Annotated in this window: 59 protein-coding genes and 1 tRNA gene (2 of these 60 only partly in view); 25 read left to right on the top strand and 35 right to left on the bottom strand. The window is 51.7% G+C overall.

Features of this window, described 5'->3' with window-relative positions; translation table 11 throughout:
- Nucleotides 1–287 carry the start of an NAD(P)-dependent alcohol dehydrogenase gene (locus GOC95_RS08585; RefSeq protein WP_275356687.1) on the bottom strand. 757 nt of this gene lie to the left of the window's left edge, so the window shows 287 of its 1,044 coding nt (coding positions 1–287); the start codon lies at nt 285–287; its stop codon lies off the left edge, out of view.
- A 155-nt stretch (nt 288–442) separates the two neighbouring features.
- Nucleotides 443–1,408: an AraC family transcriptional regulator gene (locus tag GOC95_RS08580; protein WP_194749347.1), complete on the bottom strand. Its 966-nt coding sequence runs from the start codon at nt 1,406–1,408 to the stop codon at nt 443–445.
- A 184-nt stretch (nt 1,409–1,592) separates the two neighbouring features.
- Here GOC95_RS08580 and GOC95_RS08575 point away from each other — a divergent pair, with 184 nt between their 5' ends.
- The 5 genes from GOC95_RS08575 to GOC95_RS08555 all read left to right on the top strand — a co-directional run bounded on the left by GOC95_RS08575 (nt 1,593) and on the right by GOC95_RS08555 (nt 6,559).
- Nucleotides 1,593–3,530: an SMP-30/gluconolactonase/LRE family protein gene (locus GOC95_RS08575; RefSeq protein ID WP_275356686.1), complete on the top strand. Its 1,938-nt coding sequence runs from the start codon at nt 1,593–1,595 to the stop codon at nt 3,528–3,530.
- Nucleotides 3,531–3,677: 147 nt separating this feature from the next.
- The gene (locus GOC95_RS08570; protein ID WP_194749345.1) at nt 3,678–3,965 is read left to right on the top strand and encodes a PsiF family protein; all 288 of its coding nucleotides are present in this window, start codon (nt 3,678–3,680) and stop codon (nt 3,963–3,965) included.
- A gap of 178 nt (nt 3,966–4,143) precedes the next feature.
- Nucleotides 4,144–5,016, top strand: a complete 873-nt coding sequence (locus GOC95_RS08565; protein WP_275356684.1) for a fatty acid desaturase — start codon at nt 4,144–4,146, stop codon at nt 5,014–5,016.
- On the top strand, nt 5,017–5,880 hold the full coding sequence (locus GOC95_RS08560; RefSeq protein ID WP_275356683.1) for a fatty acid desaturase: 864 nt from the start codon (nt 5,017–5,019) through the stop codon (nt 5,878–5,880).
- 157 nt (nt 5,881–6,037) lie between these two features.
- Nucleotides 6,038–6,559 carry a superoxide dismutase family protein gene (locus GOC95_RS08555; protein WP_228518914.1) on the top strand — a complete coding sequence of 174 codons (522 nt, stop codon included), beginning with the start codon at nt 6,038–6,040 and terminating at the stop codon, nt 6,557–6,559.
- A gap of 76 nt (nt 6,560–6,635) precedes the next feature.
- Here GOC95_RS08555 and cyoE read toward each other — a convergent pair whose 3' ends face one another.
- From cyoE to GOC95_RS08535, 4 genes are read right to left on the bottom strand one after another with little or no spacing between them, the layout of a single operon-like run.
- Nucleotides 6,636–7,532, bottom strand: coding sequence for a heme o synthase (gene cyoE, locus GOC95_RS08550; RefSeq protein ID WP_194749343.1), 897 nt, complete (start codon nt 7,530–7,532; stop codon nt 6,636–6,638).
- Nucleotides 7,533–7,550: 18 nt separating this feature from the next.
- Entirely contained in the window at nt 7,551–8,525 is a 975-nt protein-coding gene (locus tag GOC95_RS08545) for a COX15/CtaA family protein (protein ID WP_275356682.1), read from the bottom strand.
- Nucleotides 8,526–8,528: 3 nt separating this feature from the next.
- Nucleotides 8,529–9,143, bottom strand: coding sequence for a hypothetical protein (locus GOC95_RS08540; RefSeq protein ID WP_275356681.1), 615 nt, complete (start codon nt 9,141–9,143; stop codon nt 8,529–8,531).
- A 2-nt stretch (nt 9,144–9,145) separates the two neighbouring features.
- Nucleotides 9,146–9,871 (bottom strand): SURF1 family protein, encoded by a 726-nt coding sequence (locus tag GOC95_RS08535; RefSeq protein ID WP_275356680.1) that lies wholly within the window; start codon nt 9,869–9,871, stop codon nt 9,146–9,148.
- Nucleotides 9,872–9,920: 49 nt separating this feature from the next.
- Here GOC95_RS08535 and GOC95_RS08530 point away from each other — a divergent pair, with 49 nt between their 5' ends.
- Entirely contained in the window at nt 9,921–10,121 is a 201-nt protein-coding gene (locus GOC95_RS08530; protein ID WP_194749339.1) for a twin transmembrane helix small protein, read from the top strand.
- Nucleotides 10,122–10,178: 57 nt separating this feature from the next.
- On the opposite strand, the gene GOC95_RS08525 is transcribed toward GOC95_RS08530, so the two are convergent.
- From GOC95_RS08525 to GOC95_RS08505, 5 genes are all read right to left on the bottom strand, one after another.
- Entirely contained in the window at nt 10,179–11,111 is a 933-nt protein-coding gene (locus GOC95_RS08525; RefSeq protein WP_275356679.1) for a cytochrome c oxidase subunit 3, read from the bottom strand.
- 40 nt (nt 11,112–11,151) lie between these two features.
- Nucleotides 11,152–11,691: a cytochrome c oxidase assembly protein gene (locus GOC95_RS08520; protein ID WP_194749337.1), complete on the bottom strand. Its 540-nt coding sequence runs from the start codon at nt 11,689–11,691 to the stop codon at nt 11,152–11,154.
- 186 nt (nt 11,692–11,877) lie between these two features.
- Nucleotides 11,878–13,470, bottom strand: a complete 1,593-nt coding sequence (ctaD, locus tag GOC95_RS08515) for a cytochrome c oxidase subunit I (protein ID WP_194749336.1) — start codon at nt 13,468–13,470, stop codon at nt 11,878–11,880.
- Between the two features lie 30 nt (nt 13,471–13,500).
- Entirely contained in the window at nt 13,501–14,667 is a 1,167-nt protein-coding gene (gene coxB / locus GOC95_RS08510; RefSeq protein ID WP_194749335.1) for a cytochrome c oxidase subunit II, read from the bottom strand.
- 20 nt (nt 14,668–14,687) lie between these two features.
- On the bottom strand, nt 14,688–15,149 hold the full coding sequence (locus tag GOC95_RS08505) for a DUF2244 domain-containing protein (RefSeq protein ID WP_194749334.1): 462 nt from the start codon (nt 15,147–15,149) through the stop codon (nt 14,688–14,690).
- Between the two features lie 576 nt (nt 15,150–15,725).
- Here GOC95_RS08505 and GOC95_RS08500 point away from each other — a divergent pair.
- The 4 genes from GOC95_RS08500 to GOC95_RS08485 all read left to right on the top strand — a co-directional run bounded on the left by GOC95_RS08500 (nt 15,726) and on the right by GOC95_RS08485 (nt 20,343).
- A complete protein-coding gene (locus GOC95_RS08500) occupies nt 15,726–16,511 on the top strand; it encodes a DUF2189 domain-containing protein (protein ID WP_275356678.1) in 786 nt (261 codons plus the stop codon).
- A gap of 516 nt (nt 16,512–17,027) precedes the next feature.
- Complete coding sequence (locus GOC95_RS08495; RefSeq protein ID WP_275356677.1) at nt 17,028–18,161, top strand: PEP-CTERM sorting domain-containing protein; 1,134 nt, start codon at nt 17,028–17,030, stop codon at nt 18,159–18,161.
- Nucleotides 18,162–18,849: 688 nt separating this feature from the next.
- Nucleotides 18,850–19,686, top strand: a complete 837-nt coding sequence (locus GOC95_RS08490) for a PEP-CTERM sorting domain-containing protein (RefSeq protein WP_275356676.1) — start codon at nt 18,850–18,852, stop codon at nt 19,684–19,686.
- A 30-nt stretch (nt 19,687–19,716) separates the two neighbouring features.
- Nucleotides 19,717–20,343, top strand: coding sequence for a PEP-CTERM sorting domain-containing protein (locus tag GOC95_RS08485; RefSeq protein WP_275356675.1), 627 nt, complete (start codon nt 19,717–19,719; stop codon nt 20,341–20,343).
- A gap of 128 nt (nt 20,344–20,471) precedes the next feature.
- Here the strand turns inward: GOC95_RS08485 and GOC95_RS08480 are convergent, their stop codons facing one another.
- On the bottom strand, nt 20,472–21,089 hold the full coding sequence (locus tag GOC95_RS08480; protein WP_275356674.1) for a thermonuclease family protein: 618 nt from the start codon (nt 21,087–21,089) through the stop codon (nt 20,472–20,474).
- Nucleotides 21,090–21,238: 149 nt separating this feature from the next.
- Nucleotides 21,239–21,323 (bottom strand) — tRNA-Leu (locus tag GOC95_RS08475).
- Between the two features lie 54 nt (nt 21,324–21,377).
- Between GOC95_RS08475 and queA the strand changes: the two genes are divergently transcribed.
- Complete coding sequence (gene queA / locus GOC95_RS08470) at nt 21,378–22,403, top strand: tRNA preQ1(34) S-adenosylmethionine ribosyltransferase-isomerase QueA (RefSeq protein WP_275356673.1); 1,026 nt, start codon at nt 21,378–21,380, stop codon at nt 22,401–22,403.
- A gap of 71 nt (nt 22,404–22,474) precedes the next feature.
- Entirely contained in the window at nt 22,475–23,347 is an 873-nt protein-coding gene (locus tag GOC95_RS08465; RefSeq protein WP_275356672.1) for a hypothetical protein, read from the top strand.
- Between the two features lie 75 nt (nt 23,348–23,422).
- Here the strand turns inward: GOC95_RS08465 and GOC95_RS08460 are convergent, their stop codons facing one another.
- From GOC95_RS08460 to GOC95_RS08395, 14 genes are all read right to left on the bottom strand, one after another.
- Nucleotides 23,423–24,067, bottom strand: a complete 645-nt coding sequence (locus GOC95_RS08460; RefSeq protein WP_275356670.1) for a lytic transglycosylase domain-containing protein — start codon at nt 24,065–24,067, stop codon at nt 23,423–23,425.
- Between the two features lie 65 nt (nt 24,068–24,132).
- A complete protein-coding gene (locus GOC95_RS08455; RefSeq protein WP_275356669.1) occupies nt 24,133–25,842 on the bottom strand; it encodes a proline--tRNA ligase in 1,710 nt (569 codons plus the stop codon).
- Between the two features lie 67 nt (nt 25,843–25,909).
- A complete protein-coding gene (locus GOC95_RS08450) occupies nt 25,910–26,590 on the bottom strand; it encodes a hypothetical protein (protein ID WP_275356667.1) in 681 nt (226 codons plus the stop codon).
- The gene (locus tag GOC95_RS08445) at nt 26,556–27,065 is read right to left on the bottom strand and encodes a TPM domain-containing protein (protein WP_275356666.1); all 510 of its coding nucleotides are present in this window, start codon (nt 27,063–27,065) and stop codon (nt 26,556–26,558) included. The genes GOC95_RS08450 and GOC95_RS08445 overlap by 35 nt, the downstream gene beginning before the upstream one ends.
- A 9-nt stretch (nt 27,066–27,074) precedes the next feature.
- Nucleotides 27,075–27,896, bottom strand: a complete 822-nt coding sequence (locus tag GOC95_RS08440) for a YgcG family protein (RefSeq protein WP_275356665.1) — start codon at nt 27,894–27,896, stop codon at nt 27,075–27,077.
- 54 nt (nt 27,897–27,950) lie between these two features.
- Nucleotides 27,951–28,547: a LemA family protein gene (locus GOC95_RS08435; RefSeq protein ID WP_194749326.1), complete on the bottom strand. Its 597-nt coding sequence runs from the start codon at nt 28,545–28,547 to the stop codon at nt 27,951–27,953.
- A gap of 121 nt (nt 28,548–28,668) precedes the next feature.
- A complete protein-coding gene (locus GOC95_RS08430; protein ID WP_275356664.1) occupies nt 28,669–29,430 on the bottom strand; it encodes a DNA polymerase III subunit psi in 762 nt (253 codons plus the stop codon).
- Between the two features lie 10 nt (nt 29,431–29,440).
- Nucleotides 29,441–29,902 carry a ribosomal protein S18-alanine N-acetyltransferase gene (gene rimI, locus GOC95_RS08425; RefSeq protein ID WP_275356663.1) on the bottom strand — a complete coding sequence of 154 codons (462 nt, stop codon included), beginning with the start codon at nt 29,900–29,902 and terminating at the stop codon, nt 29,441–29,443.
- An 8-nt stretch (nt 29,903–29,910) separates the two neighbouring features.
- Nucleotides 29,911–30,612, bottom strand: coding sequence for a tRNA (adenosine(37)-N6)-threonylcarbamoyltransferase complex dimerization subunit type 1 TsaB (gene tsaB, locus GOC95_RS08420; RefSeq protein ID WP_275356662.1), 702 nt, complete (start codon nt 30,610–30,612; stop codon nt 29,911–29,913).
- A gap of 10 nt (nt 30,613–30,622) precedes the next feature.
- Complete coding sequence (gene panB, locus GOC95_RS08415) at nt 30,623–31,432, bottom strand: 3-methyl-2-oxobutanoate hydroxymethyltransferase (RefSeq protein WP_275356661.1); 810 nt, start codon at nt 31,430–31,432, stop codon at nt 30,623–30,625.
- Between the two features lie 60 nt (nt 31,433–31,492).
- The gene (locus GOC95_RS08410) at nt 31,493–32,137 is read right to left on the bottom strand and encodes a deoxynucleoside kinase (RefSeq protein WP_194749415.1); all 645 of its coding nucleotides are present in this window, start codon (nt 32,135–32,137) and stop codon (nt 31,493–31,495) included.
- A gap of 7 nt (nt 32,138–32,144) precedes the next feature.
- Nucleotides 32,145–32,639, bottom strand: a complete 495-nt coding sequence (folK, locus tag GOC95_RS08405) for a 2-amino-4-hydroxy-6-hydroxymethyldihydropteridine diphosphokinase (protein ID WP_275356660.1) — start codon at nt 32,637–32,639, stop codon at nt 32,145–32,147.
- On the bottom strand, nt 32,639–33,985 hold the full coding sequence (pcnB, locus tag GOC95_RS08400; protein WP_275356659.1) for a polynucleotide adenylyltransferase PcnB: 1,347 nt from the start codon (nt 33,983–33,985) through the stop codon (nt 32,639–32,641). The genes folK and pcnB overlap by 1 nt, the downstream gene beginning before the upstream one ends.
- 33 nt (nt 33,986–34,018) lie before the next feature.
- The gene (locus GOC95_RS08395) at nt 34,019–34,570 is read right to left on the bottom strand and encodes a cob(I)yrinic acid a,c-diamide adenosyltransferase (protein WP_194749321.1); all 552 of its coding nucleotides are present in this window, start codon (nt 34,568–34,570) and stop codon (nt 34,019–34,021) included.
- Between the two features lie 62 nt (nt 34,571–34,632).
- Between GOC95_RS08395 and murI the strand changes: the two genes are divergently transcribed.
- On the top strand, nt 34,633–35,415 hold the full coding sequence (gene murI, locus GOC95_RS08390) for a glutamate racemase (RefSeq protein WP_275356658.1): 783 nt from the start codon (nt 34,633–34,635) through the stop codon (nt 35,413–35,415).
- Nucleotides 35,416–36,362: 947 nt separating this feature from the next.
- Here the strand turns inward: murI and GOC95_RS08385 are convergent.
- A complete protein-coding gene (locus tag GOC95_RS08385; RefSeq protein ID WP_194749319.1) occupies nt 36,363–36,551 on the bottom strand; it encodes a zinc-finger domain-containing protein in 189 nt (62 codons plus the stop codon).
- 31 nt (nt 36,552–36,582) lie between these two features.
- Nucleotides 36,583–37,518 carry a branched-chain amino acid transaminase gene (locus tag GOC95_RS08380; protein ID WP_275356657.1) on the bottom strand — a complete coding sequence of 312 codons (936 nt, stop codon included), beginning with the start codon at nt 37,516–37,518 and terminating at the stop codon, nt 36,583–36,585.
- Between the two features lie 112 nt (nt 37,519–37,630).
- On the opposite strand from GOC95_RS08380, the gene GOC95_RS08375 reads away from it, so the two are divergent.
- The 4 genes from GOC95_RS08375 to GOC95_RS08360 all read left to right on the top strand — a co-directional run bounded on the left by GOC95_RS08375 (nt 37,631) and on the right by GOC95_RS08360 (nt 39,725).
- A complete protein-coding gene (locus tag GOC95_RS08375; protein ID WP_275356656.1) occupies nt 37,631–38,221 on the top strand; it encodes an SCO family protein in 591 nt (196 codons plus the stop codon).
- Nucleotides 38,222–38,385: 164 nt separating this feature from the next.
- Nucleotides 38,386–38,874 (top strand): bacterioferritin, encoded by a 489-nt coding sequence (bfr, locus tag GOC95_RS08370; protein ID WP_194749316.1) that lies wholly within the window; start codon nt 38,386–38,388, stop codon nt 38,872–38,874.
- Between the two features lie 12 nt (nt 38,875–38,886).
- Complete coding sequence (gene bfr, locus GOC95_RS08365) at nt 38,887–39,363, top strand: bacterioferritin (RefSeq protein WP_194749315.1); 477 nt, start codon at nt 38,887–38,889, stop codon at nt 39,361–39,363.
- Nucleotides 39,364–39,497: 134 nt separating this feature from the next.
- Nucleotides 39,498–39,725, top strand: coding sequence for a (2Fe-2S)-binding protein (locus GOC95_RS08360; protein WP_275356655.1), 228 nt, complete (start codon nt 39,498–39,500; stop codon nt 39,723–39,725).
- Between the two features lie 161 nt (nt 39,726–39,886).
- On the opposite strand, the gene GOC95_RS08355 is transcribed toward GOC95_RS08360, so the two are convergent.
- Entirely contained in the window at nt 39,887–40,519 is a 633-nt protein-coding gene (locus GOC95_RS08355; protein ID WP_275356654.1) for a TetR/AcrR family transcriptional regulator, read from the bottom strand.
- Between the two features lie 147 nt (nt 40,520–40,666).
- On the opposite strand from GOC95_RS08355, the gene GOC95_RS08350 reads away from it, so the two are divergent.
- From GOC95_RS08350 to GOC95_RS08335, 4 genes are all read left to right on the top strand, one after another.
- Nucleotides 40,667–41,842 carry an efflux RND transporter periplasmic adaptor subunit gene (locus GOC95_RS08350; RefSeq protein ID WP_275356653.1) on the top strand — a complete coding sequence of 392 codons (1,176 nt, stop codon included), beginning with the start codon at nt 40,667–40,669 and terminating at the stop codon, nt 41,840–41,842.
- Between the two features lie 9 nt (nt 41,843–41,851).
- Nucleotides 41,852–44,947 carry an efflux RND transporter permease subunit gene (locus tag GOC95_RS08345; protein WP_275356652.1) on the top strand — a complete coding sequence of 1,032 codons (3,096 nt, stop codon included), beginning with the start codon at nt 41,852–41,854 and terminating at the stop codon, nt 44,945–44,947.
- Between the two features lie 27 nt (nt 44,948–44,974).
- Nucleotides 44,975–46,381, top strand: coding sequence for an efflux transporter outer membrane subunit (locus tag GOC95_RS08340; protein WP_275356651.1), 1,407 nt, complete (start codon nt 44,975–44,977; stop codon nt 46,379–46,381).
- Nucleotides 46,382–46,559: 178 nt separating this feature from the next.
- Entirely contained in the window at nt 46,560–47,468 is a 909-nt protein-coding gene (locus GOC95_RS08335; protein WP_275356650.1) for a DMT family transporter, read from the top strand.
- A gap of 12 nt (nt 47,469–47,480) precedes the next feature.
- Here GOC95_RS08335 and GOC95_RS08330 read toward each other — a convergent pair whose 3' ends face one another.
- From GOC95_RS08330 to glyQ, 5 genes are read right to left on the bottom strand one after another with little or no spacing between them, the layout of a single operon-like run.
- Nucleotides 47,481–48,194 (bottom strand): SprT family zinc-dependent metalloprotease, encoded by a 714-nt coding sequence (locus tag GOC95_RS08330; RefSeq protein ID WP_275356649.1) that lies wholly within the window; start codon nt 48,192–48,194, stop codon nt 47,481–47,483.
- Nucleotides 48,191–48,904, bottom strand: a complete 714-nt coding sequence (locus tag GOC95_RS08325; protein ID WP_275356648.1) for a lysophospholipid acyltransferase family protein — start codon at nt 48,902–48,904, stop codon at nt 48,191–48,193. The genes GOC95_RS08330 and GOC95_RS08325 overlap by 4 nt, the downstream gene beginning before the upstream one ends.
- Nucleotides 48,904–49,446 (bottom strand): D-glycero-beta-D-manno-heptose 1,7-bisphosphate 7-phosphatase, encoded by a 543-nt coding sequence (gmhB, locus tag GOC95_RS08320; protein ID WP_194749307.1) that lies wholly within the window; start codon nt 49,444–49,446, stop codon nt 48,904–48,906. Before gmhB ends, GOC95_RS08325 begins: the two co-directional genes overlap by 1 nt.
- Nucleotides 49,447–49,467: 21 nt before the next feature.
- Entirely contained in the window at nt 49,468–51,567 is a 2,100-nt protein-coding gene (glyS, locus tag GOC95_RS08315; protein WP_275356647.1) for a glycine--tRNA ligase subunit beta, read from the bottom strand.
- Nucleotides 51,564–52,508 (bottom strand): glycine--tRNA ligase subunit alpha, encoded by a 945-nt coding sequence (gene glyQ / locus GOC95_RS08310; protein ID WP_275356646.1) that lies wholly within the window; start codon nt 52,506–52,508, stop codon nt 51,564–51,566. Before glyQ ends, glyS begins: the two co-directional genes overlap by 4 nt.
- A 171-nt stretch (nt 52,509–52,679) precedes the next feature.
- Between glyQ and GOC95_RS08305 the strand changes: the two genes are divergently transcribed.
- The 4 genes from GOC95_RS08305 to GOC95_RS08290 form a co-directional block, all read left to right on the top strand.
- A complete protein-coding gene (locus GOC95_RS08305; RefSeq protein ID WP_275356645.1) occupies nt 52,680–53,117 on the top strand; it encodes a hypothetical protein in 438 nt (145 codons plus the stop codon).
- A gap of 63 nt (nt 53,118–53,180) precedes the next feature.
- On the top strand, nt 53,181–54,473 hold the full coding sequence (locus GOC95_RS08300) for a TolC family protein (RefSeq protein ID WP_275356644.1): 1,293 nt from the start codon (nt 53,181–53,183) through the stop codon (nt 54,471–54,473).
- A complete protein-coding gene (locus tag GOC95_RS08295) occupies nt 54,470–55,558 on the top strand; it encodes an efflux RND transporter periplasmic adaptor subunit (RefSeq protein ID WP_275356643.1) in 1,089 nt (362 codons plus the stop codon). The genes GOC95_RS08300 and GOC95_RS08295 overlap by 4 nt, the downstream gene beginning before the upstream one ends.
- A 2-nt stretch (nt 55,559–55,560) precedes the next feature.
- A protein-coding gene (locus tag GOC95_RS08290; protein WP_275356642.1) for a CusA/CzcA family heavy metal efflux RND transporter crosses the window boundary here: on the top strand, nt 55,561–57,017 show its start. 1,618 nt of this gene lie beyond the right edge of the window; 1,457 of the gene's 3,075 nt are visible here — the first part of the coding sequence; the start codon lies at nt 55,561–55,563; its stop codon lies off the right edge, out of view.

The following is a 57,017-nucleotide window of genomic DNA, read 5'->3' as shown; positions in this document are numbered from 1 at the left end:
TGACGGCACGAATCCACCATGCAACCGACCCCCACCAATTGCCCAGGCTTGAACTTGCTCACTTGCGGGCCGACCTGCCGCACGCGGCCGACAATTTCATGTCCTGGCACCATGGGATACAGTGAACCGCCACCCCATTCATTGCGCGCCTGGTGAATATCCGAATGGCAAATCCCGCAGTACTCGATATCGATGAGCACATCGTTAGGACCGGGCTCCCGGCGGTCTATACTCATAGGGGCAACGGGCGAGGTTGCATTTTGTACGCCGTAGGCTGCAGTTTTCATCGCATCTCCATGTCTTTTTGTTCAACTAAATGTTCCGCGGCCAAAGTCGTCCGCAGTCTGATCAACAGTCTAAACAAGCGTACGTCATCCGGCTTGCCTGCTCTTCTCAAATCGTTGCCTATTCCTCTCGGATGTTTTGACAGGCCGCATAGACGCTATTGCTGAACGGTCACATAAGCATAGTCCCGTTGATTGCCAATAAATTCCCCTGGTGAAGTGATCAAGGCACTACGGACTGCACTCACCTCTTCCATCGGGCTGCGGCCAAACATGCGCTTGAACTCACGGCTAAACTGCGAAGCACTCTCATACCCCACCTTGGTCGCCGCCAGCGTGGCATTCATACCGTCTTGCACCATCAACAACCTGGCTTTGTGCAGCCGTGTTTTTTTCAAATACTGGATAGGTGAAGTGGCCGTGACATCGCGAAAGGCGGCATGAAACGACGGCACACTCATGGCAGAGACCGCCGCCAGAGTGTCCACATTGAGGGCGTTGGCATATTCGGCATGAATCAGGCGCAAGGCTTTGCTGATGCGGCCCAAATTGCTGTGCGTGCTATGCGCGGCCAGGATGGCAGAAGATTGCGCCGAGGTGAGCAGCCGGTAATGAATCTCGCGGATAATCGCCTGGCCAAGCACGGCAGCCTCCGTTTTGGATTGCAGGCACTCCAGCAATCGCACCACTGCATTGGAGAGTTGTTTGTCCAGCGCGGTAGAAATAATGCCGCTTTTGCCATTCACCTGCATCGGCGTTGTGTGCTCCAGGCTCATTAATAACTCTGAGATCACCGATAAGTTAATCCGGATAGAAATGGCCAGTAGTGGCTCGTCTGGGGAGGCGATGGTTTCGCTTTCAAACGGCAACGGCACTGACAGAATCAGAAACTGCTGCGGGTTATACTGGTAGACCTCACCGCCGAGGTAACCCACTTTTCTGCCCTGGCAGACGAACACAATACTGGGTTCGTAAAACACCGGGCTGCGTGCAATCGACCGGTTCCAGCGCATGAGTTTGACGCCATCGAGTGCGGTCAGGGTAAATCCCTCTTTGGGCGTCAGTGCCGAGAGCAGAGAAATAGTCCGTTCCTTATCGTGTGCATGCCAGCATTCATTATTCATAATATCCCCGGTTGATTGAATAATCAGGCATTGATATTACTACCAAATAGCAATAAGCAGCAGATCCAAAATAGGAATAGGCAATCATTTCATATTTTTAAACTTTGCAGGGCTTGCGCAAGTGCTTACACTGGCTGAGCTAGGTATATTGGTTTAAATATTTGTAGAGAAGAGGATATCCGTGATGAAAAAAAGATTAATCACCTGCCTGCTGGGCGCCGTGCTTGCGACAGCGGCGAATGCATCCTGGGCAGATATCAATGATGTACGTGCCAATTTAAACAAACTGCATCTGCCGGATGGCTTTCAGATTGATGTGTATGCCGAGGTGCCGGGGGCCCGCCAGATGGCGCTGGGCACCAATGGCAATGTGTATGTCGGCACGCGTGGCAATCATGTGTATGCCGTCGTCGATAAAAACAAGGATCACAAGGCTGACCAGGTGGTCAGCATTCTGGACGATCTCAAGGTTGGCAATGGCGTCGCCATGGTGGATGGCCATTTATATGTCGCCGAGCAGCATCGCATCACACGCTATGCTGCCCCAGACTTTGACCTCACGCTGCCGTTTAAGGCCATGCGTGAAGTCGTGTATGAACAACTGCCGGACAAGGCGCATCACGGTTGGCGCTATCTGGCGGTGGGGCCGGACAACAAGCTGTATGTGACCATAGGCGCGCCATGCAATATCTGCGACCCGACAGGTCACGAGGCCTCAATTATCCGCATGAATGCCGATGGCAGTCAGGTGGAAACGTTTGCCAAAGGCGTGCGTAACTCGGTCGGCATGGATTTTCAGCCAGGCACCCAAACCCTGTTTTTCACTGACAATGGCGTCGATCTGCTCGGACCAGACATCCCGCATGACGAACTTAACGCAGCACCTAAAGCCGGGCTGCACTTTGGCTTTCCCTATTATGCAGGTGGCGATACACGCGATCCCAACTGGAAAAACAAAACGCCGCCCGCTGAGGTGACCAAGCCTGTTGCAGAATTCCAGGCGCACAGCGCCAATCTGGGCTTCAAGTTTTACACAGGCAAGCAATTCCCTGCCGAGTATCAGGGCAATGCGGTGATTGCCCAGCATGGCTCGTGGAACCGCAAGGTGCCGGTTGGCTACCAGTTGGTGCGCGTGACTTTTGATGCTCAGCACCAGGTCAAGGAGACCAAGCCATTTATTGATGGCTGGCTCACCGCGGATGGCGAAGTCTGGGGCCGCCCGACGGATGTGTTACAGCTTGCGGATGGTTCGTTACTGGTCTCGGACGATTACAATGGCGTGATTTACCGGGTGAGCTACACAGGCAAAGCAGGTGCGTCAGGCGTGAACGCCAACACCGCCAACACACTGAGCGGATTCGCAATGCCTGAATCCGTTTTTGCCAGCCCGGACGGCACCCTGTATGTGTCTGAAATCGGTGAATTTGGTAAAGCGGGCGATGGCAAAATCACGCGCATTGCGGCCGACGGCACCCGTACCACACTGGCAGAAGGCCTGAATGACCCCAAAGGGCTGGATCTGTTTAATGGCCAACTGTATTTGGCGGATAATGATCGCGTGGTGCGGATTGACACCAGCAACGGCAAGCAGACCGTAGTCGCTGCACCCAGTGCCTTCCCACAAAAACCAGTGTTCCTGAACGATATCGAGATTGACGGCCTAGGCAATGTCTACGTCTCTGACAGTGGCGATGACAACGGCAAGGGCGCGGGGATTTTCAAACTCACGCCTGAGGGTAAGGTCACGCAAGTGCTCAAAGCCAATGCCGGGATCAAACGCCCCAATGGTTTGCTCATGGATGGTCCTAACCGTTTGCTGGTCGCAGACTTTGGCACAGGCAAATTGTTCAGTGTTCAACTGGGTGGCAGCAAGCCGGTTGTGACGCTACTGAACCAGGGCTTTGGCGGCGCAGATGGCCTGATCCGCGACGCCTACGGCATGCTGTATGTCAGTGACTGGGCGGGCGGCAACGTCTGGCAACTCAGTGACCCCAAAGCGACGCCGCAACGCATCATCCAGGGCTATCAGTCAGCAGCCGATATCAGCCTCTCCGCGGATGGCAAATCGCTACTGATCCCTGACATGAAAGCCGGCTTGCTCTATCGTATGCCCATTCATTAAATAGACGTCTCAGCGTTAGGCATAAAAGCCCGGGATCTCCCGGGCTTTTTTTATTCCCCAAGCCATGCGCTCTATGTCAAAATGCAACACACAGGCCCGCCGCTGGCAGCCTCAAACTCGAAAAATTTATTTTGTTTGGAGACGTCGATGAATAAACTGGTGATTGCTATGTTGCTGTCTTGTGTCTGTTTTTCTGTTCAGGCTGGCACGCAACAAGAAAAAATGAAAACCTGTAACGCCGATGCAAAAGCCAAGGCCTTGGCCGGCGATGAACGCAAAGCATTCATGAAACAATGCCTGTCCGCAGAGGGCGCCAGCTCAGGGTTGACCGCGCAACAGGAAAAAATGAAAACCTGTAACGCTGACGCTAAAACCAAAGCGCTCAAAGGCGATGAGCGTAAAGCATTTATGAAATCCTGCCTGTCCGCCAGTTAAGCGGCCACTTGCAAAAAAAGCCTGTGTTTTACACAGGCTTTTTTGTTGCTTCTGCGATGCGCTAAACGTCAGCGCATGCCCCTGTTTGGCAAAACTCTGCCGCTGTAAGGCTTAAGTAAGTCATCCGCTGCATGATACGAGATTATTTTATCCGTGGATCATTGCTGAGGTTTGGCCCGTGCGCGTCAAAAAATCTCCTTACCTGTTCGCTTATAGCGCCTGGGATATCATCCCTGTCCTTGCCGGTTGCCTACATTTTCTGTTTTTTGCATGGATGATTTCCAGCTTTCATAGTTTGGCGCTGTGGCAAAAATGCGTGGTGGGACTGATCTATGCCTTTAGTATTTCGTGGAATGTGAATAGTGTTTCCCACAATTTTATTCACAATGCCTACTTCAAATCTGCCCTGCTCAACCGACTGTTCAGCTTGATGGAATCAGTCACCATGGGCTTCTCGCAAACCATGTATGACTATGTCCACCGGCAACATCACATCGGCAACAATGACCGCAAAGGTGCCGATGGCGAGACCATAGACTGGATCTCCATTTATCGGCATGGCGCGCATGGTCAAGCCGAGCATCCACTCAAATACTCGCTGCTGAGTTATTTCCGTGATGATCCCAAACGCATCTACGGTTTGATTAAAAAACATAGCCAGGCATTGGCTTATTTTGCGGTGTTTGAAGTCGTCGTGGTCACCTTGATGATCGTGGGCTTTTTGCTGTGGGATTGGCAATTCGGGCTGTTCTTCGTGTTCTTTTATTACTTGGGCCATTCGCTGACGGCCATGAATGGCTACTATGAGCACGCCGGCGCCAACCCGGACTTGCCAATTGCCTGGGGTGTCAGCTGCTATAACAAACTCTATAACTGGTTGTGGTTAAACAATGGCTATCACGCCGAACATCACTACCGGCCCAAGCATCACTGGACACAGATGCATGCCTTGCACACAGAAATTGCCGAGAAACAAAAACAAGCCGGGGTCAAGGTGATCCCTTGGCCACACCCGATTGGATTTATGATGGAATGGATGAAGGAACAATAAATGGCCGCCAAAAACAAGCCAGGCTTTCTATTTGCCTACTCTTACTGGGATGTGATCCCCGTTGTGTTCGGGATACTGCATTTTGCCTATTTGATTGGCATGTTTCTATGGTTTGACCGCCTGCCCTGGTACGCCAATGTACTACTGGGGCTGGTCTACGCCGTCAGCATTTCATGGAATATCAATGGCATCTCGCATAACTTCATCCACAACCCCTACTTCAAGTCTGAGTTCCTGAACCGGATATTCAGTCTGTTGGAGTCTGTGACCATGGTCTTCTCGCAAACCTTTTATGATGCCGTGCATAAACGCCATCATATTGGTAACAGCGACCGGCCGGATGCCAATGGCAACACCATAGACTGGCTCTCAATTTACCGCTATGGCAGCAACGGTGAGCCTGAGAATGTCTGGGCGTATACCTTCAAAAGTTATTTCAGGGACGACCCGGCGGAAATCTACCGGGAAATTAAAAAACGTAATCCTGGCCTGGCGCGCTTTGGTGTGTTTGAAATCCTCTGCTCCATCCTGCTGGTGCTGGTCGGTTTTGTGCTGAACTGGAAATTCATGCTGTTTATGGTGCCGTTTTATTACCTTGGTCACTGCCTGTCTTCGCTTAACGGCTGGTATGAGCACTGGCGCGGCAATCCTGACCTGCCGATTGCCTGGGGGGTCAGCAGCTACAGCAAGCTTTACAACCTGATCTGGTTTAACAATGGCTATCATGCCGAGCACCATTACCGTCCCAAGCACCACTGGACCAAAATGCATGAACTGCATTTGCAAATTGCTGACAAACAGAAAGAGGCCGGCGTGCATGTGATTACCTGGTCGCATGGTCTGGGCTTCTTGCAACCCAAGTAGTCGGATCACCCAGGCATCGTGGCATGGTGCCAGTGATCGTCATGGAAACTTTTAAAGCCCGGTGCCTGCTTTAAGGGTCTATGCCCGACTTTGCGACACCTGCCCTCGCCTGGTGACAGTAATCTCTCGCTCAATGATTCATACCAAGGAGTATTTCATGCAAACCCTATCCCGCTTGCTGCTCAGCCTCTCGCCTTTTTTATTGGCCTCTTGCAGTCAAATACCTTTCATGCAGCAGACTTCTGCGCACGCCACGCTGGAAGCCAAATCCGACTCAAAGGTCACCGGCGATGTAGACCTGATTCAACAGGGCACGAAAGTACTGTTGATTGCCCGTGTGGCGGGCTTGACGCCCAACTCCATACACGGCTTTCATATTCATGAGAAAGGCGATTGCTCTGCGGCGGATGCTTCGAGTGCAGGCGGGCACTTCAATCCCGATGCACATCCACATGCCTCGCAAGCAACGCCTAGCCATCATTTTGGCGACCTTCCTAACCTGAAAGCAGACAACACGGGCCATGCCATTTACCGCGCTACGCTGGAGAATGCCAGCCTGGCTGAAGGGGCACATGCACTGATTGGACATGCGATGATTCTTCATCGCGATGCTGACGATTATGTGACTCAGCCAGCGGGCAATGCGGGGCCAAGAATCGCGTGTGGCGTGATTAAATAACGGGCTAAAAGCACAGTGCCGATACGGGAGCTATCCGCATCGGCACTGTGGCTTTGATTTTAAACGCTGTTGTTTTTTAAATGAGGTAATGATCCAGTAACAGCGCCGCAAAAATCAGGCTCAAGTAGAGGATGGAATACTTGAAGGTGGTTTTAGCCAGCGCATCTGAATACTGTCGGTAGAGGCTGACCACATAATACATAAACACTGCATTGAGCAGCACGGCGGACAACAGGTAGAGCCAGCCACTCATGCCGAGGCCGTAAGGCATCAGAGACACCACCACCAGAATCACGGTATACAAGACAATATGCAACAGTGTGAACCGCTCACCATGGGTGACCGGTAACATGGGCATGCCGACTTTGGCGTATTCTTCGCGGCGATACAAAGCCAGCGCCCAGAAATGCGGAGGCGTCCAGGCAAAAATAATCAAAAACATCACCAGCGACTCTGGCGAGACGGTATTGTTGACTGCTGCCCAACCCAGAATCGGCGGCATGGCACCAGAAGCGCCGCCAATCACAATATTCATCGGGGTAGCGGGTTTGAGAAACACCGTGTAAATCACCGCATAGCCGACAAATGTGGCTAAGGTCAGCCACATGGTGAGCGGATTTACCCAGTAATAGAGGATGCTCAACCCTACCCCGCCCAGTACGCTGGCGAACAGCAAGGTCTCCATTTGCGATAACTGGCCGGTAGGCAATGGGCGTGCGCGCGTACGCGCCATCATGGCATCAATCTTATACTCGATCAGGCAATTGAATGCCGCGGCAGCCCCAGATGCGAAAGCAATGCCCACCGTGGCGGCCACCAGCACAGTGACCGGCACCATACCCGGCGTGGCCATAAACATGCCTATCATGGCGGTAAAGACGATCAGCGCAGTGACGCGCGGTTTACATAAGGCATAAAAGTGCCGCAAGCCCATTTTTGCAGCGGCCATGTGTGTGATCCATGCTGTTTGCATCGCATACTCCCCCTTGTTTTAATCTAATGAATGCTTCAATCTGGCATTAATGGCGACCAGGCATATTCCGAGCAGCGCGGCCCCGGCGTTATGCATGACCGCCAGCACTAACGGTAACTGCAAAATCAGGTTGGCAATCCCCAGTGCAATCTGACCCAACACGAGCATCAGCAAGCAACCAGTTAACCAACGCGGCATAGCTGATTGCCACAACAGCTTGACGCTGACCATGAGCCATACAAACACCAGCAGTGCCCCTAGCCGATGCACCCATTGGATGGCCGTTAATGCATTCAGGTGTAGCTGTCCGCCGTCCCGGCTTTCACCCAACGCCCGAGTCAAATGAAACGCCTCGCCCACATCCATGTCTGGCCACCAGGCACCATGGCAAGTGGGAAAGTCCGTACAGGCCAAGGCCGCATAATTACTGCTGGTCCAGCCCCCAAGTAGCACCTGCAGTATCCAGACCAGCAAAGCCAGTTGCAACCAGCGCAATTGCCACGGCCTGATCACGATACGTTGGCTGACAACATGCCGGCATGCGATCCAGCTTAAGACAGCCAAGGTCGTCATGCCGCCCAGCAAATGTAAAGTCACTATCATGGGTTTCAGCAACAAAGTCACCGTCCACATACCCAGCAACGCTTGCAACACAATCAAGCCGATCAATCCCGCCGAGAGCTGCCACGGGGTGTGCAAGAATTGCCTTTGCCTGTAAGCCAATACACCAAGCAGCAATACCAACAGGCCCAAGCTGCCAGCCAGATAGCGATGTGCCATTTCCTTCCAGGCTTTGGCATGTTGCAGTGGTTTATCCGGATAGGCCTGTTGCGCAGACGCGATCGCCGCCTCACTTTGCGGCACGGTGAGCGCACCATAACAACCCGGCCAGTCTGGGCAGCCCAAGCCGGCATCAGAGAGCCGGACATAAGCCCCTAGCACCACCACACAAAAGGCCACCATCGCCGCCAGCACACTTAAGCGTTTAAACATCGACTATCCAGCCCAAGAAGCTTTTAACAATTTGACCAAGTCCTTGCGTATCCACTTGGCTTCCATCTCTGGTCCGTACTGCATCATGATATTGCCGAGCGGATCAATAAAATACACGCGGTGGGCATCCAGCGTATTCTGTCCACCACCGCTTAATAGCCCACCCAATTCTGCAACTTGCTGCGTTTCTCCATTAATAATCAGCAAATCAGGATAACGTGCACGGATCGCTGTGGTATCGGCCTGTTGCGTGATGAGCACCCGTTGCACGCGGATCATGTCTTTATACAAGGAGACATAAATCTGCCTGAGGTCGTACAGCCGCTGCATACAAGCGCTGTCGCACTCCCGTGCGATAAACACCATGTTCCATTTGTCTTGCCAGAAGGTGGGCAGCGCTTGCTGCCTGTCGCTGACCCAGTGCGTCGCATGCGCAATCGAGACCGGCGGATGAATGAGCTGCCCATGACTTTTACCGCTGGGTCGCCAGTCAAACTTGAACATCGCGACCACGACGAGCAGCGGCACTGTAAAAAATACCGCCAGCAGAAAAAATACCCTGCGGCCTTTGCGCTGCTGGACCGGGTCCAAAACCACCTCTGTCAACTGTTCCTGCATGATCAAGACCGCTTTTCTATCATTTGATAAAGACCAATCATAAAACTCGCCAAGGCAAACCCAAACCACTGATAGGCATAACTCATATGCTTTTCAATTTGCCCGCCAGGCACTTCCCATACTCTAACGAATCCGGCAGGCATTGCTGGATCTAGTTTGAGGATGACATTTGCAAACGAAAAAGGCACATGCTGCCGTAAGTAGGAAAAATCGATTACAGGTTGCACCGGCTGCCAGCTTGAGCCCGCTTTATCCAACCGGAATCCGGTTTTGCTTTGTTGCCAGAACATCCCCCGGATGACTTGCTCTGCTTCAGGGGTCTGAATCTCGGGGATTTTTTGATGATCTGCAAAACCGGGCACCCAACCACGATTCACCCAAATAAGATGCTTCTGGTCATGCAGCAAAAAAGGTGTGATGACAGCAAATCCGGCCTGCCCTTGAACCACCTGGTTATCCAGAAAAAAACTGTATTGTGGTAGATAGCGGCCGCCGATCCTCACTGTCTGCAAGTGCAGGGCCTCAACATGACTGGGAATATCCAGCGCTTGTGCGCGCAGCTCCACGGCATCGCCATGCGGTTTCAATGCCAGCATAATCGCCTGTTTTTGCTCAGCCTTATGCCACTGCCACAGGCCCAAGCGCAGACAACTCCAGATTGCCACCACCATCACAGCCACCACCATCCAGCGCAGACGAAAAACATAATTTCCCAAGGGTATTTGCATTTTTTTGCTTACAGCCCATAATGTCATCACGTTACCGAGAGATCACATCATGTTAATTAAAATTGCCACCATTTTGATACTGATCGTCATTATTGGCAGCCTGTTTTCTGCCCTGCTTTTTTTACTCAAAGACAAACGCGGATCAGACCGTACGGTTAAAGCACTTACCCTGCGTATTGGTCTGTCTATCTTCCTGTTTCTGGCATTGGTCATCGCCGCACATTTTGGCTACGTGGGCCATACGCTTTAATCCAGAACGATGGAATCACCAGACTAAAAAGGGCGCTGTTTGCGCCCTTTTTAACCGTCAGAGCATGTAAACAAAGATATACAAACCGAGCCAAACCACATCCACAAAGTGCCAATACCAGGCCACGCCTTCAAACCCGAAGTGGTGCTCGGGTGTAAAGTGACCGCGAATGCTGCGCAACCAGATCACAATCAGCATAAGGGTGCCGATGGTGACGTGAAAACCGTGGAAACCGGTTAACATGAAGAAGGTCGCACCATAGGCGCCTGACTTCAGCGTCAGTCCCATTTCGGTATAAGCATGGTGATACTCGGCTGCCTGGCAGCACAAGAAGGTCACCCCCAGTGCAATCGTCAGGAACAGCCCTACAATCAGTTGTTTGCGGTTATTTTTGATCAAGCCCCAGTGTGCCCAGGTAATGGTCGCACCAGAACTCAACAACAACAAGGTATTGATCAGTGGCAGGCCACTCCAAGTCATGGGGTGAAAGGCGGTGTTTGGTTGATAGGTCTCCCCCAGAACCGTTCCGCCAGGCCCCTGTGATGGCCAAGTACTTAAAAAGTCCTTGTAAGGCGTAATGTCTGGCGCGTAAGAAGCCAGATCAGGCACCGACAACACGCGCATATAAAACAATGCTCCGAAGAACGCCGCAAAAAAAGCCACCTCAGAGCAAATGAACACGATCATGCCAATACGGAAAGATTTGTCTTCCCATTTTTTATACTGGCCGGTGACACTTTCAGTGACAACTGTACTTAACCATTTGAACATCATGGCCAGCACAATCGCCAGGCCCAGATACATCATGTACTTGCCCGGGGTAGCGAGGTAGGACAAGGCCGGATTTTTCATAGACCCATCCAGCCGCGTGTCCGAGCCGGTAACATTAAAGACAAAGCCACTCGCCATCGACAGCAACCCGACTGAAATCAATGCCGGGTAGATACTGCCGTGCGGGACAAAATAGTGATTTTCTGAATGACTAGCCATGCATTAACTCCCTATCCTTTGATCGTGTTACTCATATTATTTATTGCTGACTTGCCGGAAAAAACGAATACGACAAGGTCATTTCTTGTACATCTTTGGGCAGTTCGGCACTGACGAAGAATCGCAGTGGCAATGCCTTCACTTCACCCGGTTTTAACGATTGCCTGACAAAGCAGAAACACTCTATTTTTTTCAAGTGGGCCGATGCTTTGCCTGGGGTCACACTGGGAATGGCCTGCCCGACCACTTCCTCATTGGTAATGTTTTTTGCCTCAAACATGACCGTAGTGACTTGGCCAGGATGCACCACCACACTGTTTTGCTTAGGATAAAAATTCCACCCCAATCCAGGCATCACTGATGACACAAACTGCACGGTGACTTCCCGCTTTAAATCTACAACTGCTTTTGTGGCTGTTTCCGCCGTATTTTTGGTTTTGCCATTGAGCCCGGTCACAGAACAAATGACGTCATACAATGGCACCAAGGCAAAGGCAAACAACAGCGCACCGACGATGATCCATACCAATTTAAAAGCCAATTTTCGATTGGCTTCTACCTGATCTTGTTTTAATGCCATAACTGTTTCAGCAACTGGTTTACTTCCAGATCGTAAACATCGAAATCAGGTACCAGAGAATTGCTACCGCAGCGAGCAGCCATGCAATTTTCCTGTTATTAGACTGCTTGGGATCACTCAAAATACGTCAACCTTAAAACAAAGCCAATCAACCAAAAAAACTGGATTGACTGGCTTTTTTAGCATTTATTTAACCACCGGCTGTTCAGTAAAGCTGTGATATGGCGGAGGAGATGGCAATGTCCACTCCAGGCCTTGCGCCCCTTCCCAGACTCGGTCTGATGCCTTTTTGCCACCTTTGACACAGCTGATAATGATGTAGACAAACAGCAACTGTGACAGACCCAAGGCAAATGCACCAATACTCGAAATCATATTGAATTCGGCAAACTGCAAGGCATAGTCTGGAATCCGGCGCGGCATCCCGGCCAAGCCGACAAAGAACTGTGGAATAAAGGTCACATTGAATGAAATGGCTGTTAACCAGAAATGTAATTTACCCAGTTTCTCGTTATACATATGGCCTGTCATTTTTGGCAGCCAGTAGTACACGCCCGCCATAATCCCCATGATGCCACCCGCAAACAGGGTGTAATGGAAATGTGCAACCACAAAGTAACTGTTGTGATATTGCGCATCGGCAGCCACGTCTGCGAGCACCAGACCAGTCAGACCACCCACGCCAAACAGAATAATCCAGCCGACCGTGAACAGCATTGGGGTTTCAAAGCTCATGGAGCCTTTCCACATGGTGCGGATCCAGCAATAGAACAGTACCGCCAACGGTAAGGAAATTGCCATGGTGCTATACATAAAGTACAGCAATGCAGGCACAGGCATACCGGCTGTAAAGAAGTGGTGCGCCCAAACAACGACCGCCAAAGCGCCAATCGCCCACAATGAATACACTTGCGCTTTATAGCCATACATAGGCTTGCGGCTGAAGGTTTGCAGAATCTGGGGGATAAAGCCCCAGACGGGCAATAGCAGAATGTAGACTTCCGGGTGACCAAAGAACCAGAACAAATGCTGGAACATAATCGGGTCACCGCCACCGGCCGCGTCAAAGAAGTGTGTTCCAAAGTGACGGTCCGTCAGCAACATGGTCACTGCACCGGCCAACACAGGAATGGTGGCAATCAGCAAGAAGGCGGTGATCAGCCAACCCCAGGCAAACATCGGCATTTTCATCAAGGTCATGCCAGGTGCACGCATGTTGTAAATTGTCACAATAATGTTGATTGAACCCAACACAGACGAAATACCCAACAAGTGCACCGCAAAAATAGCAAAGTCCACACCAATGCCGCCTTGCACAGACAGCGGCGGGTAAAAGGTCCAACCGGTGGCCAGCGCGCCATCGCCCACCCCAAACAATGCCAGAGTGAATGGCAACGTCAGCAAGATGGCGGAAGGGGGCAAAATCCAGAAGCCCCAGTTATTCAAGCGTGGCAAAGCCATGTCTGGCGCACCAATCTGCAACGGCAACATCCAGTTGGCAAATCCGGTTGCAGCAGGCATCAACGCTGCAAAAATCATGATCAGCGCATGCACGCCAATCAACTGATTAAAGAACTCGGGGTTCATCAATTGCAGTCCGGGCTTGAACAACTCGGCACGGATACCAAGAATCATGCTGCCACCGACCAGAAACATAATCAGTGAAAACGTCAGGTACATGGTCCCGATATCTTTGTGGTTTGTCGTCGTCAGCCAACGCATGATCCCGGTTGGGTGATCCTGATGCTCGTCATGATGTGCTACTGAAGTAGTACTCATAGTGCTCTCCTAAATCAATCGCTTAAATATTTATTCACGGGCTGCTTTAACTTGCGCCGGCTGCAACACGGCATCCACTGCCGCCGCGTTACCCAAGGCATTACGCTCATAGGTGATCACCGCTGCAATTTCCGTATCGTTCAAAGTTGCCTTCCAGGCGGGCATCACACCCTTGCCATTCAGCACGCGGTCAAGATGGCTATCTTTCTGATATTTGCCATCAGAGCCAAAAATAGCGCCCGTCGCAATTTTGCTGCCGGTCAAGGCCGGGAATGCAGGCGGCAAGCCAGCCCCGGTCACCTGATGGCAGACGGCACAGTTTTTCTCGTATACCACTTTACCCTGCGCCACCAACTCATCCTTGGTCATTTCTTTCACATCATTCGCGGCTTTTTGCTCATCCTGTTTTTTGTTTGCCCACTGCGCAAACTCTTCTTTGGAAACCGCATTCACAACCACCGGCATATAGCCATGCCCCTTGCCACAGAGTTCTTTGCATTGACCGCGGTAGACGCCTGGCTTCTCGACTTGCACCCAGGTTTCACGGATAAACCCAGGCACGGCCACACGTGACGAGCCAAACTGTGGCACCCACCAGTTATGCAACACATCAGAGGCCGTCATCAAAATGCGCACCTTCTCGCCGACAGGCAACACCAGCGGATTATCGACTTCAAGCAAGTAGTGCTCGCCTTTATCTTCCTCGTTATGCATTTGGCCGTTAGTCGTCGCCAGGTTGCTGACGAACTTGATGCCCTTGGCATCGCCATCAAGATACTCATATTGCCAGCGCCACTGTGACCCGGTAATTTTGATCACCATGGTCGATTGGTCTCGCGTGTCTTCCATCATCACCACGCTGTGATAGGCCGGGATACCCATGATGACAAAGTCAATCAACAGCAGGATCGCAAACGGGATCAAGGTCCAGAAAATTTCTACGGCAGTAGAGGGAGGGTTATCGGCGACAGGTTTGTAGCCTTTGCTGTGACGGTGGGTCACAATCGAGTAAATCATGATTGCCAGCACCACCACAAAAATCACGGCAGTAATCAGCATGAATTTATTATGTACGTGGAGGGTATCCAAAGCCATTGGCGTGACTGGCTCCGGAAAATTCCAGGTGTAGTCAGCATGCGCACTTAAAGACAAAAACCATGCAACCGCACCAACCCCGAGTTTCTTCATCCCTTGCATCTAATCGCTCCAAAATCCAGTTATCTAGTTTTTAGAAGTATTCGTTTGAGATGAGAGGCCAGGGCTTCGCGTTGCGCATCATCCATGGTATCTCGACCAAACTCGACTTCTTGATTATGGGACCCTATCCACAGTGACGTCTTGCCGTTCTCACCTTCCCTGAGCGTTATACGGGTCCAGTAGCGCTGAAACCGAACGTGTTTTATTTTCCCCAACACACTTTGTTCGATTTCAATATGATCCTCAACGAAAGTGATTTTTTCGTAGTCACCGCTATGACGCAGCACCACCACAAACGCCAGAACCACCAACACCAATTCCAAGCCAGCAAATGGCAACACCATCCAGGCACCGATATGCAAAAAAGCCATGGCAATCAGCCCCGAAAACACGCCCAAACTCAGCAACAACTTCAACACACTTTCCGATGAAGCCGAGGCATTTGGCCTGGTAACGCATTGTGTTTCGCAAATAGATAACATGTTTGCCAACCCAGAATTCAGCTTGTATCAACCAAATTACGTTTAGTTACAAATTTGTTACATGTTGTAAATTAGCACAAGATAATCGCAGTGACAAGACAAAAAATGCCCGGTGCCAATGTCATCAATGTAAATTTATGAATAGCCACGCTTAACAAAAAAACACTGACCATCGACCAATCTCACAATTGCAATCCCCCTCACAGCCCCTTAAAAGCGCGGCAAAGCAATTCAAAACCTTGGTTCGGCCATCAAGATAGTTGTGCTCACCCGCAGCGCAAAATGTCACTTAAAAGCACAATCAAGAAAATATTCCGGTGGGTGTTGTCACATTTTTGTTGTTGCTTAAGCCACCATTCATGATTAAGCTAAACAACTCTCGGAACAGAAATGCGCTCCGGGTGACGTGCGCAAAGCCTAAAAACTTGGCGCATTCAAAGCAGTTTTTTTGTGTTGATTGATTAGAAATGCCAGTAGCGGGACCGCCGTCCACGAAAGTGTATTTTTAGTTTTAAGACCGGCCCCACTGCCAGCAGCAATGAATGATAGCCATCATTTTTGACGGGGGCCAAACATATGGGCATACAGCATATTTCAGCCAAAAAAGTGCATGCTGACGACGAGTTTTTGATTCGCAAAGTCGCCGTCCACATCATTCCAGACTGGTTACACTCCGGCGTCACAGACATCCACCTCGGTGGCCGCGCCAGCCTGTTTTACGGCATTTTCTTTGCAGCAACAGGCATCCTATTACACACCATCTTCGCTGAAAACTATTGGTTGTTAGCCGGGCTCACTACCGGCTTTTTCCTGCTAGGCCCATTTTTGGCCATGGGGCTATACGACCTCAGCAGACGCATGGAAGTAGGCGAGCCGCCCGCCCTCGCCCCCACGCTCATGGCCTGGCTACCAAACCTCATCAACATCACTCTGTTTACCGTGTTGCTGGTATGTTTGTTTTTAAGCTGGGTGCGGCTATCCATGACCATTTTCTCGCATTACTTTCACGGTGCGCTGCCCACCTTTACCGATGTCGTCATCAATGTATTCACATTCAAACAACCGGTTTTCCTGTTAGTTTACTTTGGCACTGGCGCCTTGTTTGCCGCTGCCATTTTCAGCATCAGCGTAATTGCCATGCCCCTCATGCTAGATAGAAACACCAGCGCCTGGACCGCCGCCATTACCAGCCTGCGCACCTGCGCCCGCAACCCTATCCCCATGCTGTTCTGGGCTTTTTGTATTGTCGTGCTCATCGGATTTGGCCTGGCGACCAACTTTTTAGGTTTAATGCTGACCATGCCCGTGGTTGGGCACGCAAGTTGGCATGTCTATCGGGATTTGATTGAGGTAAAGCACTAATCTACGTTCTAACTCTTGATAGGGCAAACAGGGACCATGTCAACTTTCCCAGACCATTAATAGCCCATTAAGGCTATCGCAATTCACTTCTAGATTTCTTCTAAATTAGGCATAATCTTAAGAGCATTATTACGCCGTTTAATAACAATAAAAAATAATTAAACAGCGGTAGCTGCATCGCTCTAACAATAAAAAAGCAATTCAAAGCGTTAGTAGCATTAATGAGTTTAAACACTCAAGTCACTCCACTCTCATACAATCCTAGTGGCTTTGATTTATTTTATAGCTTAATTAGGTAGCTTTACTCGGACATGTAAGATGCAAATCTACTTATCACCATACTGATGGCTTGATTAATAAAGTGGAACAATCGGTCTTTACTTAATACATCCGAATATATCAAGAGTCAAAGGACTAGCCTTGAAGTCATAACTAATATCAAATTAATCTGTTAACTTTTAAGTCAAAAATAATTCTTAATTTAGAACAACCACATTAATAATACAGGGAGTAGTAATGAAGAGAAGTAACTATCAAATAGCCAAAGCTTTATTGATATCAGGCTTAATTTTCAGCACATATATCGGTACGATTCAAGCTGCTCAACCGTCCTATAAACTAACGGACCTTGGCGCACTGACCACTACGGGAAGCAGCGCTGCTGTTGATATCAATAATCATGGTCAAATCGTCGGATATAGTTGGGCCGCTGGCCAACAAACCTCAGCTACAATCTGGGATAAAGGGCAAATTTCACTACTTGGAGGACACGCATTAATGTCTTCGGCAACAGCTATTAATGACTCAGGCGTTGTTGTCGGATACAACGAGACAAGTAGTGGTCAAAATGCAGTAGTATGGACAAATGGACAAGCCTCTATACTAGATAGCAATACGGCAACTGCTCTTGACATTAACAGCCATGGGGTCATCGCTGGAGCAACTTATAATAGCGGTCCTACAATCTGGATTAATGGTACGATGGAACAACTACCTATCATTAATTCGTATTATTTCAGTGTTGCAAGAGGCATCAACAATTTAGGACAAGTCGTTGGATCGTATGAATTGACAACTGCAGATTGGCAAATATACACTCGGGCAGCACTGTGGTCTAATGGAAACGGTATTGATATAGGCGCAGCTGACGGATTCAGCTCAAGCTACGCTGAAAAAATTAATGACGCAGGCGACATTGTAGGTCAGAGCCATAATGGTTTTAATGGGGGAGCGCATGCTACCTTGTGGCGTAATGGAGTAGCTATTGATCTGGGAAGTTTAAATGACGGTACCGAGGCCAGTTTTGCAATGGATATTAACAGCCATGGCCAGATCGTCGGATATAGCCAATCAGGTTTATTCTCTCCCGAAAATAATGCACGAGCTGTCATTTGGTTTGCCGATCTCAATCCAGTAATGTTGGATACATTAATTGATCCGCTTGACCCACTCTATGGTCAAGTGTCGCTATACACAGCTAAGGGAATCAATGACTTAGGACAGATCGTTGGATATGGATTGATCAATGGGAAAGAGCGTGCTTTTTTGCTGAGTCCACTTGCAACGGTGCCTGAACCAGGAAGTATGGCAATGTTATTGGCTGGCCTAGGATTATTCGGCATTGCTTCACGCAGAAATAAACAAGCCTAATCAAGCTTTATAAACAGAGGCCGGGATAACCGGCCTTTGTTATTTGTAGTTGCGAGAGTTCGAGTCTCTACTTTCGCACCAAGGTATAATTAAACTGTGAATCGTCACTAATTTACTAGACACCTTTAGCAGTAATAATGGCAAAAAAGAAAGGTGCAGTAGCTCCTTTACTCATTACAAGTATAGATAAACCTTGACCATCGATGATTGTGCAATCTTTCTCGGCTGGCTTAGCATTACGTAGCTGCGTATCCGTGAGTGCCATATGTATAACACTTTCACGTTTATAACTTTTTTATAAACAAAGTTATAAACGAATAATGTATATGTCAAGCGACGTCCTGATATGAAAAAAGGCCTAGATTTTCATCTAAGCCTTTGAAATTCATACTATTTTTAGTCTTTTTGGTACTACTTGAGAGTACTTCTTGGTGCGGGAGCCTGAACCGAATGTTGCGTTTAACACTAATATTTAAGCCAAAATATAGCATTTAAAAATATTTGTTACCCCCAAAGTTACCCCAACTTAGTAAAAGTCACTACAGGAATCTATATTTTCTACATCATCAAATAGCCCTTTCGGACTATCGCAATTCACTTCTAGCTTTCACTTAAATTAGGCATAATCGTGTGAAGCGTTATTACGCCGTTTTACAAAAATCAAAAATAATTTAGGAGAGGTAGCTGTATGGCTTCAACAATAAAAAAAGCAGTTCTCGCAGCATCAATTGCATTAATCAGTTTCAACGCACAAGCAACGCTCACTTCATATGACTCTCAGGGGGTGGAAGTAGTATATAGCTCGATTAGTAATGTTACGTGGACAAAAGACGCCAACTTGTTGGGGAGCTTGATGACCAGTCAAGGCTTTAATAATGTAGTTAATAATATCATTGCAGCAAGTCCTGTAATCTCTAACATGCCAAACTATTGGGATGGCGGTACAGGATCTTATAGCGTCACAGCTTCAGATTTCAGTACTACAAATTTTGGCCGAACAAGCTGGTATGGCGCAATGGCATTTGTAAATTACCTGAATACAGTTAATTATGCTGGTAGCTCTGCTTGGAGGCTGCCAACCGTTACTGTTGGCCAAGGTTACTTATTCTGTTGGAATAATTGCACTGCTGGCTACAACGTTTATACAAATGGCGTATCAATCGGTAATGAGTATGCGGAACTATACTATAAAGAATTAGGTAGCCTAGGGCGGGAAGACATTTATGGAAATTATCAACCTAACCATGGGTTAGTTGATCCCCTCAACAAATTTAATAATGAACAATCCTATGTTTATTGGCTAGGCACACAAGATGACCGCGCGCCATCTGATGCTTGGTACTTTACTATGAACGAAGGTGTCCAGTCTGTTGGTGGATACAAAGCATTTCCTTTACATGCGAGTTATGCTTGGGCTGTGACTTCAGGTCGAATAAGTACTATCCCGGAACCAAGAAACTACGCCATGTTAATGGCTGGCTTGGGCTTGCTGGGCATTGTTATACATCGTAAGAAGCAAGCGTGATTGAAACTTAATTAAACAGAGAAGATTTATATGAAAAGAATATTGTTTTTTACTATAGGACTGTTTTTGAGCCTTACAGCTCAATCTGCTGTTATTTATCAGTCAGGGGCATACGGAGCAGGTTTACCCTACACTTGGAGTCAATGCTCAAATTGCGAATTTGCGTCTGATCAATTTATTGGTGAAGCCTTTTCAACAACTGCAACTTACTCCATTTCCAGCTTAGACTTTTATGCCCAACGTGGTTACAGTGGTACTGGCGATTTAACTATTGCATTTTTTGATGCGTTAAATGGTTGGGTTCACTCTGAAACATTTACACCTGATCAACAGACTAAAAGTGACATAGACATCTTTACAACAAATATTTCTCTTACCTTTAGCCCTTTTCAATTAGAGGCAGGAAATTATGCAGTTTTTTTCTTTGGTAAGAATCTAGGAGTTCTTACTTTTAATGAATTTGACGCTACACAGCTTATTGCTTTCTCTCGTAACGGTACAACAACTGATCCACAGCCTTACATTGATGCCACCTATAGCTCAGCAATTCTGCTTTCTGGTATGCTTACAACAGTACCTGAACCAGAAAGCATTGCTATGTTATTGGCAGGTTTAGGTTTCTTAGCTGTTCTTGTACGTCGCAAGAAACAAGCGTAAATAGAGGTTGATAAAACAGAGGCCGGGATAACCGGCCTTTATCATTTGTAGTAATGAGAGTTCGAGTCTCTCCTTTCGCATCATAATCAATATGCCTGATTTCGAGTCAGGAACTTTATGGGGATGTATTAGCAAATTGATTCACAAGGCACGCCATCATTATCTCGATCTAGCCTATAAACACCGCAAACTTCAAGGTAATACCTTGCCTCATCACAACTAACCATTTGCTTGCAAAAGCGCTTTCCACTACAAGAAAATCCACTAGTTGTAGATTTAACTACCGGAACAGTTGGAGGAGTGACTTGGTGCCTAAAGTCCCAAGGCGGAACTGGATTAGGATCATCCCAAAGTCCCAGCCCCATATTTTTGGCTTGTGCTTCTGATTCAATAAGCTTTGCGTCATTGCTATATTTTCGATAAACCCATGCCATACCATTTTCTACCTGGTGTTTATTGGCATTGACTTCGTTGCAAGTTACATCACCTATCATACGGCCATACTTATCAAATCCAAAGGTATCAACGATCGCCGCCTTTTTGAAACAAATTGAGGAGAGTGATTTTTTAGAGGCATTACTGAATGCCTGACTATTCTCCGGCGCGTCTATTGCATTTAACCTGACAATAACCTTCTGTTTGCTCTCAGTGAGTATGGTTAAAGTGTCCCCATCAGTTAAGGCTTCTCGCCTGGTTTTGCATTGCGTAATGCTGTATCTGAGAGTGCCATTTTGGGGTAGCTCCAACAGGGGTAAAATTTGTTACCCCCTAAGTTACCCCTTTTTAATATTGGATGTCAAACGACTACATTGGACTGATTTGGACACAAAAAAGCCCGTAAGTCATTGATTTACGGGCTAAATTGGACTGCTTTAGATTTCTTTGAACAACTACTTGGTGCCGGGAGCCGGAATCGAACCGGCACGCCTTGCGGCGCTGGATTTTGAGTCCAGTGCGTCTACCAGTTCCGCCATCCCGGCATGGGATATAATGTAGGACATCAAAGACCGCTATTATAACCATAATTTTCATTTATGAGAACTCTAGATTTCGATTTTTATCTTCCGCCCCACCTGATTGCCCAATATCCGTTACCCAATCGTTCAGAAAGCCGCTTGCTGGAGGTCAATGCGCAAGACGGTTCCATCAAGGATAATTTGTTCCGGCAGATTGGCGAGCAGTTTGCCGCAGGTGATGTGCTGGTCCTGAACGATACCAAAGTCATCAAGGCCAGATTGTTTGGCCAGAAAGCCACTGGCGGACAGATTGAGGTGATGATAGACCGCGTGCTGTCGCCGCAAGAAGCTTATGCACAAATCAAATCATCCCGCTCCCCAAAGGCAGGGAGTATGCTGCACCTGGCTGGCGAGATGCAGGCTGAGGTGCTCGGCAGGGTGCAGGATATGTTCCATATTCGCTTACTAGGCGAACAGTCGTGGTATGACTTTTTGGAACAGTATGGCCAATTGCCTTTGCCGCCGTATATTGAGCACGCGGCAGATGCGACCGACGATAGTCGCTACCAGACGGTGTTTGCCAAGCATGCGGGTGCAGTGGCCGCGCCAACGGCGGGGTTGCATTTTGACGAGGTGCTGTTGCAATCGCTAATGGATAAAGGCGTCCATGTGCGTTATGTGACGCTACATGTGGGCGCGGGGACGTTTCAGCCAGTGAAGGTAGACAATATCGCCGAGCACCATATGCATAGCGAGGTTTACCATTTGCCGGAAGAGACCATCTCTACCATCCTCGCAGCACGTGCTGAAGGCAAACGGGTCACGGCCGTGGGCACCACTTCATTGCGCACACTGGAAAGCGCAGCACATGCCGGCAAGTTGTTTGCGCACCATGGCGACACGGATATTTTTATTACGCCAGGATTTGAGTTTAAACTGGTAGACCGTTTGATCACCAACTTTCACCTGCCGAAGAGCACTTTGATGATGCTAGTCTCGGCCTTTGGCGGTTACGATTTGATGCGTGAGGCCTATGCGCATGCCATTGCCCAGTCTTACCGCTTTTTTAGTTATGGCGATGCCATGCTGATCACGCGCAAGTAATCCGCCCAGTATTAAACTTGCAGACTAAAATAACGTCTATTAAACACTGATAAAAACTAGGATACGGAGATATGCAATTCATCCCAAAAACTTTGAGCGGCCTGGCACTGCTATGCCTGACGCTCACCACCCAGGCCGAAATTTTGCCTGAGGCAGAAATCGGCATCAAAATCCCGCTGGCCAAGAAACCAACCACACGCCCTATGGGCGTGGCCTACTTGCCCGCCAACCAGCATTACTACATTGCCGATGGCGGCCTGGCGCCCATGGGCAGCGAGTTTGAAGCGCCCATCTCCAAGTCTGAAGTGCATACGTTTACCGGCGACGGCAAGTATGTGCAGTCAGCCAAACCGGGGTTTGATAACCGCTCGCTCTATTTCAACCCCAATAGTGGCAAACTGGAGATCATCACTTACAACATTTCTAGCGCGGTAGGCTTTTTGCCTAACACAGGGATTTTCAGCCTGGACGTGGCCGAGACTGGCGAACTGCTGGGCACTTCGGGCGAAATTTCGCAATTCAACCCCGCCTTTGGCGATGCGGCTACCATGCCAAGTTATGACCCAGTGAGCAAACACTATTTCGCCAAGCAAGAGCACGGCAATCTGGTGTTTGTTGTGGACACCAAGCAGCGCGAAAAACTGCAGGAGATCAAGCTGGACTTTGCCAAAGCCAAAGTAGCCCACGATGATGTCAGCGACCATTTTGTCGCCTTCACCGGCGTGGCGGGTAATGAGCTGGCCTTGCTAGACGTAGACCATAAAGCCGTATTGATTTTTGACTTGAACGGGCAATATGTGGGCAAAAGCGCCTTACCCGCTACCATGAAACTGCGCTCACAAAATCACTTTAATGGGCTGGGATACACCAACGGCATGCTATTCGTTTATCACGAATCGGAAGGCGAGTTTGGCACCTATTACGGATTCAAGGTGGTCAAGTAACCCATAAAAAAACCGCGCTGATTCAAGCGCGGTTTTTTGATTGCTGGCAGGCAAACGTTATCTGCAAAGCACTTTTTACTGGCTGCTGGTCATATTCACTTTGATCACTTGCGGCGATGGCGTGTAATGCCAATGATTGCGCCAAGCCCCCACCACTAGATTCGGATACTCCGGCTTGCCCAGACTGCCGTTATATCTACCCAAGGCCCGGTAATAATCGCCGCGCTCAATATCCAGATAATGGCGTAATATCGTGCAGCCATAACGCAGATTCAGGCGCATATCAAACAGGTTATGCTCAGGCGTACCAATAGACTGCACCCAGAAAGGCATCACCTGCATATAGCCTCTTGCGCCCACGCTAGAGACTGCATACTTTTTAAACCCGCTTTCAATATGAATCAGGCCAAGCACCAACTGCGGATCCAGCCCGGCGCGTGTGGCTTCATAATGCACGGACTTGAGAAAATCTTCACGATAGTGCGCGTCTGGCATGCGCTTGGCCAAGCGGGCTGACATTTCTTGCAACCAGACTTGTGCTGCCTGCTCGGAATCAAAAATCAGACGCGGCGCGGCCAGGTCACTGACGGATTTTTGCATCACAGCTTTAACGCTATTGGCCAGCGGCTCTTCTTTTTGATTGCCCGCCATAGAAGGCGCCGCCCACAGACAAAGGCCGGTGACCAACAAGGCAACCACATAAAAAAACACTTTTTTCATGTTGCCTATTGTAATCACAAGCGGCGTGCGGTGGACGGGCAAAAAGAGGGAATAAATCCCGCTAATTACTCAGCAAGCTTTCGCTGCAAAAAGGCCAAACAATCAGCCACTTGCAGGTTTTGTGCTTCAGCATCGGTGCGGCCTTTGTATTCCACCTTGCCTTCAGCCAGGCCACGGTCACCAATTACCACGCGGTGCGGAATACCCATAAGGTCACTTTCTGCAAACATGACCCCCGGACGCTCGCCACGGTCATCGAGCAAGACATCTACACCCGCCTGTTGTAGTTGCGCATAGAGCTCAAACGCGGCCTGTTTGACGGCCTCACTCTTATCGAGGCCGATCGGGCAGATCACCACCGCAAACGGTGCCATGCTCAATGGGAAAATAATGCCCTTGTCATCATTGCCCTGCTCAATTGCTGCCCCCACAATCCGTGACACGCCAATGCCATAACAGCCCATTTCCATCACTTGTGATTGGCCGTTTTCGTCCAGGTAAGTCGCCTGCATGGCTTCTGAATACTTGGTGCGCAATTGGAAAATATGGCCGACTTCAATGCCACGGCACAAACTCAGGCTGCCTTTGCCATCCGGGCTCGCATCGCCTTCTACCACGTTGCGGATATCGGCCACGATGGCTGGCTCAGGCAAGTCGCGGCCAAAGTTGACCCCTGCCAGGTGAAACTTAGGTCTATTGGCGCCACAGACAAAGTCACTCATCAGGGCCACGGTTCTATCAGCCACCACGCGTACATTGGCATTCACGCCAACCGGGCCAATAAAACCAGGCGGGCAGTTCAGGTTGGCGCGGATTTCCTCTTCTGTTGCCAGACGGAACTCTTTCACGCCCTCTACCTTGCCGAACTTCACTTCATTGAGTTGATGATCACCGCGCAACAAAGCCAGCGTAAACACACCATCCACCAGCAAGGCCACCGACTTCACGGTTTTGCTCACAGGCACTTCCAGCAACTTGGCCACATCTTCACACGTGGTCTGCTTGGGTGTATCCACTTCACGCATGGCTTCTGTGGCTGCGGCACGACTGCCAGTCGCCACGGCTTCGGCCAGTTCTACGTTAGCCGCGTAATCAGATTGCTCGCAATAGGCCAGTGCATCTTCGCCACTGTCTGCCAGTACGTGAAACTCTTGCGAACCGTCGCCACCAATGGCGCCAGAGTCAGCTTTCACCGCGCGGAATTTGAGACCCAGGCGCGTAAACACATTGCTGTAAGCGGTGTGCATGGTGTTGTAGGTATTCACCAGGCAATCGACGCTGGTATGGAAAGAGTAGGCATCTTTCATCAAAAATTCGCGGGCACGCATCACGCCAAAACGCGGGCGAATCTCATCACGAAACTTGGTCTGAATCTGGTAAAAGTTAAGCGGCAACTGTTTGTAACTACTGATTTCCTTACGCGCGATGTCAGTAATCACTTCTTCATGCGTGGGGCCAAAGCAGAAGTCACGCTCGTGCCTGTCCTGAATTTTAAGCATTTGTGGGCCAAACACCGCCCAGCGGCCAGTTTCTTCCCACAACTCTTTAGGCTGCACGGCTGGCATCAACAGCTCCAGCGCCCCCGCCTTGTTCATCTCGTCGCGCACAATGTTTTCCACCTTACGCAATACGCGCAAGCCCAGCGGCATCCAGCTATACAAACCGCTGCCCAGCTTCTTGATCAAACCGGCACGCACCATGAGTTTGTGGCTGATCAGTTCAGCGTCTGAAGGAGCTTCTTTTTGGGTAGCAATGAAAAATTGTGAGGCGCGCATAAGAATAACTTTAATTAAAATCCGAAAGCGCGATTTTAGCCTTATTCGCTGGCGGCGTCATCCGCGCCTACTCGACAGTCGCCTCTTTTTGCTGTGGCCGTTGCAAGATCGGACTATCGGTAGGAATGTATCCGTCTTTCCAGGTCGCCATCGGGATGATGGTGGCCGGATAGCCGTTATCGTAGAACCAGCTATCAACCGCATATTCAGCTTGATTGGCCTGCTCACGGATGACGGCGGCAGTATGTGGCCAGCCGGTTAGAAAAAACTTGCGGGTGCGGGTATCCAGAATGTCATGGTAACGGATCAGGCCAGCTTGCTGCATCAGCCGCAGATAGGTCGTACTGTTGATCGCTTCGTCGTTGCAGTCTTGTTGATGCAGGTACTCACTGTTGTTAAACGTCCCGGCGCGGTCTGCTGCAGTACCAATTTTGGTACCTACCATGTCCTCCAGCAGGCCGATGGCTTTTGCAATGGCCTGGCGTTCGGCCTCTGCATTCGCTGGCAGCGGCGTAAATAGTTGCTCGACATTGTCCCATTCGGCAGGGCTCAGGCTCAGCACGTCTGACTGGACACAGCCACCGCCCTGGCATATCTCAAAAGCTTGCAGGGTGGGGGGGCTGTGATAAATTCGATAGATGTCTTTGAGATCGGCCTGTGCTGGCATCGCGCCCGATAAACAGGCCAATACAAAACCGGAGAACAGGTGTGCACTAGAGAATAAGGACGCGGTTAGACAACTCGTCACGCGGCACAGCTTCGGGCGGAAAATGCGCTGCCAAATGTTGGCCAATGGCCTGAATACCGTAAACCACACCTGCTTCAAACTGCCCACTTCTGAACATCCCTTCCATCTGCTGGCAAATCTGCTGCCAGCCTGCTTGCCCCACCTGCCGATGAATACCGCGGTCGGCGACAATTTCAACATCCTGATCGGCCAGACACAGGTAAATCAGTACGCCATTGTTATGCTCGGTATCCCAGATATTCAAATGACCAAACAAGTGAATGGCGCGTTGCCGTGGGGTGAGCCCTCGCAGGATAGCATAGGCGGGCAAGCCAGACTCAATCACCACGCGTATTTCACCGGCATGACGGTGTTCATTTTGTGAGATAGCACTTTCAATATTGGTCAGCGCCTGTGCAGAAAACAGCGCCTTGACCTGGCGAGGATGACTCCAGGCATGCTTAAACCAGCGTTTGAGAGGATGAATGGGTTTCATGTGTTTAGTTTACCAATCGCCGGAAGCACCACCGCCGCCAAAATCACCGCCACCGCCACTGAAAATATCCGGCCCACGGCTGCCGCCTGAGTAGCCGCCAAAGCCGCCCGCAGAATACGGCATACCACTGCCACCGCGCCCGCCCATGGCCAGTGTAAAGACAAATGCCGCCAGGCCGACCAAGCCCATGACCAGCAAGGTGGCCCCCAGGAATCCTGCCAGCACACCCAACGCACCGCCTGTCACCAGGCTGCCCGGAAAATCCCCTAACATGCTCTTGAAAATCGCCCCGGCGATAATGGCGGCAAACATCAATATCGGCAGCATGGTCATCCAGCCGTCCGCATTTGAGTGATGCGAGGATGATTTATCCGCTGCGGGCAGTTGCTCGCCTTGTATCAGCTTGATCAAGGTATCTGTGGCCAGATTCAGGCCGTTGTAAAACTGTCCCTGCTTGAAGGCCGGTGCCATTTGCTCGGCAATAATGCGCTTGGCAATCGCGTCAGGAATCGCCCCTTCCAGGCCATAACCGACTTCAATGCGCATTTTTTTGTCGTTTTTGGCGACGATCACAATCACGCCATCATCCTGCTTATCGCGGCCAATTTTCCAGGCTTCGGCCAGGCGAATGCCAAATTGCGCGATGTCTTCTGGCTGCGTGCTGGGCAAGATCAGTACCGCGACCTGCGAGCCAGCTTGCTGTGCAAACTGGCTCAGCTTCTGGTTCAGGGCCGCTTGCTCTTCAGGACGCAAGGTCTGCGTCAAATCAGTGACCGCAGCCTGTAAAGCAGGGATAGCAACCAGATCTTCTGCATGGCTAACCAGCGCCATGCAGAACAGGCACCAGGTAAGAAATAATGCTCTTAAGCGCAAAGCCACCCGCCGTTACTTGCTGTCACCAAAATCGACTTTAGGCGCGCTAGAAATGGCTTTTTCGTTTTCTACCGTAAACGTTGGCTTGGGCTGATAACCAAACATCATGGCGGTCAGGTTGTTCGGAAAGCTGCGTACAGCGACGTTGTACTGCTTCACGGATTCGATGTAACGGTTACGCGCCACGGTAACACGGTTCTCTGTGCCTTCCAACTGCGCCTGCAAGTCCCTGAAACTGGCATCTGCCTTCAGGTTAGGGTAATTTTCTGACACCACCATCAAGCGTGACAAGGCACTGGTCAATTGACCTTGGGCCGCCTGAAACTTGGCAAACGCCTCAGGATCATTCAGCAGCTCTGGCGTCACTTGCATGCTGCCAACTTTGGCGCGCGCCTCGGTCACCTCAGTCAGTACTTTTTCTTCGTGGCTGGCATAGCCTTTGACTGTCGAAACCAGATTAGGCACCAGATCGGCCCGGCGCTGGTACTGGTTGAGCACTTCAGACCAATTGGCTTTGGTTTCTTCATCCAGGCTTTGGAACTGGTTATAACCACAACCAGACAGGCTAAGTGTCGCAGTCAGCAACAACAGAGTGAATAAACGGCGCATATTTGAGACTCCAGTCTTCAATCACTTAAAAATATTTGGTGGTGACGGGCTTGCCACGATTGGTTAGCCACATTCAAACACTCCACAACACTGCAATAGATGCGGCCAAAGAAGTGTTTATTCAAGCCATCAGTTCGCTTTTCTTTGCAAGTAACAGGCACAAGTCCTGCCATACCTCACGCTTGAGCGCAGGTGTTTGCAACATCGCAGCCAAGTCATGCGTCACCACACACCACAAGTCGCCTACCGCATGCAACTGACCACGCACGGTTGCGATCTCGGTATGTTGGGCATTTAAAAACTGATTGGCGGCCGCCAGGCCAAACAGTACACAAAAGCGGCTGCTGACCTGTGCGCGTTGCAACGGTTCATGAGTCACGGTCACCTCATCAGCAGGTAACTGCATGGCTTGCATGATGTTTTGCAGCAATTGCTGGCTGGGGGCGTCAACGGGGCGTGTCGAATAGATCAGCCAGGGAGACTGAATCAGCGTTGCAACGCTCTCGGCTGGCGTCTCAGCGGGGATATCCTCTACAGGGTGATCCACCTCAAGCGCCAGCACTGGCGCGTCAAGCGACACGCTGTGCACGGGGGCCTCTTCAGCAACTTTTGTATCCCAGTTAGAGGGGGAAACATGTGCTGACTCCGCTGTAGCAAGCACTTGTGCCATGGTTGGTGACTCAGTGACAGATAACTCGGGAGGGGTCTCTGTCACATCTGGAGGGACCGCTTTTTCTGCGACAAGGGTCACTTGCTCGCCCACAGACACAGGCGCTGTTTGCGGCATGGCAGCAGCCATCTCCAGCACTGGCGGCATGCGCACATGCCATGCCGGCAACAACTCCAGTTCACGCAGCATATCGTCACGGGTCAAGCTCATCATGCCCTCCTGCTCATAAGGCCAAGCCCATCAGCACCGCATCCTCGCGGCCGCTCTTGGTCGGATAATAATTGCGGCGTATGCCCATTTCACAAAACCCCACCGCCTCATACAAGGCAATCGCGGACGTATTGCTGACCCGCACCTCAAGAAACATATTGGCCGCCTGATAGCGACGAGAGATGGCAATCATCTGCGCCAGCAACGCACGCCCCAAACCCTGCCCCTGAAACGGTTTTGCAACACTGATGTTGAGCAAGTGGGCTTCATCCAGCACCATCATCACCAGCGCATAGCCGACCAACTCGCCCGCCAACTCCATGACCCAGGCGCTATGGCCTGCATTGAGGGAGTCCCTAAAATTCCCCAGGGTCCACGGATGACTGTAAATGGTGGGTTCGATACGCATCACGGCAGACAGATCCTGGTCTGTCATCGGCCTGAAGCTGGGTTGAGAGTGTGGTAACGCGCTCATACTGGCCCTTACAAGGTCTGGCCTTGCGCACGCTCGGCGGCAGTCAACGCCACCCGGTTGCGCACATACAAAGGGGCCGCCTCATGGGCCGCCTGCCCTTGCCCAGCCACAAACAATGGCTGCGCCAACGCGAGCATGGCACTGGCTTTAGGCAAACATTCAGGGGCAAATTCACTCACCTGCCCTGCATATTGCGCGGACAAGTCCTCGGCAAACACCCGCCACCCCGAGCCCGCCCCCAACCAACCTTCGCCCGCTATTGCAGGCACCTCATGTGGCTTACACACCACCGGCGGACTCACCGCCAGCCACTGATCCATTTCGCGGATAAAAGCAGCATGATAGACCTCGCCCATACGCGCATCCAGGCACACCAGCACCTTCTCGGACTGCGTTTGCTGCCATGCCGTCTCTGCCACGGCCAACACCGAACTGACACCAATCACTGGCAGGTTAGCGCCAAAGGCCAAGCCTTGCGTCACCCCGACTGCCACACGCACCCCCGTAAACGCGCCCGGGCCCGTGCCATAGACAATCCCATGCAACTGGGACAACTTGACCCCGGCCTGGATCAGCAAGTGTTGTATTTCTGGCAAGATGCGCTGAGAAGCCGCCGGACCGGTCACTTCATCAAACGTCAACATACCGGCCTCGGTTTGCAGGGCCAGTGACAGGGTTTCGGTGGAGGATTCGATGGCAAGTAATTTCATGGTACGCAGATTAATAACGATGCTTTTCCTCAGGAAAACACCCGGTCTTTACGGCGTGCACATAACGCTCCACCGCGCCCTGCACACTGCCGCCCTGTTGCAAAAAGTTTTGCACAAACCTGGGCGCTTTGTAGTCTTGCGGCGCTTTGTCGGCGGGGCCAGTATAAATGCCCAACAAATCTTGCAATACTAGCACCTGGCCGCTACAGCCTGTCCCGGCGCCTATGCCTATGGTAGGCACCTGAATCGTTTGCGTAATCTGCGTCGCCAGAGCGGCGGGCACCATTTCAAACAGCACCATACTGACGCCGACAGCGGCCATCGCTTGCGCATCGGCCAGCATGGCGCGGGCGCTTTCTTCGGTCTTGCCCTGGATTTTATAGCCGCCCAGCTTTTCAACCGATTGCGGGGTAAAGCCAAGGTGCGCACAGACCGGCACACCGTTTTCAATCAGATAGCGCGCGGTTTCGACCATGTCTCCACCGCCTTCGATTTTGACAATATGCGCGCCTGCCGCGAGTAGGGTTTGTGCGTTAGTGAGCGCAGTTTCTCTATCATGCTCATAGCTGCAAGCAGGCATGTCACTCATGATGACCGTATGCGGCGCGCCTCTGGCGACCATACGGGTATGGTAAATCATGTCTTGCATGGTGACGGCGAGCGTGTTGCTGCCGCCTTGTATCACCATGCCGAGTGAATCCCCGACCAGCAATACATCCACTCCCGCCAATGCCAGCAACTTGGCAAAGGTGGCGTCATAGCAGGTCAGCATGGCAATCTTCTCGCCCGATCTGGCCCTGGTGATCAGAGTATTCAGCATGTCGTTATGTCGTTTTAAAAGGCTGCCCGCAAAAAGCACATGCGTCGCAGCAGACCCGCATCAGAAATTAGGATTAAAGTACTCGCGGCTGCTCTTGATCTGGCCTATGCGTTCGATCAGCAAATCAAAGGCTTCCGGGTCTTTAATGATATTGAGCTTTTCGTTGTTGACGATCAGCAAAGGTGAAGCATCATAAGCATGAAAGAATTCACTGTAAGCCTCAGCCAGACGCGCAATATACTCGCGCGGCATGTCTTGCTCATAGCTGATATTGCGCTCTTCAATACGATCCATCAAGGCATCGACCGGGGTTTGCAGATAGACCACCAGGTCAGGCTTGGGTGCCTTCAGCTGCAAGTGCTGGTAAATTTGATGGTAAAGCGAATACTCTTCATCATCGAGATTCAGGCGCGCAAACAGCGGGTCTTTTTCGAGAAAGAAGTCAGACACCGTAGGCTGGCCAAACATGTCACGCTGCGCCATATCCTCAATCTGCCGTGAACGCTGAAACAGGAAAAACAGCTGCGTAGGCAAGGCGTAGCGTTGCGCATCCTGATAAAAGCGGGTCAAAAAAGGATTGGCTTCGGCTTTTTCGGAGAGTAACTCTACCGAAAACTTGTCTGCCAGCATGCGGGCCAGCGTGGTTTTGCCACTGCCAATAGGACCTTCAATGACAACATAAGGAAAGCGGGTAAACATGGAGATTGCTCGTCTAGCGGATTGAATTCGGATCCAGTTTGCGCACGTCGTCGTGCTTGTTTGTTGTCAACCATTCTACAACACTCTGCCCGGATGGCAGCACAAAGTCCGGCACAATTTCAGCCAGCGGCACCACCACAAAGCCGCGCATGTGCATGCGTGGATGCGGCAGGGTGAGCAGCGGTGTATCCAACTGCATGCCGTCATAATCGAGCAGATCCAAGTCCAGAATCCGTGGCGCATTGGGAAAGGGGCGCTCGCGGCCAAACTGCTGTTCTATCTCCAACAGCAATTGCATGAGGTGTGGCGCCTCGATCTCGGTCGCCATTTGCACCACGGCATTGATAAAGTCTGGCTGGTTATCATACCCCACAGGGGCGGTGGCATAGAGGCTAGAAGCTTGCAGCAGCGTCAAGCCTGGCGTCTGCGCCAACACTTCAATGGCTTTGCTAACCTGCCGCTCTGGCTGCTGCAAATTGCCGCCCAGGGCAATCAAGGCTATCGCCATCAGGCCAGGTCTCCACCCGCCGGTTTTTTCTTGCGTGGCTTGCGTCTACGTTTTTTCGGTCCGCTTTCCGGTAGCAGCATGGCGGTACGCTCTTCTGTGCCGGCATCGGCAAAACGCGTCCACCAGTCACCGATTTCTTGCGGCAGCTCGCCAGAGGCACAGCGCAACAGTAGAAAATCATAGCCGGCGCGATACCGCGGATGCGTGAGCAAGGCATATGGCCGCTTGCCCGAGCGCTGTTCAAAGCGCGGCTGCATCGCCCAGATTTCTTTCATGGTGGTCGTATAGCGATTATGAATCGCCATCTTCTCGGCTTGCTTGTCGATGACTTCGTTCATCGCCTCATGCAGCGCAGGAATCATATGTTCGCCACGCTTCTGGTTTTCTTGCCAGGCAAGCAAGACTTCATGCCACAACAAGGTTGCAAACAAAAAGCTGGGGTTGGATGACTTGCCGGACGAAATGCGCTCGTCGGTATTCTTAAGCGCCAGCATGACAAACTTCTCGCCCATGGGCTGCTCAAGTATCACATCCAGCAACGGCAACAAGCCGTGATGTAACTGTTGCGCACGTAAAGCATTGATGCTTTCAATGGCATGCCCGGACAAGAACAGCTTAAGCATTTCATCAAACAAGCGGCTAGGCGGCACGTCTTCAAGTAAATCGGCCAGCTTGCGAATCGGGGTCTCGGTATCTCGCTCCAACTTCAAGCCCAGTTTGGCTGACAAGCGCACGGCGCGCAACATACGCACCGGGTCTTCCTGATAACGCTTGATCGGGTCGCCGATGATACGCAAGGTTTTGGCACGAATATCGGCCACCCCATTATGAAAATCGAGCACTTCCTGCCGCTTGGGGTCGTAATATAAAGCATTGGCGGTGAAGTCGCGGCGCACCGCATCCTCTTCTATGCTGCCAAACACGTTATCGCGAATGATACGGCCACTGTCATTGGTTTCAGCATCGCCCTCACTCAGGTGATGCCCGCGAAAGGTAGACACTTCTATAGTCTCATGCCCCCATAACACATGCACCAGCCGGAAACGGCGGCCAATAATACGCGAACGGCGGAAAACCTTATGCACCTGCTCAGGGGTGGCATTGGTTGCCACATCAAAGTCTTTGGGCGGATGATCAAGCAGCAAATCGCGCACTGCGCCGCCGACGATATAAGCCTGAAACCCGGCCTTTTGCAGCTGGTCGCAGGTTTTGAGGGCCGCCTGGCTGATATGTTTCTGGTTGATTTTGTGCTTGCCCGCCTGGATGATTTGTGCCGCTGGCAATTGAGTGTGTGTATTCGCGCTGGCACGCCGACGGAATACTTTCTGCAGTAATTGTTTAATCATTATTTTGCAATTCGAGCGTCAGCCTGCGCCGCGCTACAGTTTATGTTGGTTATTCCACAAGACATCCGGCACACCCGCATGCCGGTTTAAGGTACGACAGAGGACAAACAGCAAATCGGACAAACGGTTCAGGTATTGCAAGGCCACGGGCGTCACCGGTGCTTGCGCATGCAAGGCATGCAACACCCGCTCGGCACGCCGACACACCGTGCGTGCCAAATGACACACCGCGGCTGCCCGACTGCCGCCAGGTAATATAAACTCTTTTAACGGCGTCAATGCTTCGTTCCAGGTATCCAGCGTCATTTCCAAAAACGCGACACGGCCAGCCTGCATAAACGTATGCCCTGGCATACACAATTCACCGCCCAAATCGAACAAGTCATGCTGTATCGCCAGCAGACTGTCACGCACATCCTCAGGCAAGGTTTCAACCAGCAACATGCCTAACACCGCATTCAGCTCATCCACGTCACCCATGGCTTCCACGCGCAGATCAGACTTTGCGACGCGCGTGCCGTCGCCCAGCCCGGTCGTACCGCTATCGCCGGTACGCGTGTAAATCTTGCTCAGCCGGTTGGCCATCCCTGTCACCCGTATAAAATCCGATATAATCCAGCCATTATAAATCATACCGTGCCATTTCGATGTGCTCAGCGATTGCAGTCAACGCCCCAATCGGGGTCATGGATTCCGGGGTCGGCGGCCTCACCGTCCTCAAACACTTAACCCGCCAGCTGCCACACGAGCATTTCTACTACTTTGCTGACAGCGCACATGCGCCTTATGGCAACAAAACGGCGACAGAAATTCAGCAGCGCTGCTTTACCATCGCCGACACCCTCATCGACCAAGGTGCAAAAGCACTGGTCGTCGCCTGTAACACCGCCACTGCCGCGGCCATCAGCGCCATGCGCGAGCGTTACACTCTACCCATTATAGGCATGGAACCCGCCGTCAAACCCGCGGCAGCGGCCAGCAAAAACGGCATCATCGGCGTGCTCGCAACCACTGGCACGCTTAAAAGCGCACAATTCGCCGCCCTGCTCGAGCATTACGGTCAGGGTGTACAAGTCGTGACACAAGCCTGCGTGGGACTGGTAGAGTGCATTGAACAGGGGCAGCTGGATACCCCACAGACACTGGCTCTATTGCAACAATACTGCCAACCGTTGATGGCAGCAGGCGCAGATACCATAGTGCTGGGCTGCACACACTACCCGTTTGTTAAAAAGCATATTCAAGAGATTGTGGGGCCCGAAGTCACCTTGATTGATACCGGGGCTGCGGTTGCCAAGCGCCTACATCAGGTGCTAGAGCAAAAGCAGATGCTTAATGTTGCCACTGAGGCTGGGGATTTTGTGTTTTTGACCAGTGGGACGGAAGAAACTCAGCAAGTAATGCAAGCCTTGTGGAGCAACTCGGTTTAGCTGATTACGAATAGGAACATCCTAAAAAAGTAATTTTTTATTTATCACTTAAAAGACTCTTCAACTCGTCGCATTCACAGACTACTCTTTCGCCTCTCGTCGAGTCACTTTCTGGTGCTGGCCCCCAGAAAGTACCCAAAGAGGACGACACCCAGCCATCACGGCCTTGCGGCTCCCTTGCGTTGTTGGCTACGGCCGCTGCGCTTAACATCGCTACGCGAGTTAGCCTACGCCGTAACAGACTGCTTCACAGTCTTAGTTATCAACAAAGTGGGCGTCCATCGAAACTCGCCCTAACAGCTTGCACACTACGCAAGCTGCCGCGGAACGCGAACAGCCGATGGCCGACAACTCCCACTTCGCCTGCGCTCCTCGGCGTGATGGGATGGGATTTTTCTCATCTAAGTAGCACTGTTGAATTTTGAACAGTGGCATTTCAAGATCACAAAGGGCGGCGCTCATGGGTTTTTGGGCCCCTATCTGACGCGCCGAGTAGCGCAGCCAAAACAAGGGAGAAGGGAGCGACTGTTCGAGTCCCGCAGCAGCTTACGTATTTTGTGAGCTGCCAGGTCGAGTTTCGTGACCGCTTGTTTTGGTGAGCAACGCAGGGATCTAGCGGAAGCTAGGGTGCATTTCTTTTGGTTACTTAGTTCTTTGGGCAAGCAAAGAAAAGTGACTCGCCGAAGGGCGAAACAGAGCATGACATAAAACAAACACCAATCCGCGTGGGCATACATGCCCACCCTGCAACTTGAACAACGGCTTCTACATACGCCAACCATTGCGCCAGCATAGCGCATAATTTGGGAACCCTACTCCAAAGTGGAATTAAGGAAATTCAGACACCGTGTTACAGAGAAACAAAAGAATGATCTTCTAAAATCATTCCCAATCGCACAACCCAAACCTGCAACAAAAAACCCACGCGCTGCGTGGGTTTTTTTGACTTAATGGTGATGCACCTGTGTGCCGGGTTTCAACCGGTATTTCGTCCCGCAGTACGGGCAAGACACCTGCCCCGTTTTCGCCACATCCAGAAACACTCTTGGATGTGATGCCCACAAGGCCACTTCTTTGGTTGGGCAATGCAATGGCAAGTCTTTGCCGTCTACTTCAAACTCTTTGACATCAGACATTCAAACTCTCCAGCAAACAGGCAACAATTCATTAAACCAGGGTCAGCCAGTGAGCGTACTTGGCGTTTTTCCCTTTAACCACATCAAAATACATACTTTGCAGTTTCTCGGTGATCGGGCCACGGGTGCCTTCGCCAATGGCGCGGTTATCCAGTTCACGAATAGGCGTCACTTCAGCAGCAGTGCCAGTGAAGAAGGCTTCGTCAGCGCTGTAGACTTCGTCACGCGTAATGCGTTTTTCAATCACTTCAAGGCCCAGCTCTTCTTTGGCCAGGTGAATGATGGTGTCACGGGTGATGCCTTCCAGCGCAGAGGTCAGGTCTGGCGTGTACAGCTTGCCGTTACGGATGATGAAAATGTTTTCACCGGAACCTTCAGCCACGAAACCGTCCACATCCAGCAACAGCGCTTCCTGGTAACCATCCTGCGCCGCTTCCTGGTGTGCCAAGATGCTGTTCATATAGTTGCCATTGGCTTTGGCTTTACACATGGTGATGTTGACGTGGTGACGCGCAAAAGAAGACGTTTTTACGCGAATGCCTTTGGTAATCGCCTCTTCGCCCATGTAAGCACCCCAGCTCCAGGCGGCAACAATGACGTGAGTAGATAAGGTTTTGGCAGAAATGCCCATGGCCTCTGCACCATAAAACGCCATTGGGCGCAGATAGCCAGAGTCGAGATTATTCTCACGCACGGCAGCTCTTTGCGCTTCGGAGATAGTCGCTTTATCAAACGGCATTTTCATGCCGAGGATATGCGCACTGCGGAACAAACGGTCAGTATGCTCTTTCAGGCGGAAAATGGCCGTACCCTTATCCGTTTTGTAGGCACGCACCCCTTCAAACACGCCCATGCCATAGTGCAGGGTGTGGGTTAATACATGGGTGGTGGCGTCACGCCAGTTGACCATTTTGCCGTCGTACCAGATAACGCCGTCACGGTCTGCCATCGAACTCGGTATTGCCATTTAAACTCGCCTTTAATCCGTCAGTCATCAAAAACCAGTATTGTAAACTAATCTGCGCGCTTTTCGCCTATGCTAGAATCCATTTCAATGATGATTTACAAGGATTTTTTGCATGCCTGTGCGATTTAAGTGGCTTTATCTGGTGTTCTCGCTATTGAGCATGCTGCTGGTGGCTTGCCAGCAAGGGCCCTCTGCCCGCTTTATTGGCACCGACCTGACTGGTACCCAGTTTGGTCAGCCGCTGTCTCTCACCGATCACACGGGCAAATTGCGTCATATGAGCGACTTTAAAGGCAAGGTCGTGGTGATGTTTTTTGGTTACACGCATTGCCCGGATGTTTGCCCCACTACCATGACCGACCTGAAAAAAACCATGCAATTACTCGGTGAAAAATCCAACGATGTACAGGTGCTGTTTGTGACGGTAGACCCGGAGCGCGACACGCAAGCGGTGTTGGCGCAGTTCGTCCCCGGCTTTGATGCGCGTTTTATTGGCTTGCGCGGCACCCCGGCTGAAGTGGCGGCCAATTTGAGCGAATATAAGGTGTATGCTGCCAAAGTCAGTGAGCCGGGAAAATCAGGATACACCATGGACCACAGTGCAGGCTTGTATGTGTTTGATAAGACTGGCGCACCGCGTGTTTACGAGGGCTATGGCGAGAAGCCAGAGAATATTGCGCATGACCTCTCGTTGCTGTTATAGCCTCGCTGGCTGGAATGATTCACCCCAAACGCATCAAGAACGATTGTCATTTATGTTTCTATTTAAAATATCATTTAAAATCAAATAGTTACATAAAAATTTCAATTGCATCAATTTATTTTTGCTGTATGATGGCTAGCATCTGAAACGTGCAAGGAGCCGTCATGAAGGGCGACAAAAAAATCATAGAGATACTGAACGACTTGCTGGCAGGCGAGTTGTCCGCCACTGATCAATACCTGATTCACGGTGAAATGTATGCCGATATGGGCCTGGGCAGCTTGGCAGAGCATAGCCTGCATGAATCGCTGCACGAACGCGAACATGCACGTGCCTTGATACAGCGCATTCTGTTCCTCGAAGGCAAACCCAATCTGGCCAAGCGTGAATCACTCAATATTGGCAAGGATGTAAAATCCATGCTGGAGTCTGACCTGGCGTTGGAATACACCGTGGTCAAACACCTGAAAAAGGCCATGGAAGCCTGTGAACAAGCGCAAGATTACGTCACCCGCGAAATGTTGCTGGTGCAACTCGAAGATACCGAAATGGACCACGCCTACTGGCTGGAAAAACAGCTCAATCTGATCAAACTGGTGGGTATCGAAAACTACTGCCAGAGCCAAATGGGCAGCAGCCCTTCTGCTGCATAAGGAGTATCACGCATGCAAGGCGATAAACAAATCATTACCACCTTGAACAAGGTGCTTAAAAACCAACTGACGTCGATCAACCAATATTTTTTGCATGCGCGCATGTTCAAAAAATGGGGGCTCGAGCGACTGAATGACTACCAGTACAAACAATCTATCCGCGTCATGAAAGAAGCGGACGAGGTGATTGAACGCATTCTTTTTCTGGATGGCCTGCCTAACCTGCAAAATCTTGGCAAGTTACTCATAGGCGAAGAGGTGGTGGAATGTCTGCAGGGCGACCTGAGCTTTGAAAAAGAAGTGCAGCGCCCGCAACTGGTAGAGGCGATTGCAGAAGCCGAGAAACTGCAAGATTACGTCACACGCGACTTGTTAACCGAGTTGCTTGAAGCGTGTGAAGAAGCCATTGACTGGCTGGAAACCCAGCAAAGCCTGATCGAAGACGTGACCCTGCCGAACTACCTGCAATCACAGATTGAGTCTGATTAGCTGATACATGCCAGTGAATCATTGAATTAAGCCGCGAAAGCGGCTTTTTTTATGGCTGCAAGGAACCATATGCCGCTTGACAAAGTCACATTAAATGATAATAATTATCATTAGTGAACTTAATTAGAGGCAATATGTACGTTTGCGTGTGTAATGCAGTGACAGAGCGACAGATTCATCAAGCAGTGAAGAATGGCGCAAAAACCGTCAAGCATTTGAAAGATCAACTGGGCCTAGGGGCAGAATGCGGCAAATGTGCCAGCTGTGCCAAAGCCTGCCTGAAAGAGGCACATGCAGAACAACATCCGGGCCTGGTTAAAAAACTGATCCAGTTAACACCTGTACAATTAGGCGCCGCCTGATTACATACAGTTTCAAAAAGGGGCTATAAGCCCCTTTTTTATTGCCCGCTTTTGGCAAACATCACTCTTGCCAATCACGATCTTCTCCGCGCGCGGAAGTGAGCCAAAAACAACTCTCAGCGCTTGTCTAATCTCTCAAAACACAGTTACTTTTAACCATCCTACTTGTTAGCTGGCGTTAACTCGTGCTCAAGAACATACCGAATCGTCCTGCCTAACATCGGGATAGTACGTTTCAGTGAAAGGTCAGGATTCCTGATTAACCGGATAGTAAAGCCTTCAAACAAAGAAGCTATCAAATTACAAGCGGTATCTAGCGCCTCTTCTGAGATGTTCATTTGCCGTTGCATCATTCCTTTACGAAAATAACTTTTGATACTTTCCATGGCCGTGGCTTCTGCGCGGCGGATGATATTGGCAATTTTTGGATTGCGTGCGGCCTCGGCAATCACCTCCAGCAATAAGGGCGCATCTGGATCATAGAAAGTATCCATCGCAGTCGTTTCAACGTCAGCAATCAGGGCATCAAAGATATCACCGTCGCCCCGGTTTTGCTCAACGCGGTTAGTAACATTCAGTATTTTGAGCAAATCTTTTTCCACGATCGCCTCAATAATGGCCTCTTTATTCTCAAAGTAATGATAGATGTGCCCAACACTCATGCCCGAGGCTTTGGATATCTGGGACATGCTGGTGCCATGAAAGCCCTGGTTTCTAAAGCACTCAGTCGCGGCCGTCAGCACCTGGTTGCGCCGGAGGTCCGCACGGCTGTTCTGTATGTTCGAGAGGGACATGACTTCTCCTGTCATCATTAAAAATAAAAGTTGCTTTTTTAGTATTCTATATTAGAATGATCATTCAATCTAGAATGAATACTCAATCTAATTTAAGGAAACCTGAAAAAAAACCATTTTCATGGCGGTACTTAAAAGGAGAATCCTATGAAACCAACATTACAGACCATGCGTTTGGCGACGGCATTTCCGGTATTGCTCGCTTTATGTGAATTACTTACCAGTTGCCATCAGGGCGCTGCCCCTGCACCGGCAGCCCCTCCGCCAGCAGAAGTGGAAGTCATTAACCTCCAGCCACAATCGGTTAACCTGAAAACCGAGTTACCTGGACGCACTTCCCCCTTTCTGGTTTCGGAGATCCGGCCGCAGGTCAGTGGTATTTTGCAAAAACGCTTGTTCACCGAAGGGACAGATGTCAAGGCGGGCCAACAGCTGTACCAAATTGACCCTTCCACATACAAGGCTTCATTAGACAGTGCGCAGGCAAGCCTGAATAAAGCCCAGGCGAATCTTGTGGCTGCAAAAAGCAAGGCTGAGCGTTATCACGAGCTGGCGAGCATACAAGCCGTGAGCAAGCAGGATCTGGAAGATGCGCAATCAGCGCTGGATCAGGCGCAGGCAGAGGTAGATTTGGCGAAGGCCGCATTGCAAATAGCAAAAATCAACCTGGCATATACCAGCGTCCTGGCGCCGATTTCTGGACGGGTGGCGAAATCGAACATTACACCGGGCGCCCTGGTGATTGCGAACCAGGAAACCATGCTGACCAATATCCAGCAGCTTGATCCCATTTATGTCGATGTGACCCAGTCTAGCGCTGATCTGTTGCGGCTGCGCCATGACTGGGAGAGTGGCCGCCTCAAGAAGGCAGGAGAAAATCAGGCCGAAGTGAAACTCGTCCTTGAGGATGGCAGTACCTATGCACTGACTGGCAAGCTGGCATTTGCAGACATTACCGTAAGCCAGTCGACAGGCACAGTGTCGCTGCGGGCCATATTCCCCAACCCCAAAGGCGTACTCTTACCGGGCATGTATGTGCGCGCAGTGCTGGAACAAGGCGTTGCAGAAACCGCCATCCTGGTGCCACAACGAAGCGTGAGTCGCGACGCCAAAGGGGACCCTGTCGTGTATGTGCTGGACAAGGATAGCAAGGTGCAACTCAGGAATATTCAGGCGGACAAGACGCTGGATGGCCAGTGGGTGGTACGCCAGGGCCTGAATGCAGGCGACAGACTGGTAGTGAATGGGCTGCAAAAAATACGGCCTGGAATGCCAGTAAAAATTGTGTCGACCGACAAAAGCCGCTCAACCAAGCCAATATAGGGAGTCATCATGTCTAAATTTTTTATTGACCGCCCTATTTTTGCCTGGGTGATTGCGATCGTGATCATGCTGGCAGGCATACTCGCGATCCGGTCATTACCGATTGCGCAATACCCGATGATTGCACCGCCTGCGATCTCCATCACGACCACTTACCCGGGCGCCTCGGCCAAAGCGGTGGAAGACAGCGTCACGCAGGTGATCGAGCAAAAAATGAAAGGGATAGACCACCTGACCTATATGTCGTCGACCAGCGACTCTGCAGGCAGCGTCACCATTACATTGACCTTTGACGCCGGAACCGATCCGGATATTGCACAGGTTCAGGTCCAGAACAAGCTCGCACTGGCCACCCCGCTCCTGCCTCAGGATGTGCAAAAACAAGGCGTACAGGTCGCCAAAGCTTCCAATAACTTCTTGATGGTGGCGGCGTTCATCTCAGAAGACAACAGCATGTCTAGCATCGACCTGGGGGACTATGTCGGGTCTAATATCCAGGACATTATCAGCCGGGTCAATGGCGTAGGCGATACGCAGATTTTTGGCACCAAATATGCCATGCGGATATGGCTGGATCCGGCCAAGCTGCACAACTTTGGCCTGACACCCGCCGAAATCAGCGCGGCCATCACGGCACAAAATGCCCAGGTATCCGCAGGTCAAATCGGTGGCATGCCTGCCAAAAAAGGGCAAGAATTAAATGCCACGGTGACGGCGCAAAGTCGTTTGCAAACACCCGAGCAGTTTGGGCAGATTTTATTAAAAAGCACCGCCAATGGGGCTGCGGTCAGATTGCAGGATGTCGCCCAAATTGAACTCGGTGGCGAAAGCTATGAGGTTGTCGCTCAATATAACGGCAAACCGGCAACAGGCCTGGCAATCAAGCTGGCAACCGGCGCCAATGCGCTGGAAACGGCTCAAGCCGTCAAGGCTAAACTGCTTGAGCTGGAGCAGTTTTTCCCGGCGGGCATGAAGGCGGTGATGCCGTATGACACGACCCCCTTTGTCAAAGTCTCCATCGAGGAAGTCATCAAAACGCTGGTAGAAGCCATCATCCTGGTATTCCTGGTGATGTATCTTTTCCTGCAAAATATCCGTGCCACACTTATCCCGACCATTGCCGTGCCTGTGGTTCTGCTGGGGACATTTGCCGTGTTATCCGCTACCGGATACTCGATCAATACGCTGACCATGTTTGCCATGGTACTGGCGATTGGCCTGCTGGTAGACGATGCCATTGTGGTGGTAGAGAACGTCGAGCGGGTGATGCACGAAGAGGGGCTGTCTGCCAAGGAAGCCACCAGTCGTTCCATGACGCAAATTAGTGGGGCCTTGATCGGCATCGCCCTTGTGCTCTCGGCGGTATTCGTCCCCATGGCATTTTTCGGCGGCTCTACCGGCGTCATTTACCGGCAATTCTCCATCACAATCGTATCGGCCATGGTGCTTTCAGTGCTGGTAGCCCTGATTCTGACGCCTGCCCTATGCGCCACCTTACTGAAACCACACAGCAAGACACACAACCCGTTGACGGGTGCTTTTAAGGTATTTAATCGAGGAGTGGAACGTACCACCCAGGGCAGTCAATCCGTGGTTGCCCGTATGCTGCATCGTCTTGGCCGCTACGGACTGATATATGCACTGATTGTTGTCGTGATGGCCCTATTATTTGTCCGTTTGCCGCAGGCTTTCTTGCCTGATGAAGACCAGGGTATCCTGTTTACGCAAGTGATCTTGCCTGCCGGGGCAACAACAGAGCGCACCCGGGCAGTCCTAAACAAGGTAGAGCATCATTTCCTGGCCGAACAAAAGGAGGCTGTCGCATCCGTGTTCACGGTGTCTGGCTTCAGCTTTGCGGGGAGTGGCCAGAACAATGGGCTCGCCTTTGTCAGCTTGAAAGACTGGTCAGAACGTAAACGACCTGACCTGAAAATATCAGCGGTGATCGGAAAAGCCATGGGCAAATTCTCAACCATTAACGAGGCCATGGTCTTTGCATTCGGCCCGCCAGCCGTGGTCGAGTTAGGAAATGCTTCGGGTTTTGACCTCCAGTTGCAAGACCGGGCAGGCCTTGGGCATGAAGCCCTCATGCAGGCACGCAACCAACTGCTGGGGATGGCCTCGGCGAATCGCTCATTGGTCGGGGTGCGGCCAAACGGGCAGGAAGACTCACCAGAATACAAGCTGGATATTGATCAAGCCAAAGCCAGTGCCCTGGGCATTTCCCTCGCGGATATCAATTCAGTGCTTTCCACCGCCTGGGGGAGCACTTACGTCAATGACTTTATGGACCGCGGCCGGGTCAAGCGCGTGTACCTGCAAGGCGCCACTTCAGCACGGATGGAACCCAAGGATTTTGATCAGTGGTATGTGAAAAATGCCAGCGGTGAAATGGTGCCATTTTCTTCATTCGCCAGCGCACACTGGGCTTATGGGTCACCCAAGCTGGAACGCTATAACGGTCAATCCTCGGTAGAAATCCTGGGCGCCCCGGCACCGGGGCATAGTACCGGCGAGGCGATGGCCATCATGGAATCATTGGCGGCAACCCTGCCTCCCGGCATCAGCTACGAGTGGACAGGATTGTCATACCAGGAGCGCATGACCGGTTCACAAGCCCCCGCGCTGTATGCTTTATCCCTGCTCATTGTGTTTTTATGCCTCGCAGCATTGTATGAGAGTTGGTCCATTCCATTTGCAGTCATGCTGGTGGTGCCCCTGGGGATCGTCGGCGCCTTGATTGCAGCGTCCATGCGGGGACTCTCCAACGATGTGTATTTCCAGGTTGGCTTGCTGTTGACGATAGGCCTGTCTGCCAAAAATGCCATCCTGATTGTGGAGTTTGCGAAGGAAAAAATGGAGCAAGGCAAAGAAATGACAGAGGCCACATTAGAGGCGTTAAGGCTGCGCTTCCGGCCAATTATCATGACATCGCTGGCCTTCATCCTTGGCGTGCTGCCGCTTGCCATTTCGACTGGCGCAGGCTCTGGCGCCCAAAATGCGCTGGGCACAGGCGTGATTGGCGGCATGCTGACAGCCACCGTACTGGCCATTCTGTTTGTACCACTGTTTTTCGTGGCGGTACGCAGGATATTCAAAGGCTAAGGTCGCTCATTAAAAGGAATAACGAACATGAATAAATCACGCTATCCCATTGTGATTGCCAGCCTGCTGCTGGCAGGCTGCATCAACATGCAACCCAACTATGAAAGGCCTGCAGCACCGATTCCTGCACAATGGCAGCCATCGTCAGGCCAAGCAAAACTGACGGGAGACACACTCTCGGCTGAATTGGGCTGGGAGCAATTTTTTACCGACAACGAATTGAAAAAGTTGATCCGGCAGGCGCTGGAAAACAACCGTGACTTAAGGGTCGCCTCGCTCAATATCGAAAAGGCGCGTGCCCAATATCAGATCCAGCGGGCGGCCCTGTTTCCCAAGGTGAATGGCACGGTCAGCGGGACCAATCAACGGATGATGCTGAACTTGCCGACCGGACCCATGACATTTAACAGCCACCAGTACTCGGCAAACCTGGGATTCTCTTCCTATGAGATGGACTTTTTCGGGCGCATCAGCAGCCTGCGCGATCAGGCCGTGTATCAATACCTGTCAACAGAAGAGGCCAAGAGAAGCGCCCAGATCAGCCTGGTGTCTGAGGTGGCGAACGCCTACCTGACATTGGCCGCAGATAGTGAAAACCTGGCGCTGGCACGGGAAACCTTGCGCACCCAACAGGCGACTTTCGACTTGAGTAAACGGCAACTGGCTTTGGGCAGTATCAATGAGCTGACGCTGCGGCAAGTGGAAACCAGCGTGGAATCTGCCCGCGTCAATGTCGCCAAATATATGACCCAGGTAGACCAGGATAGAAACGCGCTGGCCCTACTGGTGGGTGAGCCTCCGAATATCAATCTTGAACAGGTGAACAATTTGCAGGCCGTCTCCCAAACCGCCAGCCTGCCTGATGGCCTTCCCTCTACGGTCTTGCAGAACAGGCCGGACGTGCTGGAAGCAGAGCGCACGCTTCAGGCCAATAACGCCAATATTGGTGCGGCCAGAGCAGCCTTCTTTCCGACCATTTCATTGACGGCATCCGCCGGTTTGGCCAGCCCGGAGTTGGGGAGCCTGTTTAGCGGCAATAACCATGTCTGGAGTTTTGCACCGCAAATCGTACTGCCCATCTTCAATGGTGGGTTAAACAAGGCCAACCTGAAGGTTGCCGAAGTCAGCCGGGAGATTAGCGTGGCGCAATATGAAAAAGCGATTCAAACCGCGTTCAAAGAGGTCTCTGACGCGCTGGCATTGCGTGCCACGCTGGAAGAACAATTGTCGGCACAAACGGCACAGGTGAATGCCACGCAAAGAAGCTTTGTACTATCACGCGCCAGATTCGAGAAAGGCCTGGATAGTTACCTGACGGTACTGGATGCGCAACGTAGCTACTACGCTGCGCAACAGAATCTCATCAGCGTCAGGCTGTCGGAAGTCTCCAATCAGGTGACCTTATATAAAGTCCTGGGGGGCGGCGCATTCTGACATCAGGAGCACAAAGGAAACGCGGGCGATCGCCCCCTGACCCGCCAGCGGCCTGGCCATTCGCCTCACTAACCCTTTTAGCACTCAGGTACACAATCATCCAACATTGCCCCTAGCCAGAGAGGCTGGGGCAGCATACCATGTCAGCAAACAGGTAATCATCGTATGCAATCCCCAGATGACAGACACATCGCACGCCACTCTTACCCCATATACACTGGGGCTGTTACTTCTCCCGCCCCTGCTTTGGGCAGGTAATTTTATCGCAGGCCGCGCCGTCAGCCATGAGGTGCCGCCCGTTGCTTTATCCCTGATCCGCTGGGGCCTGGCGTTTTTATGCTTGCTCCCTTTTGCGATCAAACCTTTTTTGCGTGACCGCGTCCACTACCTAAATTACCGCTGGCATGTGCTAGGGACCGCAATGACGGGCGTGCTTGCGTTTAACCTGATGGTGTACTGGGGCTTGCATAGCACCAGCGCAACCAACGGCATTATTTTGAATTCGTTTATTCCCTTTCTAGTCGCAATCTTTGGCGGGTTGTTTTATCAGCAACGCTTATCGACCCGTCAATTGCTCGGGCTACTGATTTCACTGATCGGCGTCCTGACGGTCGTCTCGCATGGCGATATACAAGTGCTGCGATCGCTGGCATTTGCTCCTGGCGATATGATTATTTTTGTCGCCATGATCTGCTGGGCGTTGTTTACCTTGTGGCTAAAACAGATTCCAGTTTTTGTTGACCGCACCGGACTCATGCTATGCCAGGTCCTGATTGCGCTGATTTTATTGTTACCGCTCTATATTTGGGAGAAGCAGACCGCCGTGACAACGGTAGACCATGTACAAACTGTCTGGTCACTGCTTTATATTGGGATTTTTCCTTCGGTGATTGCTTTCCTGGCTTATGCCAAGGCCGTCACATTGGTCGGCTCGGTGCGCGCCAGCGTGTTTATTCATGCCATGCCGATTTTTGGCTCCTTACTCTCCAGCGTATTATTGAGCGAACCCTTTCATGGCTACCAACTGGCAGGCATGCTGACGATCTTTTGTGGTATTGGGCTGGCGAACACCGGCAAGCCTCACTAAAAGCCTGATGAATCAAGCCATGCGATGCAGGATAGGCGACAGGGCCTTTAACGCTTTCTCAGCATGTTCGTATTGCGGAAACAAACTGGCCTGCACCGCATAAAACCTAGCTGAATGATTCATTTCTTTCAGATGCGCCATTTCATGACACACCACATATTGAATCACATGCGGCGGCGCCTGGATCAAGCGCCAGTTCAGGCGAATCTGCTTGCGGCTATTGCAACTGCCCCAGCGTGACTTGGCATTGGAAAGTCCGACGCCACTGACCTGCTCGCCCATCTGGGCGGCAATCAAGGCAACGCGGCGTTTAAAATCAGGCAAAGCCTGCTGCGCATACCATTGCAGCACTTTGCGCGCGACCCAGTCGGGATTGTTGATATAAGGTGAACGGACCAGCAGCTTGTCCCCCTCTAGCGTGACTGCCTTACTGGTGGGATGCGCAACCAGGGTCAGCACAATATCCTGGCCCATGAACAACAGCGGCTCACCATCCAGCCATTGCATGGGGGCCACCTGATTAGCCTCACGTAGGGCCAGCTTTTGCTGTATCCAGCTGGATTTTTCCTGCAAAACTTGCTGCAATTGCGAGGTAGAAATGCGCTTGGGCGCATGGACCACCAAGCCCTCGGCCGTGATTTTAAGGCCTATGGTTCTACGTGCCCGCAGATCCAGCTGGTAAGCAATCGTTTGCCCGTTAGGCAGTTGCAACTGCTGCGTGATCACAGATGCTGCATCTCCGTTTCAATCCATGTTTCGACTTGCTGATTCAGTGCATCCGGCTTGAGGCCGTTGGTGGCGATGGCTGGGCCGATCACCACCTGAATCACGCCTGGATATTTAAGGATGGAGTTTTTACGCCAGTAGCGGCCTGCATTGTGCGCCACCGGCAACACCGCGGTTTGGGTATGGCTCGCCAGCCAGGCGCCACCAATATGATACTTGGCGCGGGCACCGGGGGCGGTACGTGTGCCTTCCGGAAAAATCACCACCCACAAGCCACGCTTGAGCCGGTCTTTGCCGTGATTCACTAACTTTTTAAGCGCTTCGCGGCCACTGCTGCGGTCAATCGGAATCGAGCCCACCGCCCACAAACCCCAGCCAAAAAACGGGATCATCAGCAACTCTCTTTTGAGCACCCACACTTGCGGCGGCAAAATGGTTTGCAGGGCAATGGTCTCCCAGGCAGATTGATGTTTTGCCAGAATAATACTGGGCGTGGCCGGGATATGCTCGCGGCCACTGACTTCATAACGCAGATTGCAGGTGACCTTCAGCCACCACATGACGGCATGTGCCCAACCACTGACCCAGCGTGAACGCGTCACCGCAGGCAGCGGAATCAGCACGATTGCCAACAATGAAAATGGAATGGTCAGCACAAACAGGCCAACATAAAACAGCCAGGCCCGCACATACAGCAGCACGGTTTGCATTACTTGTCCCCGGCGATGATGTGCTGTACCGCAGCGGCCAAATCAGCCACCACAATCGTGTTTGCAGGCACTTCGGACAAGTTATAAGTTTCTTCGCCCTTGCCGGTGCGCACCAGGTAAGGCTGGCAACCGGCTTTGGCGAAGGCCTGCAAGTCTCGCAAGGCATCGCCCACGCCTGGCACTTTGGTCAGCTCAACATTAAAACGGCGGCTGATTTCTTCCAGCATGCCGGTCTTGGGCTTGCGGCAGTCACAATGGGCATCGGCCGCATGTGGACAATAAAAGACGGCGTCAATACGACCACCGACTTGCGCCAAGGCTTTGTGCATTTTGTCGTGAATGGCATTGAGCGTGGCCATATCAAAATAGCCGCGCGCGATGCCCGACTGATTCGTCGCCACCGCCACCCGGTAGCCATGCTGGTTGAGCAGCGCAATTGCCTCCAGGCTCCCCGGAATCGGAATCCATTCGTTAGGATTTTTGATAAAGGTCGCGCTGTCGCGGTTAATCACGCCGTCACGATCAAGAATGACGAGTTTCATGGCTACACTCCTGACGGCTGTTTAGCTGGCCAACTTGGACAAGTCAGCCACACGGTTCATGGCCTGATGCAAGGTCGCCAGCAGTCCCAGACGATTGGCTTTCAAGGCAGGGTCCTCGGCATTCACCATAACCTCATCAAAGAAAGTATCCACCGGAGCCTTAAGCACGGCCAGTGCCTGTAACGAAGCGGTGTAATCGCCTGCTTCAAACAGCTGATCCGCTTTAGGCTTGGTGTCAGCCAGGGCCTGATACAAGGCTTTTTCAGCCGCCTCTTGCAACAAACTGTCGTTCACTTCGGCCTTAACATCCCCTTCAACTTTTTTAAGGATATTCGACACACGCTTATTGGCAGCCGCTAGCGCAGGCGCTTCTGCCAAATTGGCAAACGCTTGCACGGCACTTAACCGGCGCGGCACTTCTGCCAGCTGGTTCGGTGACAAGGACAATACCGCATCCACCTCTTGCGCAGTCGCACCCTGGTCACGCAGGTTTACCGCCAGACGGTCAAAGCAGAAAGCCTGGATGGCTTCTGCCACCTCAGCATCCCCATGAAAGACGCTCAGCGTTTGTGCGATTAACTGGTCAAAGGCCAACGGCAAATCGGTTTCCATCAGCATACGCAAAATGCCTAGGGCCTGACGGCGCAAGGCAAATGGGTCTTTATCGCCAGTCGGCTTCTCGCCGATGCTGAACAAGCCCACCAGGGTTTCCAGCTTATCTGCCAACGCCACCACCACACCTACCTGGCTGCGTGGTAACTCATCACCGGCAAAGCGTGGGCGGTAGTGGTCTTCTATCGCATATGCCACGTCATCGGCCAAGCCTTCATGCTGGGCGTAATAGCGGCCCATAATGCCTTGCAATTCAGGGAACTCGCCGACCATATCGGTCAGCAGGTCAGCCTTGGACAAGCGCGCAGCTTGCGCCACTTTGGCGACAAAACCGTCGCCGCCGATGTGTTGCGCAATGGCGGTGGCAATGGTCACCACACGCTCATTACGCTCGCCTTGCGAGCCGAGCTTGTTGTGGTAAACCACTCTCGCCAAACCGGCCAGACGGCTTTCCAGCGTCTTTTTTCGGTCCTGGTCAAAGAAGAACTTGGCATCTGCCAGGCGCGGACGCACCACGCGCTCGTTACCGCCAATCACCTTGCTAGGATCGGCCGGATTAATATTAGACACAATTAAAAATTTATTTGTCAGCTTGCCATTGGCATCCAGCAGCGGGAAGTATTTCTGGTTGGCCTTCATGGTCAGAATCAGGCACTCTTGCGGCACCGCCAAAAACTCTTCTTCAAACTGGCCCAGCAATACATTCGGGCGCTCCACCAGCGCCGTGACCTCATCAAGTAATGCGTCGTCTTCAATCGGCTTTAGGCCTTGTTTGTCAGCCGCAGCTTGCAATTGCTGCGCAATCTCGGCACGACGGGCATCAAAACTCGCAATCACCGCCCCTTCATCCGCCAGTTGTTGCGCATAGGTGTCGGCAGACGTGAGCGTCACCACCGGATTTTTCGCTTCAAAACGGTGCCCTTGCGTGGTGTTGCCTGCCGTCAACCCCAGGGTTGAAATCGGCACAACGGTATCGCCATGCAAAGCGACCAAGCCATGCGCCGGCCGCACAAAATGAACACTTTCCCAGCCATCATTGATCTGGTAAGTCATCACTTTGGGAATAGGCAATTTGGCTAGCGTTTCATCCAGCGCTTTTTGCAAGCCTTCTTGCAAGGTCGCCCCTGCTTGAGTGGCATCCAGAAACAGAATATCGGCCTTGCCATCGTGCTCCTTGCGCAATTTGGCAACCGCGCTTTCATTCTCACTCAAGGCCTGCAACTTCTTCAATAATGCCGGCGTTGCATGCCCGCTGGCATCCAGACCAACGGTTGCTGGCATCAGTTTCTGCGCGACTTGCTTGTCCGCCGCTTTTTCGGATACCTGTGTGATATGTGCGGCTAAACGACGGGGTGACGCAAAGGAGGTGACTACACTGCCTTCTGCCACCAGGCCAGAAGCTTTCAGGCTCTCGGCCAGCACACTACTAAACGACTCGCCCAGTTTTTTCAGTGCTTTGGGCGGCAGCTCTTCTACAAATAATTCAACTAACAGATTGCGGGTACTCATGCGGCGGCTTTCTTGTTTTGTTCGGCTTGTTCGCTTTCCAGTTTGGCGATGACTTCATCCGCCCAAGCTTTAGGCGCCATCGGGAAGCCCAGTCGGGCGCGACTATCGAGATAGCTGGCGGCCACGGCGCGCGCCAGGTTGCGGATACGGCCAATATAAGCGGCACGCTCGGTGACGGAAATGGCACCGCGCGCATCTAGCAGGTTAAACGTATGCGCGGCTTTGAGCACTTGCTCGTACGCTGGCAGCGCGAGCTTCACCTCCATCAAATGCTTGGCCTGTTTCTCATGCGCATTAAAGGCCGTGAACAGGAAATCCGCATCAGAATGCTCAAAGTTATAGGTCGATTGTTCCACTTCATTCTGGTGGAACACATCACCGTATTTCACGCCGGGCGAGTATTCGAGGTCATAGACGTTTTCCACGCCTTGCAGGTACATGGCCAACCGCTCCAGACCATAGGTAATCTCACCGGTGATCGGTTTGCAGTTAATACCGCCTACTTGCTGAAAATAGGTGAATTGCGTCACTTCCATGCCGTTGAGCCAGACTTCCCAGCCCAGACCCCAGGCGCCCAGCGTCGGGTTTTCCCAGTCATCTTCGACAAAACGGATATCGTTTTCTTTCAGATTAAACCCCAGTGCCTCAAGTGAGCCGAGGTAGAGCTCCAGAATATTGGCGGGGGCGGGCTTCAGTACCACCTGAAATTGGTAGTAATGCTGCAAACGGTTTGGGTTTTCGCCATAGCGACCATCTTTGGGGCGGCGGCTAGGCTGCACATAGGCGGCTTTCCAGGGCTCAGGGCCCAGGGCGCGCAAAAAAGTTGCGGTGTGGCTGGTACCAGCGCCCACTTCCATATCGTAAGGTTGCAACAAAGTGCAGCCTTGTTTGTCCCAGTATTCCTGAAGCTTTAAAATAATTTGTTGAAAGGTCAGTACCATGACGCCTGATCCAGATAAATGTAAAACCAATATTTTACCTGATTCAGCCCGGGTAAAGAAATTGCATTCAGGCCATGCCCAGCTACCTGGCAGCCCCATTTGAAGAGTTGAATGCTTTTTTTGCGGCTTTTTGCGATTGTGGCATTCACTGAATTTTGTTAGATTGAGAAGATGAGCACTTATCGCACATGGGTATTGTTGTTGACGCTATGGTTTGCCTTGCTGCAAACCGTCGCGCCACTCATGCACGCCCATGCCGCTGGCGATACCGCGGCGGATGACGGTCCGCACATGCACATGGTAGATATTCCCGCCCTGCATACTCAGGCCGAAGCTTCCAAGCACCCGTTTCACTGGCATGTACACTCCAACAAATCGCACGGTCAAATCATCGGCTTAGGCCAAGCCATCAGCGAAAGCAATCCGCTGTCATCACTGATAGATGCCTATGCCAGCTTTTGGCTGCCCGCCGCCATTTTGCCCGCACTACTGTTGCTGGCAATCGCGCTGCAACGATCTGAAAAACCTTTTGAGCGACACCGTCAGGAACGCGCTCGGTCCAGTCTCACTCTCGCCTGCCACGCCCCACGCGCACCGCCTTACGCCTGAATAAATACGCGTAGCACCGGTTGGCATTAGCCATCCGTTTGCCTGTTTTATTCAGGAGTCTCTATGTTTCATTTAGTAAGGGGAGTCAACCGCTCCCTGCTGATCGCCTGGCTTGCCGCCTGCGGCGTCTGGCTTGCGCAACCAGCGCTGGCCGAGAAAATGCCCGCCAGTGTCGCCCAGCATCCTACCGAGCACGAAGATACCGTGGCGCTCAATGCACGCCTGTCACTGCACGAGGTTTTGCAGCAGGTGGTGGCCATTCACCCGCAACAAGCCTTGTTGGCCGCGCATCAGCAAATGGTCAACGCACGCAAAATCATGGCAAAAAGCTGGTTGCCCCTGGCACCTAGCGTGGGTTTCTCTCATCAAAACGATGCCTGGCTGAGTGATCGCGATGAGCGCGAATGGCAAGCACAAATGCAAATCCCGATCTGGCTACCGGGGCAACGCGAAGCGCGTAGCCAGGTGGCCAGTTTGGCCGATAACAGCCTGTCACAGGACCAGGCCAGCCTGCAACAGCTGGCGGCAGACTTGTTGCGCAATGCGGTTTGGGAGATTGCCATGCGCCGTAATGAGTTGCGTCTGGCAGAAAGCAGACGCGACACCTTGCGCAGCATTGCCGAGGATGTGCAAAAACGCTTTCGGGCGGGAGAAGTGGCCAGACTCGAGGTGATGCAAACCAGCCAGGAAACCTTGCAGGCTGAGCGCTTGTGGATCACGGCACAGGCAGAACTCATGCATGCGCAATTCCGCTACCAGCAGTTGACCGGTCTGAATGAAATGCCAGCCCGCCTCGAAGAATCCCTCTCCAGCCGTGAAGGCTATACAGAATCCCCGTTTTGGCTGGCAGCCCAGGCAAAAGTCAAGCTGGCAGAAGGGCAGCGTGACCTGACCATGATAGAGCAGCGACAAAACCCGACGCTCACTGTGAACACGCGCACTATGCAAGGAGGGTTTGATAGCAAGTTCAATAGCAGCATGGGGCTTTATGTCAACATCCCGCTGCAAAGCGAGGTGCAGCGCGCGCCCCTGATTGCCAATGCAGAACAAAATATCGGCGATGCCCGCATGCAACTGGAAACCCTGCGCCGCCAGCTTGAAAACAGCCTGCACGAGGCTGAGCACAACCTGCATGTCAGCCGCCAGGAGCTCGCCGTGATCGAGCAACAACAAGCCATCGCCAGTGAAAATTTTGCGCTGGCACGCAAAGCCTATCGGCTGGGCGAGCTTGACCTCAACCAATTATTACGCCTGCAACTGCTGGCTTTTGAAGCTGAACGCAGTTTGAGCAGCCAGCAACTTCAAGTGCAATGGAATATCGCCAAATACAATCAGGCCGTAGGAGTCCTCCCATGAAAAAAATACTGTTATTCACGCTCGCGGCTTGCCTGTCGTTGAACACCCTGGCGGCCACACGCTTGCCACTGACCGCGTCACAACTGCAGCAAATGCAGGTGCAATGGGGGCCGTTGAAAGCCCAGCAAACCGGTCTTTCTGCCAGCTATCCCGCAGAAGTCGTCTTGCCGCCCACGCAAACACGCGTGGTCACCGCGCCACAAGCCGGCCTGATTACCAAACTGAATGTCAGTGTCGGCGATAGTGTGAAACAAGGCCAGGTCATCGGCCAGCTCAGCAGCCCGGACCTGATCGCCTTGCAAAGCAATTATCTGCAAGCAGAAACCCAGGCCAGACTGCATGAGCAAGCCCTCAAACGTGACCAGGAATTATTCAAGGATGGCATTATTGCCCAGCGACGGATGCAGGAAACCCAAAGCGCCTATGAAACCAGCCAGGCGCTCATGCATGAGCGGCAACAAACCCTCAAGCTGTCTGGCCTGAGCGAAACGCAAATCCATCAGCTGGCGCAAAAACGCAGCATGCAAAACGGCATGGTCATTATTGCGCCTATCAGCGGCCAAATCATGGATCAGCAACAATCCGTAGGCGCACGCGTGGACATGGCCATGCCGATTTTCACGATCATGAATCCCAAGCCGTTATGGCTGATGATGCAGCTGCCGATGACTCAGGCCAGCACACTGACGCCTGGCACAGCCGTCAAATTGCCCAAGTTGGGGCTGAGCGCCAAAGTTGAAACCGTGTTGCGCAAGCTCAACAAAAACAACCAAACCACGCAAGTCCGTGCCGTGATTAGCGAAGGCGCCGAGCAACTGTCTATCGGGCAAATTGTAGATGTGGCGCTGGTTGAGCATACGACACAACACAGTTTTGCCGTGCCGAGAACGGCGGTGGCCCGCCAGGGCGAACAGGCCCTGATTTTTGTGCAACAAGCCAACGGCGTGACCGTCATGCCCGTCAACATTCTGCTGGAAGAAGACCAACAGCTCATTATCAAAGCTGATTTAACCGGCAATGAGCGTATCGCCACGCATGGCGTAGCCGCCTTAAAAGGTTATTGGCTGGGCATGGGGGGAGAGTAAGCATGTTGAACTGGCTTATTGAAACCTCGCTCAAGCAGCGGCTACTGGTGTGCGTGTTTGCGATCGGCCTGCTGTTCGCAGGCTGGACCGCTTATCAGACCATTGCCATTGACGCCTTCCCGGACGTCTCTTCGACGCAAGTCAAAATTATCATCAAATCACCAGGGATGACGCCGGAAGAAGTTGAGACGCGGATTACCGCACCGATTGAAGTCGAGATGCTGGGCATCCCCAAACAAACCAGTTTACGCGCGGTGGCGAAATATGCCCTGACCGACATCACCATCGACTTTGAAGACGGCACCGATATCTACTGGGCGCGCCAGCAGGTCACTGAGCGGCTCAACAATGCCTGGCCCAACTTGCCCGCCGAGATTTCTGGCGGCATCGCCCCCATGACCACCCCGCTTGGCGAGATGTTCATGTTCACCATAGAGTCGGACACGCTCAGCCTGCAGGAAAAGCGCTCGCTCCTGGACTGGGTGATTCGTCCACGTTTGCGCACCGTGCCTGGCGTGGCCGATGTCAATGCCCTGGGCGGACTGGTGCGCAGCTTTGAAATCGTGCCGGATAACACCAAGCTGCAGGCACGTGGCGTCGCCTTGAGCGAGCTGCAACAAGCCATCAGCGAAAACAACCGCAATGATGGGGCAGGCCGCCTCAAGGATGGCGAAGAGTCTTTACTGGTCCGTGCTGAAGGCGCCTTTAAGACGCTGGATGATGTGCGCCATACCGTGCTCAAAGGTCACCAGGGCAGCCCCATACGCATCGCGGATGTTGCCGAAGTCCGCATCGGGGAATTGACCCGTTACGGTGCCGTCAGCCGTAATGGTAAAGGTGAAGCGGTGGAAGGCCTGGTGTTGGGCTTAAGGGGCGCGAACGCCAGACAAGTGGTGGAAGGCGTACGTGCCAAACTGGATGAAATCGCCCCCACCCTCCCCAAGGGCGTCACCATTCATGTGTTTTATGACCGTGGCAATCTGGTCGAACACGCGGTACACACGGTGAACAAGGCGCTGATGGAAGCGGTAGTGCTGGTGCTGATTTTACTGGTACTGTTTTTAGGCAATCTGCGCGCAGCGCTCACGGTCGCATGTGCCTTGCCCCTGGCCATGCTCGCCACCTTTTGGCTCATGCAACAATATGGCATGTCAGCCAATCTCATGTCATTGGGGGGCCTTGCCATCGCCATTGGCATGTTGGTCGACTCTGCCGTGGTGGTGGTCGAAAACATCGTCGAACATCTGGCGCACAACCAAGCCTCACCCACCACAGATAAACTCGGCATCATTCTCGCGGCCATGCGCGAGGTCAGTGTGCCTGTCAGTGCCGGTATGATCATCATCATGACCGTATTTCTCCCCTTGCTCAGTCTGCAAGGGTTGGAAGGCAAGCTGTTTGCGCCGGTGGCGCTGAGCATTATTTTCGCACTGGGTTCATCGTTGTTGCTATCGCTCAC

The organism is Methylophilus sp. YYY-1, from assembly GCF_029132825.1.
GTDB lineage: Bacteria > Pseudomonadota > Gammaproteobacteria > Burkholderiales > Methylophilaceae > Methylophilus > Methylophilus glucosoxydans.
This window is presented reverse-complemented; position numbering and strand designations above follow the sequence as displayed.

Bases quoted from the DNA above. Each gene is read 5' to 3' on its own strand.
- coxB (WP_194749335.1), bottom strand. From the start codon at position 14,667: ATGCAAGGGATGAAGAAACTCGGGGTTGGTGCGGTTGCATGGTTTTTG.
- GOC95_RS08445 (WP_275356666.1), bottom strand. From the start codon at position 27,065: ATGAAACCCATTCATCCTCTCAAACGCTGGTTTAAGCATGCCTGGAGT.
- GOC95_RS08535 (WP_275356680.1), bottom strand. From the start codon at position 9,871: ATGCAAATACCCTTGGGAAATTATGTTTTTCGTCTGCGCTGGATGGTG.
- GOC95_RS08560 (WP_275356683.1), top strand. From the start codon at position 5,017: ATGGCCGCCAAAAACAAGCCAGGCTTTCTATTTGCCTACTCTTACTGG.
- tsaB (WP_275356662.1), bottom strand. From the start codon at position 30,612: ATGAAATTACTTGCCATCGAATCCTCCACCGAAACCCTGTCACTGGCC.
- GOC95_RS08385 (WP_194749319.1), bottom strand. From the start codon at position 36,551: ATGTCTGATGTCAAAGAGTTTGAAGTAGACGGCAAAGACTTGCCATTG.
- GOC95_RS08335 (WP_275356650.1), top strand. From the start codon at position 46,560: ATGACAGACACATCGCACGCCACTCTTACCCCATATACACTGGGGCTG.
- GOC95_RS08570 (WP_194749345.1), top strand. From the start codon at position 3,678: ATGAATAAACTGGTGATTGCTATGTTGCTGTCTTGTGTCTGTTTTTCT.
- GOC95_RS08525 (WP_275356679.1), bottom strand. From the start codon at position 11,111: ATGGCTAGTCATTCAGAAAATCACTATTTTGTCCCGCACGGCAGTATC.
- bfr (WP_194749316.1), top strand. From the start codon at position 38,386: ATGAAGGGCGACAAAAAAATCATAGAGATACTGAACGACTTGCTGGCA.
- GOC95_RS08375 (WP_275356656.1), top strand. From the start codon at position 37,631: ATGCCTGTGCGATTTAAGTGGCTTTATCTGGTGTTCTCGCTATTGAGC.
- bfr (WP_194749315.1), top strand. From the start codon at position 38,887: ATGCAAGGCGATAAACAAATCATTACCACCTTGAACAAGGTGCTTAAA.
- pcnB (WP_275356659.1), bottom strand. From the start codon at position 33,985: ATGATTAAACAATTACTGCAGAAAGTATTCCGTCGGCGTGCCAGCGCG.
- folK (WP_275356660.1), bottom strand. From the start codon at position 32,639: ATGGCGATAGCCTTGATTGCCCTGGGCGGCAATTTGCAGCAGCCAGAG.
- GOC95_RS08345 (WP_275356652.1), top strand. From the start codon at position 41,852: ATGTCTAAATTTTTTATTGACCGCCCTATTTTTGCCTGGGTGATTGCG.
- GOC95_RS08440 (WP_275356665.1), bottom strand. From the start codon at position 27,896: ATGGCGCTGGTTAGCCATGCAGAAGATCTGGTTGCTATCCCTGCTTTA.
- GOC95_RS08520 (WP_194749337.1), bottom strand. From the start codon at position 11,691: ATGGCATTAAAACAAGATCAGGTAGAAGCCAATCGAAAATTGGCTTTT.
- queA (WP_275356673.1), top strand. From the start codon at position 21,378: ATGAGAACTCTAGATTTCGATTTTTATCTTCCGCCCCACCTGATTGCC.
- GOC95_RS08540 (WP_275356681.1), bottom strand. From the start codon at position 9,143: ATGCAGGAACAGTTGACAGAGGTGGTTTTGGACCCGGTCCAGCAGCGC.
- GOC95_RS08465 (WP_275356672.1), top strand. From the start codon at position 22,475: ATGCAATTCATCCCAAAAACTTTGAGCGGCCTGGCACTGCTATGCCTG.
- GOC95_RS08380 (WP_275356657.1), bottom strand. From the start codon at position 37,518: ATGGCAATACCGAGTTCGATGGCAGACCGTGACGGCGTTATCTGGTAC.
- GOC95_RS08505 (WP_194749334.1), bottom strand. From the start codon at position 15,149: ATGTTATCTATTTGCGAAACACAATGCGTTACCAGGCCAAATGCCTCG.
- GOC95_RS08490 (WP_275356676.1), top strand. From the start codon at position 18,850: ATGGCTTCAACAATAAAAAAAGCAGTTCTCGCAGCATCAATTGCATTA.
- GOC95_RS08430 (WP_275356664.1), bottom strand. From the start codon at position 29,430: ATGATGAGCTTGACCCGTGACGATATGCTGCGTGAACTGGAGTTGTTG.
- GOC95_RS08295 (WP_275356643.1), top strand. From the start codon at position 54,470: ATGAAAAAAATACTGTTATTCACGCTCGCGGCTTGCCTGTCGTTGAAC.
- GOC95_RS08580 (WP_194749347.1), bottom strand. From the start codon at position 1,408: ATGAATAATGAATGCTGGCATGCACACGATAAGGAACGGACTATTTCT.
- GOC95_RS08350 (WP_275356653.1), top strand. From the start codon at position 40,667: ATGAAACCAACATTACAGACCATGCGTTTGGCGACGGCATTTCCGGTA.
- GOC95_RS08355 (WP_275356654.1), bottom strand. From the start codon at position 40,519: ATGTCCCTCTCGAACATACAGAACAGCCGTGCGGACCTCCGGCGCAAC.
- GOC95_RS08435 (WP_194749326.1), bottom strand. From the start codon at position 28,547: ATGCGCCGTTTATTCACTCTGTTGTTGCTGACTGCGACACTTAGCCTG.
- GOC95_RS08530 (WP_194749339.1), top strand. From the start codon at position 9,921: ATGTTAATTAAAATTGCCACCATTTTGATACTGATCGTCATTATTGGC.
- GOC95_RS08300 (WP_275356644.1), top strand. From the start codon at position 53,181: ATGTTTCATTTAGTAAGGGGAGTCAACCGCTCCCTGCTGATCGCCTGG.
- gmhB (WP_194749307.1), bottom strand. From the start codon at position 49,446: ATGAAACTCGTCATTCTTGATCGTGACGGCGTGATTAACCGCGACAGC.
- GOC95_RS08500 (WP_275356678.1), top strand. From the start codon at position 15,726: ATGGGCATACAGCATATTTCAGCCAAAAAAGTGCATGCTGACGACGAG.
- rimI (WP_275356663.1), bottom strand. From the start codon at position 29,902: ATGAGCGCGTTACCACACTCTCAACCCAGCTTCAGGCCGATGACAGAC.
- glyS (WP_275356647.1), bottom strand. From the start codon at position 51,567: ATGAGTACCCGCAATCTGTTAGTTGAATTATTTGTAGAAGAGCTGCCG.
- cyoE (WP_194749343.1), bottom strand. From the start codon at position 7,532: ATGCAAACAGCATGGATCACACACATGGCCGCTGCAAAAATGGGCTTG.
- ctaD (WP_194749336.1), bottom strand. From the start codon at position 13,470: ATGAGTACTACTTCAGTAGCACATCATGACGAGCATCAGGATCACCCA.
- GOC95_RS08360 (WP_275356655.1), top strand. From the start codon at position 39,498: ATGTACGTTTGCGTGTGTAATGCAGTGACAGAGCGACAGATTCATCAA.
- GOC95_RS08325 (WP_275356648.1), bottom strand. From the start codon at position 48,904: ATGCAAACCGTGCTGCTGTATGTGCGGGCCTGGCTGTTTTATGTTGGC.
- GOC95_RS08575 (WP_275356686.1), top strand. From the start codon at position 1,593: ATGAAAAAAAGATTAATCACCTGCCTGCTGGGCGCCGTGCTTGCGACA.
- GOC95_RS08340 (WP_275356651.1), top strand. From the start codon at position 44,975: ATGAATAAATCACGCTATCCCATTGTGATTGCCAGCCTGCTGCTGGCA.
- GOC95_RS08495 (WP_275356677.1), top strand. From the start codon at position 17,028: ATGAAGAGAAGTAACTATCAAATAGCCAAAGCTTTATTGATATCAGGC.
- GOC95_RS08555 (WP_228518914.1), top strand. From the start codon at position 6,038: ATGCAAACCCTATCCCGCTTGCTGCTCAGCCTCTCGCCTTTTTTATTG.
- GOC95_RS08395 (WP_194749321.1), bottom strand. From the start codon at position 34,570: ATGGCCAACCGGCTGAGCAAGATTTACACGCGTACCGGCGATAGCGGT.
- panB (WP_275356661.1), bottom strand. From the start codon at position 31,432: ATGCTGAATACTCTGATCACCAGGGCCAGATCGGGCGAGAAGATTGCC.
- glyQ (WP_275356646.1), bottom strand. From the start codon at position 52,508: ATGGTACTGACCTTTCAACAAATTATTTTAAAGCTTCAGGAATACTGG.
- GOC95_RS08460 (WP_275356670.1), bottom strand. From the start codon at position 24,067: ATGAAAAAAGTGTTTTTTTATGTGGTTGCCTTGTTGGTCACCGGCCTT.
- GOC95_RS08305 (WP_275356645.1), top strand. From the start codon at position 52,680: ATGAGCACTTATCGCACATGGGTATTGTTGTTGACGCTATGGTTTGCC.
- GOC95_RS08545 (WP_275356682.1), bottom strand. From the start codon at position 8,525: ATGTTTAAACGCTTAAGTGTGCTGGCGGCGATGGTGGCCTTTTGTGTG.
- murI (WP_275356658.1), top strand. From the start codon at position 34,633: ATGTGCTCAGCGATTGCAGTCAACGCCCCAATCGGGGTCATGGATTCC.
- GOC95_RS08455 (WP_275356669.1), bottom strand. From the start codon at position 25,842: ATGCGCGCCTCACAATTTTTCATTGCTACCCAAAAAGAAGCTCCTTCA.
- GOC95_RS08485 (WP_275356675.1), top strand. From the start codon at position 19,717: ATGAAAAGAATATTGTTTTTTACTATAGGACTGTTTTTGAGCCTTACA.